General features: G+C 69.7%; 59 protein-coding genes (2 of these 59 running past the window's edge). 38 read left to right on the top strand and 21 right to left on the bottom strand.

Features of this window, described 5'->3' with window-relative positions; all coding sequences use genetic code 11:
* A protein-coding gene (locus BM140_RS00520) for a response regulator (protein ID WP_091940906.1) crosses the window boundary here: on the bottom strand, nt 1–206 show its 5' portion. Its footprint begins 193 nt before the window's first position; the window shows 206 of its 399 coding nt (coding positions 1–206); the start codon lies at nt 204–206; the stop codon falls past the left edge of the window.
* Between the two features lie 298 nt (nt 207–504).
* Between BM140_RS00520 and BM140_RS00525 the strand changes: the two genes are divergently transcribed.
* From BM140_RS00525 to BM140_RS00535, 3 genes are all read left to right on the top strand, one after another.
* A complete protein-coding gene (locus BM140_RS00525) occupies nt 505–1,290 on the top strand; it encodes a class II glutamine amidotransferase (protein WP_091940908.1) in 786 nt (261 codons plus the stop codon).
* A 92-nt stretch (nt 1,291–1,382) separates the two neighbouring features.
* A complete protein-coding gene (locus tag BM140_RS00530) occupies nt 1,383–2,816 on the top strand; it encodes an NAD-dependent succinate-semialdehyde dehydrogenase (RefSeq protein WP_091940910.1) in 1,434 nt (477 codons plus the stop codon).
* 253 nt (nt 2,817–3,069) lie between these two features.
* Nucleotides 3,070–4,431: a polyhydroxyalkanoate depolymerase gene (locus BM140_RS00535; protein ID WP_091940912.1), complete on the top strand. Its 1,362-nt coding sequence runs from the start codon at nt 3,070–3,072 to the stop codon at nt 4,429–4,431.
* Between the two features lie 57 nt (nt 4,432–4,488).
* On the opposite strand, the gene BM140_RS00540 is transcribed toward BM140_RS00535, so the two are convergent.
* Nucleotides 4,489–5,145 carry an alpha/beta hydrolase gene (locus BM140_RS00540; protein ID WP_056237741.1) on the bottom strand — a complete coding sequence of 219 codons (657 nt, stop codon included), beginning with the start codon at nt 5,143–5,145 and terminating at the stop codon, nt 4,489–4,491.
* A 300-nt stretch (nt 5,146–5,445) separates the two neighbouring features.
* Here BM140_RS00540 and BM140_RS00545 point away from each other — a divergent pair, with 300 nt between their 5' ends.
* The 11 genes from BM140_RS00545 to BM140_RS00595 all read left to right on the top strand — a co-directional run bounded on the left by BM140_RS00545 (nt 5,446) and on the right by BM140_RS00595 (nt 15,867).
* On the top strand, nt 5,446–6,618 hold the full coding sequence (locus tag BM140_RS00545; protein ID WP_091940914.1) for a cysteine desulfurase family protein: 1,173 nt from the start codon (nt 5,446–5,448) through the stop codon (nt 6,616–6,618).
* 86 nt (nt 6,619–6,704) lie between these two features.
* A complete protein-coding gene (gene sufB / locus BM140_RS00550; protein ID WP_091940916.1) occupies nt 6,705–8,174 on the top strand; it encodes a Fe-S cluster assembly protein SufB in 1,470 nt (489 codons plus the stop codon).
* A 20-nt stretch (nt 8,175–8,194) separates the two neighbouring features.
* A complete protein-coding gene (locus tag BM140_RS00555) occupies nt 8,195–8,434 on the top strand; it encodes a cytoplasmic protein (RefSeq protein WP_091940917.1) in 240 nt (79 codons plus the stop codon).
* 15 nt (nt 8,435–8,449) lie between these two features.
* Complete coding sequence (sufC, locus tag BM140_RS00560) at nt 8,450–9,202, top strand: Fe-S cluster assembly ATPase SufC (RefSeq protein ID WP_091940918.1); 753 nt, start codon at nt 8,450–8,452, stop codon at nt 9,200–9,202.
* Nucleotides 9,202–10,524 carry a SufB/SufD family protein gene (locus BM140_RS00565; RefSeq protein WP_091940919.1) on the top strand — a complete coding sequence of 441 codons (1,323 nt, stop codon included), beginning with the start codon at nt 9,202–9,204 and terminating at the stop codon, nt 10,522–10,524. The genes sufC and BM140_RS00565 overlap by 1 nt, the downstream gene beginning before the upstream one ends.
* Nucleotides 10,521–11,177 carry a hypothetical protein gene (locus tag BM140_RS00570; RefSeq protein WP_091940920.1) on the top strand — a complete coding sequence of 219 codons (657 nt, stop codon included), beginning with the start codon at nt 10,521–10,523 and terminating at the stop codon, nt 11,175–11,177. The genes BM140_RS00565 and BM140_RS00570 overlap by 4 nt, the downstream gene beginning before the upstream one ends.
* Before the next feature lie 8 nt (nt 11,178–11,185).
* Nucleotides 11,186–12,448, top strand: coding sequence for a cysteine desulfurase (locus tag BM140_RS00575; RefSeq protein WP_425287028.1), 1,263 nt, complete (start codon nt 11,186–11,188; stop codon nt 12,446–12,448).
* 67 nt (nt 12,449–12,515) lie between these two features.
* On the top strand, nt 12,516–12,899 hold the full coding sequence (locus tag BM140_RS00580; protein ID WP_091940922.1) for an SUF system Fe-S cluster assembly protein: 384 nt from the start codon (nt 12,516–12,518) through the stop codon (nt 12,897–12,899).
* A 688-nt stretch (nt 12,900–13,587) separates the two neighbouring features.
* Nucleotides 13,588–14,223 (top strand): hypothetical protein, encoded by a 636-nt coding sequence (locus tag BM140_RS00585; RefSeq protein ID WP_091940924.1) that lies wholly within the window; start codon nt 13,588–13,590, stop codon nt 14,221–14,223.
* Nucleotides 14,220–14,453 (top strand): hypothetical protein, encoded by a 234-nt coding sequence (locus tag BM140_RS00590; RefSeq protein ID WP_091940926.1) that lies wholly within the window; start codon nt 14,220–14,222, stop codon nt 14,451–14,453. The genes BM140_RS00585 and BM140_RS00590 overlap by 4 nt, the downstream gene beginning before the upstream one ends.
* Before the next feature lie 448 nt (nt 14,454–14,901).
* Nucleotides 14,902–15,867, top strand: coding sequence for a YncE family protein (locus tag BM140_RS00595; protein WP_131803713.1), 966 nt, complete (start codon nt 14,902–14,904; stop codon nt 15,865–15,867).
* 90 nt (nt 15,868–15,957) lie between these two features.
* On the opposite strand, the gene BM140_RS25035 is transcribed toward BM140_RS00595, so the two are convergent.
* Complete coding sequence (locus BM140_RS25035) at nt 15,958–16,524, bottom strand: sulfotransferase family protein (protein ID WP_114435969.1); 567 nt, start codon at nt 16,522–16,524, stop codon at nt 15,958–15,960.
* 684 nt (nt 16,525–17,208) lie between these two features.
* Here BM140_RS25035 and BM140_RS00605 point away from each other — a divergent pair.
* Nucleotides 17,209–17,583, top strand: a complete 375-nt coding sequence (locus BM140_RS00605; protein WP_091940932.1) for a HesB/IscA family protein — start codon at nt 17,209–17,211, stop codon at nt 17,581–17,583.
* 194 nt (nt 17,584–17,777) lie between these two features.
* On the opposite strand, the gene BM140_RS00610 is transcribed toward BM140_RS00605, so the two are convergent.
* From BM140_RS00610 to BM140_RS00620, 3 genes are all read right to left on the bottom strand, one after another.
* On the bottom strand, nt 17,778–18,833 hold the full coding sequence (locus tag BM140_RS00610; protein ID WP_091940934.1) for a GGDEF domain-containing protein: 1,056 nt from the start codon (nt 18,831–18,833) through the stop codon (nt 17,778–17,780).
* A gap of 167 nt (nt 18,834–19,000) precedes the next feature.
* The gene (locus BM140_RS00615) at nt 19,001–20,512 is read right to left on the bottom strand and encodes a DEAD/DEAH box helicase (protein WP_091941684.1); all 1,512 of its coding nucleotides are present in this window, start codon (nt 20,510–20,512) and stop codon (nt 19,001–19,003) included.
* A gap of 370 nt (nt 20,513–20,882) precedes the next feature.
* Nucleotides 20,883–21,113, bottom strand: coding sequence for a hypothetical protein (locus tag BM140_RS00620; protein ID WP_091940936.1), 231 nt, complete (start codon nt 21,111–21,113; stop codon nt 20,883–20,885).
* Nucleotides 21,114–21,578: 465 nt separating this feature from the next.
* Here BM140_RS00620 and BM140_RS00625 point away from each other — a divergent pair, with 465 nt between their 5' ends.
* From BM140_RS00625 to BM140_RS00660, 8 genes are all read left to right on the top strand, one after another.
* Nucleotides 21,579–22,469 (top strand): outer membrane protein, encoded by an 891-nt coding sequence (locus BM140_RS00625; protein WP_091940938.1) that lies wholly within the window; start codon nt 21,579–21,581, stop codon nt 22,467–22,469.
* Between the two features lie 116 nt (nt 22,470–22,585).
* The gene (locus tag BM140_RS25645; RefSeq protein ID WP_165616355.1) at nt 22,586–23,131 is read left to right on the top strand and encodes a hypothetical protein; all 546 of its coding nucleotides are present in this window, start codon (nt 22,586–22,588) and stop codon (nt 23,129–23,131) included.
* Nucleotides 23,128–23,523 carry a hypothetical protein gene (locus tag BM140_RS00635; RefSeq protein WP_091940942.1) on the top strand — a complete coding sequence of 132 codons (396 nt, stop codon included), beginning with the start codon at nt 23,128–23,130 and terminating at the stop codon, nt 23,521–23,523. The genes BM140_RS25645 and BM140_RS00635 overlap by 4 nt, the downstream gene beginning before the upstream one ends.
* Nucleotides 23,524–23,607: 84 nt before the next feature.
* A complete protein-coding gene (locus BM140_RS00640) occupies nt 23,608–23,868 on the top strand; it encodes a hypothetical protein (protein ID WP_091940944.1) in 261 nt (86 codons plus the stop codon).
* Nucleotides 23,869–23,947: 79 nt separating this feature from the next.
* Nucleotides 23,948–24,400 (top strand): DUF2934 domain-containing protein, encoded by a 453-nt coding sequence (locus BM140_RS00645; RefSeq protein ID WP_091940946.1) that lies wholly within the window; start codon nt 23,948–23,950, stop codon nt 24,398–24,400.
* A 154-nt stretch (nt 24,401–24,554) separates the two neighbouring features.
* On the top strand, nt 24,555–24,836 hold the full coding sequence (locus BM140_RS00650; RefSeq protein WP_091940948.1) for a hypothetical protein: 282 nt from the start codon (nt 24,555–24,557) through the stop codon (nt 24,834–24,836).
* An 11-nt stretch (nt 24,837–24,847) separates the two neighbouring features.
* Complete coding sequence (locus tag BM140_RS00655; protein WP_091940950.1) at nt 24,848–25,531, top strand: HAD family hydrolase; 684 nt, start codon at nt 24,848–24,850, stop codon at nt 25,529–25,531.
* Nucleotides 25,532–25,654: 123 nt separating this feature from the next.
* Entirely contained in the window at nt 25,655–25,864 is a 210-nt protein-coding gene (locus tag BM140_RS00660; RefSeq protein ID WP_091941686.1) for a hypothetical protein, read from the top strand.
* Nucleotides 25,865–26,006: 142 nt separating this feature from the next.
* Here BM140_RS00660 and BM140_RS00665 read toward each other — a convergent pair whose 3' ends face one another.
* From BM140_RS00665 to BM140_RS00675, 3 genes are all read right to left on the bottom strand, one after another.
* Nucleotides 26,007–26,300, bottom strand: a complete 294-nt coding sequence (locus BM140_RS00665) for a hypothetical protein (protein ID WP_425287029.1) — start codon at nt 26,298–26,300, stop codon at nt 26,007–26,009.
* 217 nt (nt 26,301–26,517) lie between these two features.
* Complete coding sequence (locus BM140_RS00670; protein ID WP_091940952.1) at nt 26,518–26,898, bottom strand: DUF6481 family protein; 381 nt, start codon at nt 26,896–26,898, stop codon at nt 26,518–26,520.
* A 280-nt stretch (nt 26,899–27,178) separates the two neighbouring features.
* Nucleotides 27,179–27,388 (bottom strand): cold-shock protein, encoded by a 210-nt coding sequence (locus tag BM140_RS00675; RefSeq protein ID WP_091940954.1) that lies wholly within the window; start codon nt 27,386–27,388, stop codon nt 27,179–27,181.
* Between the two features lie 559 nt (nt 27,389–27,947).
* Between BM140_RS00675 and BM140_RS00680 the strand changes: the two genes are divergently transcribed.
* Both BM140_RS00680 and BM140_RS00685 read left to right on the top strand, forming a co-directional pair.
* Entirely contained in the window at nt 27,948–28,463 is a 516-nt protein-coding gene (locus BM140_RS00680; RefSeq protein ID WP_091941690.1) for a peptide deformylase, read from the top strand.
* Between the two features lie 105 nt (nt 28,464–28,568).
* Complete coding sequence (locus BM140_RS00685; RefSeq protein ID WP_091940956.1) at nt 28,569–28,943, top strand: hypothetical protein; 375 nt, start codon at nt 28,569–28,571, stop codon at nt 28,941–28,943.
* Between the two features lie 56 nt (nt 28,944–28,999).
* Here BM140_RS00685 and BM140_RS00690 read toward each other — a convergent pair whose 3' ends face one another.
* Complete coding sequence (locus BM140_RS00690) at nt 29,000–29,923, bottom strand: manganese catalase family protein (RefSeq protein WP_091940958.1); 924 nt, start codon at nt 29,921–29,923, stop codon at nt 29,000–29,002.
* Nucleotides 29,924–30,169: 246 nt separating this feature from the next.
* On the opposite strand from BM140_RS00690, the gene BM140_RS00695 reads away from it, so the two are divergent.
* A complete protein-coding gene (locus BM140_RS00695) occupies nt 30,170–31,900 on the top strand; it encodes an L-lactate permease (protein WP_091940960.1) in 1,731 nt (576 codons plus the stop codon).
* 196 nt (nt 31,901–32,096) lie between these two features.
* Here BM140_RS00695 and BM140_RS00700 read toward each other — a convergent pair whose 3' ends face one another.
* A complete protein-coding gene (locus tag BM140_RS00700; protein ID WP_091940962.1) occupies nt 32,097–32,507 on the bottom strand; it encodes a DUF983 domain-containing protein in 411 nt (136 codons plus the stop codon).
* A gap of 176 nt (nt 32,508–32,683) precedes the next feature.
* Here BM140_RS00700 and BM140_RS00705 point away from each other — a divergent pair, with 176 nt between their 5' ends.
* From BM140_RS00705 to BM140_RS00720, 4 genes are all read left to right on the top strand, one after another.
* A complete protein-coding gene (locus BM140_RS00705; protein ID WP_091941692.1) occupies nt 32,684–33,211 on the top strand; it encodes a GNAT family N-acetyltransferase in 528 nt (175 codons plus the stop codon).
* Between the two features lie 111 nt (nt 33,212–33,322).
* A complete protein-coding gene (locus BM140_RS00710) occupies nt 33,323–34,039 on the top strand; it encodes a response regulator (RefSeq protein ID WP_244535225.1) in 717 nt (238 codons plus the stop codon).
* A gap of 103 nt (nt 34,040–34,142) precedes the next feature.
* Nucleotides 34,143–34,637, top strand: coding sequence for a hypothetical protein (locus BM140_RS00715; protein WP_244535226.1), 495 nt, complete (start codon nt 34,143–34,145; stop codon nt 34,635–34,637).
* A gap of 74 nt (nt 34,638–34,711) precedes the next feature.
* Nucleotides 34,712–35,146 (top strand): thiol-disulfide oxidoreductase DCC family protein, encoded by a 435-nt coding sequence (locus BM140_RS00720; RefSeq protein ID WP_091940966.1) that lies wholly within the window; start codon nt 34,712–34,714, stop codon nt 35,144–35,146.
* A 63-nt stretch (nt 35,147–35,209) separates the two neighbouring features.
* Here BM140_RS00720 and BM140_RS00725 read toward each other — a convergent pair whose 3' ends face one another.
* From BM140_RS00725 to BM140_RS00735, 4 genes are read right to left on the bottom strand one after another with little or no spacing between them, the layout of a single operon-like run.
* Nucleotides 35,210–36,616, bottom strand: coding sequence for a cytochrome P450 (locus tag BM140_RS00725; protein ID WP_165616356.1), 1,407 nt, complete (start codon nt 36,614–36,616; stop codon nt 35,210–35,212).
* Between the two features lie 22 nt (nt 36,617–36,638).
* Nucleotides 36,639–37,907, bottom strand: a complete 1,269-nt coding sequence (locus BM140_RS00730) for a methyltransferase family protein (RefSeq protein WP_165616357.1) — start codon at nt 37,905–37,907, stop codon at nt 36,639–36,641.
* The gene (locus tag BM140_RS25650; RefSeq protein ID WP_165616358.1) at nt 37,904–38,296 is read right to left on the bottom strand and encodes a hypothetical protein; all 393 of its coding nucleotides are present in this window, start codon (nt 38,294–38,296) and stop codon (nt 37,904–37,906) included. The genes BM140_RS00730 and BM140_RS25650 overlap by 4 nt, the downstream gene beginning before the upstream one ends.
* A gap of 47 nt (nt 38,297–38,343) precedes the next feature.
* Nucleotides 38,344–40,209: an ABC-F family ATP-binding cassette domain-containing protein gene (locus BM140_RS00735; RefSeq protein WP_091940972.1), complete on the bottom strand. Its 1,866-nt coding sequence runs from the start codon at nt 40,207–40,209 to the stop codon at nt 38,344–38,346.
* Nucleotides 40,210–40,340: 131 nt separating this feature from the next.
* Between BM140_RS00735 and BM140_RS00740 the strand changes: the two genes are divergently transcribed.
* From BM140_RS00740 to BM140_RS00750, 3 genes are all read left to right on the top strand, one after another.
* A complete protein-coding gene (locus BM140_RS00740; protein ID WP_091940974.1) occupies nt 40,341–41,567 on the top strand; it encodes an acyl-CoA dehydrogenase family protein in 1,227 nt (408 codons plus the stop codon).
* Nucleotides 41,568–41,630: 63 nt separating this feature from the next.
* Nucleotides 41,631–43,607 (top strand): DNA mismatch repair endonuclease MutL, encoded by a 1,977-nt coding sequence (gene mutL, locus BM140_RS00745; protein WP_091940976.1) that lies wholly within the window; start codon nt 41,631–41,633, stop codon nt 43,605–43,607.
* A 47-nt stretch (nt 43,608–43,654) separates the two neighbouring features.
* Entirely contained in the window at nt 43,655–44,440 is a 786-nt protein-coding gene (locus BM140_RS00750; protein ID WP_131803716.1) for a hypothetical protein, read from the top strand.
* A gap of 16 nt (nt 44,441–44,456) precedes the next feature.
* On the opposite strand, the gene BM140_RS25655 is transcribed toward BM140_RS00750, so the two are convergent.
* Nucleotides 44,457–44,609: a hypothetical protein gene (locus BM140_RS25655; protein ID WP_165616359.1), complete on the bottom strand. Its 153-nt coding sequence runs from the start codon at nt 44,607–44,609 to the stop codon at nt 44,457–44,459.
* A gap of 100 nt (nt 44,610–44,709) precedes the next feature.
* Here BM140_RS25655 and BM140_RS00755 point away from each other — a divergent pair, with 100 nt between their 5' ends.
* Together BM140_RS00755 and BM140_RS00760 are read left to right on the top strand one after the other, a co-directional pair.
* Nucleotides 44,710–45,030: a cupin domain-containing protein gene (locus tag BM140_RS00755; RefSeq protein ID WP_091940980.1), complete on the top strand. Its 321-nt coding sequence runs from the start codon at nt 44,710–44,712 to the stop codon at nt 45,028–45,030.
* Nucleotides 45,031–45,040: 10 nt separating this feature from the next.
* Nucleotides 45,041–47,269: a glycosyltransferase family 2 protein gene (locus tag BM140_RS00760; protein ID WP_091940982.1), complete on the top strand. Its 2,229-nt coding sequence runs from the start codon at nt 45,041–45,043 to the stop codon at nt 47,267–47,269.
* Between the two features lie 40 nt (nt 47,270–47,309).
* On the opposite strand, the gene BM140_RS00765 is transcribed toward BM140_RS00760, so the two are convergent.
* Nucleotides 47,310–48,203 carry a LysR family transcriptional regulator gene (locus BM140_RS00765; protein ID WP_091940984.1) on the bottom strand — a complete coding sequence of 298 codons (894 nt, stop codon included), beginning with the start codon at nt 48,201–48,203 and terminating at the stop codon, nt 47,310–47,312.
* A gap of 114 nt (nt 48,204–48,317) precedes the next feature.
* Here BM140_RS00765 and BM140_RS00770 point away from each other — a divergent pair, with 114 nt between their 5' ends.
* The gene (locus BM140_RS00770) at nt 48,318–48,533 is read left to right on the top strand and encodes a hypothetical protein (RefSeq protein WP_091940986.1); all 216 of its coding nucleotides are present in this window, start codon (nt 48,318–48,320) and stop codon (nt 48,531–48,533) included.
* A gap of 210 nt (nt 48,534–48,743) precedes the next feature.
* Entirely contained in the window at nt 48,744–49,496 is a 753-nt protein-coding gene (locus tag BM140_RS00775) for a sulfite exporter TauE/SafE family protein (RefSeq protein WP_091940988.1), read from the top strand.
* 31 nt (nt 49,497–49,527) lie between these two features.
* On the opposite strand, the gene BM140_RS00780 is transcribed toward BM140_RS00775, so the two are convergent.
* Nucleotides 49,528–50,430 (bottom strand): LysR family transcriptional regulator, encoded by a 903-nt coding sequence (locus BM140_RS00780; RefSeq protein ID WP_091940990.1) that lies wholly within the window; start codon nt 50,428–50,430, stop codon nt 49,528–49,530.
* A gap of 97 nt (nt 50,431–50,527) precedes the next feature.
* Between BM140_RS00780 and BM140_RS00785 the strand changes: the two genes are divergently transcribed.
* Nucleotides 50,528–51,475 (top strand): alpha/beta fold hydrolase, encoded by a 948-nt coding sequence (locus tag BM140_RS00785; protein ID WP_244535227.1) that lies wholly within the window; start codon nt 50,528–50,530, stop codon nt 51,473–51,475.
* A gap of 74 nt (nt 51,476–51,549) precedes the next feature.
* Here BM140_RS00785 and BM140_RS00790 read toward each other — a convergent pair whose 3' ends face one another.
* The 3 genes from BM140_RS00790 to BM140_RS00800 form a co-directional block, all read right to left on the bottom strand.
* Complete coding sequence (locus BM140_RS00790) at nt 51,550–52,392, bottom strand: AprI/Inh family metalloprotease inhibitor (protein ID WP_091940994.1); 843 nt, start codon at nt 52,390–52,392, stop codon at nt 51,550–51,552.
* Nucleotides 52,389–53,390, bottom strand: a complete 1,002-nt coding sequence (locus BM140_RS00795; RefSeq protein ID WP_091940996.1) for a 2-hydroxyacid dehydrogenase — start codon at nt 53,388–53,390, stop codon at nt 52,389–52,391. The genes BM140_RS00790 and BM140_RS00795 overlap by 4 nt, the downstream gene beginning before the upstream one ends.
* A 101-nt stretch (nt 53,391–53,491) precedes the next feature.
* Nucleotides 53,492–54,897, bottom strand: partial view of an AI-2E family transporter gene (locus BM140_RS00800; protein WP_091940998.1) — the 3' portion only. Its footprint extends 535 nt past the window's final position; 1,406 of the gene's 1,941 nt are visible here — the last part of the coding sequence; the start codon falls outside the window, past its right edge — the gene reads right to left on this strand; the stop codon is at nt 53,492–53,494.

Raw genomic sequence — 54,897 nt, forward strand, 5'->3', positions numbered from 1 at the left:
GACAGATGCGTGTCGGCGATCACCATCGCCACCGTCACGTCGTCCCGCTCCAGCACCGCCAGCGCGTCCTCCGCGCTCGAACAGGCGATCACGTCGAGGTCGGTCTCCTCGATCAGCGCCGCGGCGAGATCGCGGGCGGCCTCGTCGTCCTCGACGACGAGCGCGACGGGACAGTCGGATGGGGCGACGGATGCATCTTGGGGCATGGGGTCTCCTCGGGTGACGAAGGGCCGGCGCGGCAGAGTCGCGCCGGAGGGCGGAACGCGACGCGGGTCGACGATGGTTGCCGAACGGTTTCCAAGCGGGTTGCCTTGCGACAACAGGTGCGCGGATGAATGGTTCAGGGACCGATCGCATCCCGGCGTCCCACCGCCGCAATGATCTTTCTTAACGGCCTGTTCACGCAAGGGAGCAGATTGTAACAGTCCGGTGACGCGGACCGCTCCGTTCGGACCGAGTCTTGCTTAGCCGGAGCCAGGAGGCAAAGGAGGCCGCTGTCCCGCCATGTGCCGATTCCTCGCCTATCTCGGTGAGCCTGTCTTCCTGAACGAGCTCGTCTGCGCACCGACGCATTCGCTGGTGCATCAGTCGCTCCACGCGGCCGAGGCGAAGACGGAGACCAACGGCGACGGCTTCGGCATCGGCTGGTACGGCGAGCACGCCGAGCCCGGCCTCTATCGCGACGTCTGCCCGGCCTGGTCGGACGACAACCTCGTCAACCTGTGCCGGCAGGTGCGGGCCAAGACGTTCTTCGCCCATGTGCGGGCGGCGACCGGCACGGCGACGACGCGGGCGAACTGCCATCCCTTCGCCCATGGCCGCCACCTGTTCATGCATAACGGCCAGATCGGCGGCTATCACCGGATCAAGCGGCGCCTGGAGGCGCTGATCCCCGACGACCTCTACGACACCCGCCGCGGCACCACCGATTCCGAGGCGATCTTCCTGCTGGCGCTGGCCAACGGGCTGGAGGCCGATCCGGTCGGTGCCATGGAGGCGACCTGTGCCACCGTCCGCGACCTGATGCAGGCCGCCCGGATCACGGAGGCCTTCCGCTTCACCGCGGTGCTGACCGACGGCGACAGCCTCACCGCCTTCCGCTGGGCCTGCGACGGGCGCCCGCCGAGCCTCTATTTCCGCGAGAGCGAGCGCGGCCTCACCGTCGTCTCCGAGCCGATCGACGGCTGCCGCGACGGCTGGCAGGTGGTGCCCAAGGGCGGCACGCTGCGCGCCCGCCGGGGGTTTCGCGCCGTGGTGGGACTGCCGGAGGCCGGCCGCGCGGCGGCTTGATGGTTCGTAATTGCAGCCTCCCACCGTCCCCGGTCCCCAAGCCGGGGCGGCTCGCCTAGATAAGGGCCGTTCCTGCCCGAGGAGACGGCCTCATGGATCTCGACGTTTCGCTGCACATTGCCGGCCGGTGGCGCGGGGGCGGCGGGGGTGAGAGCCTGCCGATCCTCAATCCCGCCACCGGCGAGAGCATCGGCCGGGTCGCGGTGGCGACGCGGGACGACCTCGACGCGGCGCTCGCCGCCGCCGAGCGGGGTTTTGCTGCATGGCGCAAGGTCTCCGCGTTCGAGCGCGGAAAGGTGCTGCGCCGGGCCGCCTCCCTGATGCGCGAGCGCACGGAGGCGATCGCCCACACCATGACCCGCGAGCAGGGCAAGCCGCTGGCGGAATCCCGCATCGAGACCGGGGTCGCCGCCGACATCATCGAGTGGTTCGCCGAAGAGGGCCGGCGCGCCTACGGCCGGGTCATCCCGGCCCGCGCGGAGGGCGTCTTGCAGATCGTCACCCGCGAGCCGGTCGGCCCGGTCGCGGCCTTCACGCCCTGGAACTTCCCGATCAATCAGGCGGTGCGAAAAATCTCGGCCGCGCTCTGCACCGGCTGTTCGGTGGTGCTGAAGGGCCCCGAGGATACGCCGGCCTCCTGCGCCGAATTGGTCCGCGCCTTCCTCGATGCGGGCGTGCCGCCTGAGGCGCTCTCCCTCGTCTACGGCGATCCGGCGGCGATCTCCGGCCACCTCATCCCGCATCCGGTCATCCGCAAGATCACCTTCACCGGCTCGACCCCGGTGGGCAAGGAACTCGCGGCACTCGCCGGCCGCCACATGAAGCGGGCAACGATGGAACTCGGCGGCCACGCCCCCGCGATCGTCTTCGACGACGCCGACGTGGATCAGGCGGTGCGCGTGCTCTCGGCCAACAAGTACCGCAATGCCGGCCAAGTCTGCGTCGCGCCCACCCGCTTCCTCGTGCAGGAGCGCGTTTACGACCGCTTCGTCGACGGCTTCGTGGCGGCCTCCAAGGCCCTCGTCGTCGGCGACGGGCTCGATCCCGAGACCGGGATGGGGCCGCTGGTCCACGGCCGAAGGGTCGAGGCGATGGAGGCCTTCGTGGCCGATGCCGAGGCCAAGGGCGCGCGCCTCGCCACGGGCGGCAAGCGCATCGGCAACCGCGGCCACTTCTTCGAGCCGACCGTCTTCACCGACGTGCCGCTCGACGCCCGCATCATGAACGAGGAGCCGTTCGGCCCCATCGCCGCGATCCGGCGCTTCTCCACCGACGACGAGGCGCTGTCGGAGGCCAACCGTCTGCCCTTCGGCCTGGCGGCCTACGCCTATACCCGCTCCGCCACCCGCGCGACCCGCGTCGGCGCCGGCGTCGAAGCCGGGATGGTCTCGATCAACCACCACGGCATCGCGCTCCCCGAGACGCCGTTCGGCGGCGTCAAGGAATCCGGCTACGGCAGCGAGGGCGGCTCGGAGGCGATCGAGGCGTATCTGGTGACGAAGTTCGTCACGCAGGCCAGCGCCTGAGGTCTTTTTTCCTCCACACCGTCATTCCAGGGCGCCGGAGGCGAACCCGGAATGACGGCCGTGAAGGTTGGAGGAGAGGGCGCAGACGCTCAAACCTGCCTTTGGCCCGGCCCTACCGCGCTGCACAATAAATCCGATCGTCCCCAGCCCACGCGTCATCAAATGAAACTTCCTGCAGGCATGTGAGTTTAATCCCCCACCACCTGAAGATAAGGACAGCTTGGGTCTGCGAGCTGCTCCGGGGAGTGCTCGCTTGCTGTATCCTCTCTACGAGGCCGGACATCTGTGGCTTGCGCCGATGCGCCTGGCCGCCGAGGCCACCAGAATCGCCTGCGAGAATCCGTTCAACCCGCTCGCCTACGCCCCGCAGAGCCGCACCGTCGCCGCCTCCTGCGAGATGTTCGAGCGCGCCACCCGCGTCTACGCCAAGCCCGCATTCGATCTCGGCGTGCCCGAGCGCATCGTCTGGAAAAACCCGTTCTGCCGCGCCATCGCCTTCGGCGAGCCGGGTCCGGAACTCGCCGCGCGCCCGAAACTGCTGATCGTCGCACCGATGTCGGGCCACTACGCCACGCTGCTGCGCGGCACGGTGGAGGGCTTCCTGCCCACCCATCAGGTCGTCATCACCGATTGGATGGACGCCCGGCAGGTGCCGCTCAGCGACGGCCGCTTCGGTCTCGACGACTATGTCGACACCTGCATCCAGCTGTTCGAGGCGCTCGGGCCCGATCTCCATGTCGCCGCGGTGTGCCAGCCCTCGGTGCCGGTGCTCGCCGCCATCGCCCGCATGGAGGCGGAGCACAACCCGCTGGTGCCGCGCTCGGCCACCGTGATCGGCGGCCCGATCGACACCCGCCGCTCGCCGACCGCGGTCAACGCGCTCGCCGCCGAGAAGGGGTTTGCCTGGTTCGAGCGGAACTGCATCCACTCCGTGCCGCCGGGCTATCCCGGGGCGGGCCGCGCGGTCTATCCGGGCTTCCTGCAGCTCGCCGGCTTCATGGGCATGAACCTGCAGCGCCACGCGGACGCGCACCACGCGATGTTCGACCATCTCGTGCGCGGCGACGGCGACTCGGCCGCCCGGCACCGCGCCTTCTACGACGAGTATCTCGCCGTGATGGACCTCACCGCCGAGTTCTACCTCGAGACGATCCAGCGCGTCTTCATCGACCACGAGCTGCCCCGCGGCGTGTTCCGGCATCGCGGCGAGCGGGTCGATCTCGGTGCGATCCGCCGCTGTCACCTGATGGCGATCGAGGGCGAGAAGGACGACATCACCGGCATCGGCCAGACCAAGGCGGCTCTGGACCTCGCGGTGAACCTGCCCGAGAGCGCCAAGGCCTACCATCTCCAGCCGGGGGCGGGGCATTACGGCATCTTCAACGGCTCGCGCTTCCGCGCCGAGATCGTGCCGCTGATGCGCGCCTTCATGGAGCGCAGCGTCGCCCCCACCGTCCAGCAGGTGATGGAGGCCGAGCCGCGCCCGATCCTCGTCCCCACCGAGATGGCGCCGACGCACCCGCACCACCACGCCGCCTCGCCCCGGACCGTCCGGCGCGACTGGGCCGCCTCGCGCGAGCGCCCGGCGATGCCGGAGCAGCGGATCGCGGGCTGATCGCCTCCGGCCCGACAGGCGGGAACCGCCTTCCGGGCCGGCGTTTCGAACGAACCCTCAGGCCGCCTCGGTCTTCCCGCCCAGCCGCTTGTCCAGATAGGTGTCCACCGTCTGGGTCAGCTCATCGACCTTGCCGTCGAAGAAGTGGTTGGCGCCCTCGACCATCTGGTGCTCGATGATGACGCCCTTCTGCGTCTTCACCTTCTCGATCACCGGGATCACCTCGCGGGCCGGCGCCACGCGGTCCTCCGAGCCGTGGACGAACAGGCCCGAAGACGGACAGGGCGCCAGGAAGGTGAAGTCGTAGCGGTTGGCCATGGCGGCGATCGAGATGAAGCCCTCGATCTCCGGGCGGCGCATCAGAAGCTGCATGCCGATCCACGAGCCGAACGACACGCCCGCGATCCAGCAGGACTTCGCCTCCGGGTTGACCGACTGCACCCAGTCCAAAGCCGCAGCCGCATCCGACAGCTCGCCCGAGCCGTGATCGAACGCGCCCTGGCTGCGCCCGACCCCGCGGAAATTGAAGCGCAGGGCTGCGAAGCCGCGATTGGCGAAGGTGTAGAAAAGATTGTACACAATCTGATTGTTCATCGTACCCCCGAACTGGGGGTGCGGGTGCAGCACGATGGCGATCGGTGCGCCCTTCTTCTTGGGCGCCTGGTAGCGGCCTTCGAGGCGGCCGGCGGGGCCGGAAAAGATGACTTCGGGCATGGTGTCCTCAGGTGACTCCCAGGCCTGTCCGGAGGAGGCCGGACGGGCACGGGCGAAGGCACAGTCTCGGGGGCCGGCACGCGCCGACCCTGCCTTGACTCGCTCGGCGCGCCTCTTAAAAGCGGTCTTAGAATAATTCTAGGTAATTAGAATCATTCTAAAGAAGAGGATTTCGAAGCCTCGACCCCGTCAGGAAGGCGCCGTTGCGGGCGCCTTAGCATGGGGACGGGGGGACAAATCAAGGAAATCGAAGACGCGGCAAGCGGCAAGGACAGTTCAGGCAGCGGATGGCAAGGACGAATGGATAGGGCAGGGCGCAGCTATCTCGACCATAACGCAACCTCCCCGGCACGGCCGGAGGTGGCGGCGGCGGTCGCGCGCGCGCTGAGCCTGCCGGGCAACCCGTCCTCGATCCACGCCGAGGGCCGCGCCGCCCGCCACGCGCTCCAGGAGGCGCGCGCGCGCCTTGCCGCCCTCGTCGGCGCGGCGCCGGAGCGGGTCGTCTTCACCAGCGGCGGCACCGAGGCCGCCAACGCCGTCCTGTCGGGGGCCCTGCGCCGCCGGGATTGCCCGGCGCCGACCCGACTGATGATCTCGGCGACCGAGCATCCCTGCGTCACCGCGGGCCACCGCTTTCCGCAAGAAGCGGTCGAGGTCCTGCCGGTGGACGCGGCCGGGCGGCTCTGCCTCGACGTGCTCGCCACGCGGCTCGATGCCTGCCGCGACGAAGCCGTGCTGATTTCGGTGCATGCGGCCAACAACGAGACCGGCGTAGTGCAGCCGCTCGCCGAGATCGTGCGCCTCGCCCGCGCCCATGGCCGGGCGCTGGTCCACAGCGACGCGGTGCAGGCGGTCGGAAAGATCTCCGTGGGCCTCGACGCCCTCGGGCTCGATGCCCTGACCCTGTCGGGCCACAAGTTCGCCGCGCCCAAGGGCATCGGCGCCCTGGTGCTGGCCGAGGGCGTGACGCTGGAGACCGCCTTCCTGCGCGGCGGCGGCCAGGAGGCGCGGCTGCGTTGCGGCACCGAGAATCTTGTCGGGATCGTCGGAATGGGCGAGGCGGCCGAGATCGCCCGCAAGGCGCTCGACGCCGAGGCCGTGCGCCTCGCGGGCCTTCGCGATGCCCTTCAGAATCGGATAAGGGCGCTCGCCCCCGGCGCGGTGGTGTTCGGCGAGGGCGCCTCGCGCCTGCCCAATACCCTGAGCTTCTCCGTGCCGGGTCTGGAGGCGGCGACCGCGCTGATCGCCCTCGATCTCGCGGGCGTGGCCGTCTCTTCGGGCTCGGCCTGCGCCTCGGGCAAGGTCGCCCGCTCGCCGGTGCTCGCCGCCATGGGCGTGAGCCCTGCGCTGGCCGCAGGGGCGCTGCGCGTGAGTTTGGGCTGGAATTCGGACGACGCCGACCTGCGACGCTTCCTCGAGGGGTTCGAACGGGTCGTGTCGTCCCTATATCAACGGCGAGGGCAGGCCGCCTGAGCCGAGGCTCAGCGCCGCCCGCCCAAGCCCATCATTGTCGTTGAAACCCCCGGTCCTTGAAACCGGAGTTGGTCAGGAGAGGCTGAATGCCTGCTGTGCAGGAGACCATCGATCGGGTCCGTTCGATCGACATCGACCAGTACAAGTACGGGTTCGAGACCGTCATCGAGATGGAGAAGTCCGAGAAGGGCGTCTCCGAGGACGTGATCCGCTTCATCTCGGCGCGCAAGAACGAGCCCGAATGGATGCTGGAATGGCGCCTCGACGCCTACAAGCGCTGGCTCACGATGAAGGAGCCGGAATGGGCGCGCGTCGAGTACGACAAGGTCGATTACAACGACATCTATTACTACGCCGCGCCGAAGCGGAAGGGCCCGGAATCGCTCGACGAGATCGATCCCGAGATCCTCAAGACCTACGAGAAGCTCGGCATCCCGTTGCGTGAGGTCGAGGCTCTGGAGGGCATCGCCCCCGAGCGTCGCGTCGCGGTGGACGCGGTGTTCGACTCGGTCTCCGTCGCCACCACCTTCAAGAAGGAGCTCGAGAAGGCCGGCGTGATCTTCATGCCGATCTCCGAGGCCATCCGCGAGTACCCGGACCTCGTGAAGAAGTATCTCGGCTCGGTCGTGCCGGTGACCGACAACTTCTTCGCGACGCTCAATTCGGCGGTCTTCTCCGACGGCTCGTTCGTCTACATCCCGCCGGGCGTGCGCTGCCCGATGGAGCTGTCGACCTACTTCCGCATCAACGAGCGCGACACCGGCCAGTTCGAGCGGACCCTCATCATCGCCGACAAGGGTTCTTACGTCTCGTATCTCGAGGGCTGCACCGCCCCGAAGCGCGACGACAACCAGCTCCACGCCGCGGTGGTCGAGCTGGTGGCGCTGGAGGACGCCGAGATCAAGTACTCGACCGTCCAGAACTGGTACCCCGGCGACAACGAGGGCCGGGGCGGCATCTACAATTTCGTGACGAAGCGCGGCGATTGCCGCGGCGCCCGCTCGAAGATCTCGTGGACGCAGGTCGAGACCGGCTCGGCGATCACGTGGAAGTATCCGTCCTGCATCCTGCGCGGTGACGATTCCCGCGGCGAGTTCTACTCGATCGCGGTGTCGAACGGCATGCAGCAGGTCGATTCCGGCACCAAGATGATCCATCTGGGCAAGAACACCACCAGCCGGATCATCTCGAAGGGGATTTCCGCCGGCCGCTCGCAGAACACCTATCGCGGCCTCGTCTCGGCCCACAAGAAGGCCAAGGGCGCCCGCAACTTCACCAACTGCGACTCGCTGCTGATCGGCGACCAGTGCGGGGCGCACACCGTGCCCTACATCGAGTCGAAGAACGCCTCGGCCGTCTTCGAGCATGAAGCGACGACGTCCAAGATCTCGGAAGATCAAAAATTCTACTGCCTGCAGCGCGGCCTCTCCGAGGAGGAGGCGACCGCGCTCATCGTCAACGGCTTCGTCCGCGACGTGCTCCAGCAGCTGCCGATGGAGTTCGCCGTGGAGGCCCAGAAGCTGATCTCGATCAGCCTCGAAGGCTCGGTAGGCTGATCGAGGGCTACGACCCGGACGTGCTGCGCGCAGCCCACCGGCACAGCGTGTGGCACGGGGATGAGGTGAGGAGCAGCCCGCTCTGCGGCTGCTTCTATTGCCTGGAAATCTTCGCGCCGGATGAAATCATGGAGTGGATCGACAAGAGCTCGACCGCTCTGTGTCCCCGGTGCGGCATCGACGCAGTAATCGGCGAGATGTCCGGATATCCAATCCGGAACGCCACCTTCCTGCGGGCGATGCATCAGGAATGGTTTTGAAGGACGTGAACGAACATGCTTGAGATCAAGAACCTCGTCGTACAGATCGAGGACAACCGCATCCTCAACGGCCTGAATCTCACCGTGAACGACGGCGAGGTCGCCGCGATCATGGGCCCGAACGGTTCGGGCAAGTCGACGCTCTCCTACGTCATCGCCGGCAAGGAGGATTACGAGGTCCTCGACGGCGAGATCCTGCTCGACGGACAGAACATCCTTGAGATGGCGGCCGACGAGCGCGCCGCCGCCGGCATCTTCCTGGCCTTCCAGTACCCGCTGGAAATTCCCGGCGTCGGCACGATGACCTTCCTCAAGGCCTGCCTCAACGCACAGCGCAAGGCGCGCGGCGAGGACGAGCTCTCGACGCCCGAGTTCATCCGCGCGGTCAACGGCGCCGCCGACAAGCTCGAGATCAACAAGGAGATGCTCAAGCGTGCGCTGAACGTCGGCTTCTCCGGCGGCGAGAAGAAGCGCATGGAAATCCTGCAGATGGCGCTGCTGCAGCCGAAGTTCTGCGTCCTCGACGAGACCGATTCCGGCCTCGACATCGACGCCCTGCGCATCGTCTCCGAGGGCGTGAACGCGCTGCGGGCGCAAGGGCGTTCCTTCCTCGTCATCACCCACTACCAGCGGCTGCTCAACCACATCGTGCCCGACACCGTGCACGTCATGTCGAAGGGCCAGATCGTGAAGACCGGCGGCAAGGAGCTGGCGCTCGAACTCGAGGCCTCCGGCTACGCCGAGTACCGCACCAGCGAGGCCGCGTGATGGCCGACGTCACCAACCTCCGCTCCCCCGCCGAGGCCGGGCTGTCGAAGCTGTTCGAGTCCTCGCGCAAGGCGTTCGCCAGCGAATCCGCGATCAGCCGCGAGGAGGCGTTCCGCTTCTTCGAGGCGACCGGCCTGCCGAGCCGCCGGGTCGAGGCGTTCAAGTACACGGATCTCCGCGCCGCCATCACCGAGGCCGCTCCGCCGGCGGAAGCACCCTCCGAGGCGGCCGCCAAGGAAGCGGTCGCGGGCGCCACGGGCTTTGTCGGGGTCGAGGCCGTGCGCCTCACCTTCGTCAACGGTCATCTCGTGCCGGCCCTGTCGGACCTCGACCGGGTCCCCGAGGGCGTCACCGTCACGGCCCTCAACGAGGCGCTGTCGAAGGGCGACGAGCGCCTGAAGCTGCTCGCCCCCGTCGAGCAAGTGCGCGAGAACCCGGTCTATCAGCTCAACACCGCCTTCCTGGCGGACGGCGCGCTGATCTCGGTCGCGGCCGGCGCCAAGCCCGCCACGCCCGTGCATCTGCGCTTCGTCGGCACCGGTGACACGTCGTTCTCGACCGCGACCCGCGTGCTGGTCGATGTCGGCGCGGGCGCCGAGTTCTTCCTGCTGGAGAGCCACGAGGGGCCGTCCGGGCTGATCTACCAGCCGAACGATGCGCTCGACGTGCGCATCGGCGAGGACGCCGCCTTCCGCCACAGCCGGATCAACCGCGAGGGTGACGCGGCCATCGCGCTCTCCACCTTGTCGGCCCGGCTCGACGCGCGGGCCCAGCTGGAGACGGTCAACCTCGTGACCGGCGCCAAGCTCTCGCGCCATCAGCTCTACCTGCACATCGCGGGCGAGGATGCCAACGCCGTCGTCAACGGCGCGGCCCTGCTGGGCGACGGCCAGCTGGCGGACTCGACCCTGCTCGCCGACCACGCGGCGACCGGAGGGGTGGGCCGCGAGATGTTCAAGACGGTGATCGACGGCGAGTCGACCGGCGTGTTCCAGGGCAAGATCATCGTCCGCCAGGTCGCGCAGCAGACCGACGGCAAGATGAAGTCCGATTGCCTGCTCCTCAAGGACGAGGGGCAGATGATGAACAAGCCGGAACTCGAAATCTTCGCCGACGACGTCGCCTGCGGCCACGGCGCCACCTGCGGCGCGCCGGACGAGGAGCTGCTGTTCTACCTCATGGCCCGCGGCCTGCCGCGCGCCACCGCCGAGAGCCTGCTCGTCCAGGCCTTCGTCGGCGAGGCGGTCGAGGCGGTGACCCACGAGGGCGCGCGGGATGCGCTGATCGGCGGGATCGAGGCCTGGCTGAAGGCGCGGGGGTGAGCGCGCACGGCTACGATGCCGCGACAGCCGGGCGCCATCTGGTGCTCGGCTGGCGATGGCCGCGCGCCGCCATGCGCGAGGCGGCGGGGATCGACGAGGGAGGACGGCTCTGCCTCGTCCTGCTGTCCACCGCCTTCGTCGTTCTGACGGATCCGAGCGAGAACGGCTTTGTACGCCTTGTCGCCGCGAAGGCCGTGAACACGGGGACATCGGCGGTCACGCTCGGGCAGATCGCCCTGCTGGGAGCCGCGTCCCTCCTTCTTGCCCTGGTCTTCTACGTCCTGATGGCTGGAGCCCTGTGGCTGCTGACCCGACGAGGGGCCGCCGAGCCTCCGTTTGCGGTCCTGCGTTCGGTGGTCGCCGTCGCGAGCTGGGTCTCGACGGCACCGGTCGTCGTCGCCACGTTGATCGGGTCCGTCACCGGTTTGGACCTTGCCGGAGCGATCCTGTTCCTGGGCCTGTGCACGGTGTACACCGCACTCTGCCTGTCCGAGGCCACGGGGCTCGATGCCCGCGCCGCCACCCGTCGCACGTTCGGCTCGGTCATCCTCGCGACGGTCGCGAGCGGCATCGCTGCCGTGGGCGGCATCGGGTTCTACAAGGCGCTGATCCCCGACGAGGCGACGACCATCGTCGGGAAGAAGGCGCCGTGATTGATGTCATGAACGCGAACGCGCCGCTGCGCACCGATCGAGGCACCATGAGTTACGACGTCCAGGCGATCCGCCGGGAATTCCCGATTCTCTCGGAAAAGGTCTACGGCAAGCCGCTGGTCTATCTCGACAACGCGGCCTCGTCGCAGAAGCCGAAGGCGGTGATCGACGCCATGGTCTCGTGCATGCAGACCGGCTACGCCAACGTCCATCGCGGCCTGCACTACATGGCCAACGCCGCCACCGAAGGCTTCGAGGGCGCGCGCGAGACCACGCGCCAGTTCCTCAACGCCGCCTCGACCGACGAGATCATCTTCACCCGCAACGCGACGGAAGCCTACAACCTCGTGGCGTCGTCGATGGGGCAGGCCGGGCTGATCGGGGAGGGGGACGAGATCATCCTCTCGATCATGGAGCACCACTCCAACATCGTCCCCTGGCACTTCTTGCGCGAGCGCAAGGGCGCCGTCATCAAGTGGGCGCCGGTCGACGACGAAGGCAACTTCCTGGTCGAAGAGTACGAAAAACTCTTCACCCCGCGCACCAAGATGGTCGCGATCACCCACATGTCGAACGTGCTCGGCACGGTGACGCCGGCCGAAGAGATCGTCCGCATCGCCCATGCCCACGGCGTGCCGGTGCTGCTCGATGGGGCGCAGAGCGCCGTCCACCGGGCGGTGGACGTGAAGGCGCTCGACTGCGATTTCTTCGTGTTCACCGGCCACAAGGTCTACGGGCCGACCGGGATCGGCGTGCTCTACGGCAAGAAGGAATGGCTGGAGCGGCTGCCCCCCTATCAGGGCGGCGGCGAGATGATCCGCACCGTCAGCCAGGACGCGATCACCTACAACGACCCGCCCCACCGCTTCGAGGCGGGCACGCCGGCGATCATCGAGGCGGTGGGCCTCGGCGCGGCGCTCGAATTCATGATGAAGCTCGGGCGCGACCGGATCGAGGCGCACGAGGCGGCGCTGACCGCCTACGCGCAGGAGCGGCTGGGCGCGATGAATTCGCTCACCCTGATCGGCACGGCGCGGGACAAGGGCGGCGTCATCGCCTTCGAGATGAAGGGCGCGCATGCCCACGACGTCGCTACCATCATCGACCGGCAGGGCGTGGCGGTGCGGGCCGGCACCCACTGCGCCATGCCGCTCCTCAACCGCTTCGGCGTCACCTCGACCTGTCGCGCCTCGTTCGGCCTGTATAATACGACCGACGAGATCGACGCGCTGGCCGAGGCGCTGACCAAGGCCGAGATGCTGTTCTCTTGAATTTTTGGGAGTCTCGGTCGTTGGCTTCCGGCACAGGCCGGAGCCCGGCGACCGGAGGAGTGATCCGATGAGCGCAGACGCCACCATCACCGGCGGCACCAACGCCCCCGCCCTCGCGGCGGCCCAGGCGATCCCGGCCGAGGAGATCGACCGCCTGACCGACGACATCGTCGCGGCGCTGAAGTCGGTCTACGACCCCGAGATCCCCGCCGACATCTACGAGCTCGGCCTGATCTACCGCGTCCAGATCGAGGACGACCGGCGCGTCCTGATCGACATGACGCTCACCGCCCCGGGCTGCCCGGTGGCCGGCGAGATGCCGGGCTGGGTCGAGAACGCGGTGACCGCGGTGCCGGGCGTGCAGTCCTGCCAGGTCACGATGGTGTTCGACCCGCCGTGGGACCAGAGCCGCATGTCCGACGAGGCCCGCGTCGCGCTCGACATGTGGTAGAGGGGGCGCCGCTTTACCCGGGCTTCGGCACGAAGTCGCAGGAGTCTGGCCGGCCGCACCCCTTCGAGGACGTTGCCTACCGTACCGTCCGACCCTTTGATGCCAGGGTACCGCTGCGGTCGCGTCGAGGCGTCGGCACGATCCCGCCGGGCGCATCGGCGCCCTCGACCGGGACGGCCTGCGCGACGGGATCGATATCGCCCGCTCCGATCTGACGCCTCAGAAAATCTCGGACGGAGCCCGGCTGTGCCTGCCACCCTGGTACGGCGTGGGCCGGCCGATACACTCCGTCACCGGCTCGCCTCTTCGGCGCGGAAGCCGCCGCGCGCCGCGGCACGAGACTGGAAAGTCTCTACGCCTTGAGCGATGATCCTGTCCTAGAGCATCGGCCCGAAAGGTGGTTTCCGGCTTTCGGAAAAAGCCGATGCGGCCCAATCACAGAGAGCATTGTCCTGGATCCGATATCCAGGACAATGCTCGACGCAGGCTGTCGGCCGTGGCCCCGGATCACTCTGGGGCTACCGCCTACGGACCGGCGACCCGGGACCATCCCCAGGAACACGATTGTCGTGCCGGTCTTTTTCGATAGCCGACCAGCCGGATCATCCGGCGGCCGGGCATTCGGAGACAACGATCAAACGCGTCAGCCGAATAGGGTCTTCGGTGACCCATTAGAACGCTCTTCGTGATGTCGCGGACGATCTACAGCTTCATCATCGATACCGCGCCTGCGTTTCCCTATCAGGGCTGGCATCTGGCAAAATCGCTGTGCTTGCGCTGTGCGGCCGCGCCGGACACCATACACGTCCAACTCACGGACGCGGTCCCGTCCGAGACGGTCCGGCTGTTTGCCGCGTGCGGTTACCGCACCCACCGCCTGAGCCCCTTTGGCGATGGCAAATGGTGCAACAAGCTTGCACAACTGCCGAACCTTCTCGGCGAAACGTTCGACATCGCTGTCCTGCTCGACACCGACATGATCGCGGTCGCGGATGTCCGGACCTTTCTCTGCAGCGATTTCGTGCAAGCGAAGGTGGTCGACTTCCCCAATCCATCACTGGCGGTTCTCAGGGAACTCTACAGTCCGGCGGGGGGAGACGACGAACCACCGATCGTACGGACCGACGGAATCGACGCGCCGACGCTTCATGGCAACTGCAACGGCGGCTTCTATGCCGTACCGCGCCCATTGGCCGAGAGCTACAGCGAAGAATGGCGGCGCTGGGCCGTGTGGCTGTTCGAGAATGACGAGCCCCTACGGCGGGCCGGGCGGATGAAGAAGTCGATCAAATCCGTGCGGCGCTCGCCTTTCGACGCTCGATGATTCCTTACGCGGACGCCCCGGCGAACGTGAATTACTTCCTGCACGCGCAAGTCGAGCACAGCCGCTTCGACGCATCCCGCCCGATTGCGCTGCTACACTATCACGATACGCTGGATCCAATCGGCATGCTGGCCCCTCCGTTCCCGCTGAAGCCGGCCGAGAAAGAAGCGGTGACGCTGGCCAACGAGAGCATCCAGCTGCACCGGCATCCGACCTTGAGACCCCGCTGACGTCAGGAATTTCTGCGCTCGGACGCAGATCGCAGATGACGATACGTCTTGCTGCCGCGGAGACATCCGGACGCCGCATATAGGCCGCATCATGACTTGCCCGATGCAACCACCCAGATCTTTATTTCGAATAAATCTGCGGATCATCCGTCGCAAATATTGAAGCTCACCGCCTTTTTCGGAAATCCGCCCTTGCCGTATCAGACCGATGCTCGTTCGGTTGCAAATCGTGTCGCGCCGGACTTTCGGAGTGCTTTAGCAAGGCATCGTAGACATACAATCCATGCTGCTGTAAATCAAGTCATAAGAATCCAATCAGGTGCTCCGATATCTGCGAAAGCGGTGTGCATTGATACTCAAAGCTTGTACAAATTCCGGACTTCTTCCCGATGCCTATGCATCCTTGCGAACACAAGATGCACGCTTTTCACCATCGGGCCGCCTTCTCGTGCTGGCGCCGAAGCAGGGCCTCGTTCTACTGCAGATCGATGTGCAATCCGATCCGATCCAGATCGGGCGCCACACCCATTTGCGGTCGCCGAGCCTCGAATTTCCGCACGGTATCGAATTTTTGTCTGAAGACCTTCTCGACGTCGCGAACCGCGAAGCGGCGGTCACCTTCTATAGGCTACCAAGCGTCGAGGACTGGCAGGATGTAACACAAATCGAGGCGATCGCTGAATTTACATCCTCATGGTTCGGACCGAAAGGGGCGTCGCGGTTGAGCGACGGGCGGGGGGTGAGGTGCGGGCCGGGATCCATCCGCAGGCATCGCGACCATCTCTATATCTGCGCCAACCACACCAATACGGTCAGCAAGCATCCCTTTGCCGTCCGCGGTGGCGGGATCGAAATCGGATCCGGCGAATTGGTCGTGGAGACAGGCCTGGAACTGATCGACGGAATTTCAATCAGCCGAGACGGGCAGTGGATCGCCGTCAGCGATTCGGCCCATGGACGCGTCGCCATCTTCCGGGGGGACGACCATTCCGAGGCCTGCGAGTTGCGGGACAAAGATCTCGGATATCCGCACGGCCTCTGCTTCGATCCGACCCACAAGCGACTGTATGTATCGGACGCAGGCGAGCGCCTGCTTCACGTCTTCGAAAGTGCCGACGGCACTTGGGAGCGGTCGATGGACCGTAGCGCGTTCAGCCTACCAAGCATCGGCGACGCGGCGTTCTACAAGACAAAGCACTCGGTTCCCGAAGAGTTCCGCCCCTTGGTCGGTGGAATCAAGGGGCTGGACCTCGATCCATCGGGACGTTTCCTGATCGGAACCTGCCTGAATCAGATCATGGCCATCTTCGAAACCGTGCCGGCGACCCAAGCCACCAACGGAAAGGCACTGGAGGCAAAAATCACTGTAGACGATGAGCCGATCCTGCGTCAGGCATGCCGCGTTTCGGTGTAGGCTCGATCAGGACAGGCCGAATTTGCGTCTTGCATTCCAGTAAAATGCGACATCCTCAGACAGCAAGCTCTCGAGTGCATCTGTCACGTTTCAATCCCGCGATATGATAGGCCGGTCGGTGGATTCCGCGGTTTTGTTGAGATAGAATGAAGAGTCGGGCGGAAGCCCAATCAGATTGGACAGCCTCGGCATGTCCGCCTCGCGGGTCTCATGGAACCCAATAAAACTGAATCGTTGCAAATCAATATTTCCGAAATAGGTCTGCGACATCAACTGGCGAATCTTCGGATACCGCGCAAAATCGACAAGAGACGGACGCCCGGCAAGGAAGCGAGCGTGCAGCACGTTTTTTGGCCTCTTGAAGTTACGCCAGAAGAAGTAGATCGAAACCAGATTGTCGACCGGCTCGCGCAAGAATGTGATCATGGTCGCAGAAGACGATGCGTATCGGGCGGCTGGAAAATGCCCATGTACGAGGGTCTTACCCTCCGGAAAGTCAGAAATACCCGGATCGTCGCCAGCCAGTGGGCCACGCGCATAGTCCAAGTAGACCGCATCTCCGAGAAAACGAACGAACTGGTCTTTCAGCGATGATCCCGCCGCCTTCGGAAAGTGTACTGATATGATGCGATCACGCAATTTGTACTCTGATCCCATCACGCGCCTCGATCAGCATATGCGCTTGAAAAACGGCAAGAATTTCTTCTGCAATGAGGCATTGACCATGTATGCGCGCTCTCGTCAACATGCCAGGGCCGTGCCTCCCTGTCAGCGAGAGTGGATCGTCAGTCCTCAGGCAGAACTTGAGGGCGATCAGGCAAGTTCTACCGACAATCTGTAGTGCAAAATTATTTCGCCCCTCTTTCCGGTTAGAGCATCGCCCCGAAAGGTAGATACCGGCTTTCGGGAAAAGGCGATGCTCCAGAGCCGCATCCGACCTGATTGCATCAGGCCGGCGGCTCTCGCTCCTTGTTCTGCCGCGTATTCTTGCGACGAACCGGTATCCGCTTTGCCGGAATGCGCTCTAGGCCGGGCAGATTCATCCTGTCCTCGGACGTCGTCTTCGGCCTCAGAGTTCGCCTCGCAACCGATTCCCCCGACGATCGGCGACGGCCGCCTCAGCGGCAGGCGGCCCCCACCACCATTCCGCCGTCATCGGTCGCAGGGCCAGCCCCCCGGCCATCGCGCACGTCCGTCCGTGACAGGGCGAGCATAGGACGCCGGAATGCGTGCCGCGCAGGCGCCCTGCGGTAGACCCCCGCCCGCCGGATGCTTATCTTCGAAACCCCAAGAGGACTCACCCGCCCGGGCCTTGAACCCGGCCGCAGGAGAGAGAGCACGATGTCAGGTTTCAAGGTGATCTCGCTGACCGACCGCGCGGCGGAGCGGCTCAAGGCGATCATGGCCGATGCCGAGCGCCCGATCGCGGGCCTGCGGGTCGGCGTGAAGAACGGCGGCTGCGCCGGCATGTCCTACACGATGGAATATGCCGAGGCGCGCAAGGCCGGCGAGGACGTGATCGAGGACCGCGGCGTGACCGTGTTCATCGATCCCAAGGCGGTGCTGTTCCTGCTCGGCACCGAGATGGACTTCCAGACCACCAAGCTGTCGTCGCAGTTCGTGTTCAACAACCCGAACCAGACCTCGGCCTGCGGCTGCGGCGAGTCGGTGGCGATCACGCCCGTCAGCCCGGACCGGCTGCCGCTCCCGGCTTGATCCTCTCGGTTGTCATGCCGCATCGACCCAAAACGCGGCAGCGCCTTTAGAGCCTCGTCCTGGATATCGGATTCAGGACGAGGCTCTCCGTGATTGGGCCGCATCGTCTTTTTCCGACAGCCGGAAACCACCGTTCGGGACGATGCTCTCGCCCGGTCCCGGCCCATGGCCGGGTTCGACGAAGGAAGAGCGGATCAGGCCACGTTTGGCAGGGCGGCCGCTTGGTTCTCGTCCAGCGTGCGGTTGCGGCCGGCCCGTTTGGCGGCAAAAAGGCAGGAATCGGCGCGCTCCAGTAGCGACACCGCATTGTCGTCCGGGCGCTGCATCGCAACCCCCAGCGACACCGTCACTTTGCCGAGCGATTCGCCGGTCGAGCGCTTGACCAATTCGCGGCCGGTCACGCTGGTGCGCACCCGCTCGGCGATCTCGAGAGCGGCGGCCCGGTCGGTCTCCGGCAGAACGATGCCGAATTCCTCGCCGCCGAAGCGGGCGAGGGTGGCACCCTTCTGGCCGACATGCTCGCGCATCACGATGGCGACGAGGCGCAGCACCTGATCGCCGGTGAGATGGCCGTAGAGGTCGTTGAAGCGCTTGAAATAATCGATGTCGAGCACGATCAGGCTCGACGGGCGGTGCCCGGCGCCCGCCTCGATCGCCCGGCGCAAGCCCTCCTCGAAGCTCTTGCGGTTGCCCAACCCCGTCAGCGGGTCGGTCAGGCTCTCGAGCCGCGTCGCCTCAAGCGTCTCGCGTAAGGTTTCGATCTCGTTGCGGCTCTCGCGCATGCGCGCTTCGAGGGTGCGGTTGTTGGCGGTCACGTCGCGGGTGTTGGCGATGATGGCGGTCACCACCTCCTTCAGCCGCGCCCGGCTGGTCGCCGCGTTGGTGATGTCGTGGGTGAAGGCCTGGAGGGATTCGCCGTACTGCGCGGTCGAGTGGATCGACACGTCGATCATGTCCATGATGCCCTCGACCTCGGCGATGAGGCTCGAGTTCATCCGGTCCACCTCCATCGCGAGGCGGCGCCCGTCGATATAGGTGTCGTGCAACTGGTCGATGTCGGCGCTGGTCAGCGTGCCATTCTGCGTCGTCAGGCGCTTGATGGCATCGTTCATCAGCGGCTGGCTGCCGGCCACATAGGTGTACCAGACCGCATAGGCGCGGGGCGTCGCGGTGCTGCAATAGTCGCGCATCAGCTCGAAGCTGCGCTGCGCGAGGGCGAGACTGCGCTCACGGTCGAGGTCGGGGCTCATCCGGCGTAATCCGCTCCTCCGGACGAGGATCGTCCTTGAGCGAGTATCGCCTCACGAACCTCGCCAGGACGTTAAGAGGGACCGGGGAAACCCCGAGAAACGCTCCGAAAAGCAATGTCCATTGGCGGACATAACCCGTGAGCGCCTCCACGGCGCCCGGGAGGCAATCAGTCCTTGCTCTTGCGCGGCGCCGCGGGCTTCAGGAGGAAGGCCGGCACGTGCGATCCGAGGCCGACCGGCGTGTCGTCGTCCTCGTCGCGGTGGCGCCCGCGCGGTTCGCCGCGGCTGCGCTCGGGCGCGCGGCGGGGCTCGCGGACCGGGGCGACGGGCTCGGCCTCGCGGCGCGGCTCCGCCTCGCGGCGAGGCTCCTGGGAGCGGGCGCGCTCACCGCCCGAACGCCGGCCGGCGCGGCTCCGGCCCTCGGAGCGACCGCTCTCCCGCTCGGATCCCGTGTCGGACGACGCTCTGTCCGCCGATTCCTTGGTCGCGCTACGCCGGGTGCCGCGGCGGCGGCGCGGCTCGGCCTCGTCCTCCGCCGGTTCGGGCAGGCTGGCGAGGTCGCCGTCGAGCCACGCGATCGGCTGGCCGATCAGCGCCTCGATCGCCGAGAGCGAGCGTTCGTCCGAGCGGTTCGCCAGGGTGAAGGCGTTGCCGGCCCGGCCCGCGCGGCCGGTCCGGCCGATACGGTGGACGTAGTCTTCGGGATGGTGCGGCACGTCGAAATTGAAGACGTGGCTCACCGCCGGGATGTCGAGGCCGCGGGCGGCGACGTCGGAGGCCACGAGCAGGGGCACCTCGCCGCTGCGGAAGCCGTCGAGCGCGGCCGTGCGGGCGCGCTGGTCCATGTCGCCGTGGAGGGCGGCGACGTTGAAGCCGTGGCTGGCGAGCGACTTCTGAAGCAGCGCCACGTCGCGCTTGCGGTTACAGAAGATGATGCCGTTCTGCAGCTCATCGGCCGATCGGATGAGCTGGCGCAGGACCTTCCGCTTCTCGTGGCCCTCCGAGCCCGTCGCCACGAGGCGCTGCTCGATGGTCGAGGCGGTGGAGGAGGGGCGTGCGACCTCGACCCGCTGCGGGTTCGACAGGAACATGTCGGCCAGCCGCTCGATCTCCGGCGGCATGGTCGCGGAGAAGAACAGCGTCTGGCGCGTGAACGGCACCATCTTCACGATGCGCTCGATGTCCGGGATGAAGCCCATGTCGAGCATGCGGTCGGCCTCGTCGATGACGAGAAGCTCGACGCCGGTGAGCAGCAGCTTGCCGCGCTCGAAATGGTCGAGCAGGCGGCCGGGCGTGGCGATCAGCACGTCGGTGCCGCGGGTGAGCTTGGCGTCCTGGTCGGCGAAGGAGACGCCGCCGATGATGAGCGCGACGTTGAGCTTGTGGTTGGTGCCGTAGCGCTCGAAATTCTCCTCGACCTGGGCGGCGAGTTCGCGGGTCGGCTCCAGAATCAGCGTGCGCGGCATGCGGGCGCGGGCGCGGCCGGTCTCCAGCATGGTCAGCATCGGCAGGGTGAAGGCCGCGGTCTTGCCGGTGCCAGTCTGGGCGATGCCGAGCACGTCGCGGCGGGCCAGCACATGCGGGATCGCCTGGGCTTGGATCGGCGTCGGCTCGGTGTAGCCGGCGGCGGTGACGGCCTGGAGGACCTTGTCGCTCAGTCCGAGATCGGCAAAAGACATCTGGGGCAGGGAACCATCGCGCGTGGGATCGGCCGGTCGGTCGTGGGCCGGGCGCGTTCCGCCGGTCCTCGCGGTGCCGTCGCGCAAGCCGTCGTCGCGCATCCCGACGCGCGCGACACTTAGTGGGCTGGGCGGGCTTGTCAATCGAGCGGTGAGCATGCCTGGACCCGAAGGCCGGCAGCCGTCGCGGAGGCCCCGCAGAGGCCCCTCGGGCGTTCCGCTCCGTCGGACGCCTCGCCGGAGCGGCAGCCGACCGACCGCGGCACCCTTTGGCGCCCGGCCACACGGTGGATCGGGCTTCGCCCCCTCGGGCAGGGCCGGGCACGGCGGCCCGCACGAGATCCGCCGGCACCGCGCGCCCGTTTGATCGTCAGCGCCCGCGCAGCAGGCAGGGATCGAGAGTGGCGGCCCGCGCCGACGGCTCGATCGAGCCCGTCACCGCCGGGTCGATCCCGAGGGCCGCCACGCGCCCGGCATCGGCATCGACGGTGCGGGCGACATACTGGCCGAGCACGATCGCGGCGAGGCCCGCGGCCAGCGTCACCTTCACGGTCCAGGAGAGAAGACCGCGCGTCGCCCGCGGTTCGGGTTCGAGGGACATGGGCTGAGCGTCCGGGCGGGTTCGGCCCCGGTGGGGCGGGTGCTCGACCCTGCCCGAACGTGGTTAAGGCAGCCTTCACCCGCCTGCCTCGCAGCCGCCTCGGCAGCGGATTCACCCGCGCCCGCGCGCGATGAGGCGCGCGATGCGTCAGGCACGGCATCGAGATGGATGCCCGAAAGCTTTCATTAACCACGCGACGCGATCGACATCCGATCAAGTCTTGACTTGCCTTTCGACAAAGACCCGGACCGACAAGATGTGCGGGACGACACATCGGCTCTGACCGGGTGCAAACGGGCGCGTAAGCTTCACGTTTCGTTGACGGGTTCGGCTTAATTGCTTCGTTCATCGCAGGAGGGCGACGACATCCGGGGAAGGTCCCCGGCACTCACCAGGCCAGGATGCAGGCCGTAACATCCGGAGCGCGCGGCGCGCCGGCTCCCGCCGAACTTGCAGGAACCCGACATGAAGACCCTTCTCCTCGCTTCCACCGCCCTCGTCGCCGGCACCGCCGTGGCTTCGGCCGCCGACCTTCCCCGCCGCATGGCCCCGCCGCCGGTGTTCCAGCCGGTGCCGGTCTTCACCTGGACCGGCTTCTACGCCGGTTTCAACGCCGGTTACGGCTTCGGCACCAACGACAACCGCCGCGACCCGACCGTGATCGGCGTCAACGGTGCCTCCGGCCTCGTCGCCGCCCCCGGCGCGGCGGTGGTCAGCTTCAGCAACGGCCGCAACGCCAATGAGGGCTTCGTCGGCGGCGGTCAGATCGGCTACAACTACCAGTTCACGCCGGGCTCGGGCTTCGTCGTCGGCGTCGAGGCCGACGCCCAGTACGTCGATTTCGGCCGTGACCGGAACCGCTTCGCCGTCGCCCCGGGCTCCTCGCCGTTCCTGGCCGGCACCCAGATCTTCAACCCGAACGGCGTGTCCGGTCTCGACTACTTCGGCACCGTCCGCGGCCGCCTCGGCTACGCCTTCGACCGCACCCTGGTCTACGGCACCGGCGGCTTCGCCTACGGCGCCGGCGGCGGCCGCGACTTCGGCCTGCCGAACGGCTCCAGCAACGACTTCCGCACCGGCTGGGCCGCTGGCGGCGGTATCGAGTACGCTCTCCCGACCGACTCGTTCCTGAACTTCTTCCGCTCCTCGGCCGTGACGCTGAAGGTGGAAGGCCTGTACGTGAACCTCGACCGCGGCAACCGCACCACCGGCGCCTTCGGCGCGACCCCGGCCGGCGGCCTCGTCTACACCAACAGCCCCGGCGTGATCCTCGTCTCCGGCGGCGCTGCCCGCGACCGCAGCACCGAGTTCGCCGTCGTCCGCGCCGGCATCAACTACAAGTTCGGCTCGTACTAAGACCGATCGAGCCCGCCCCAGGGCGGATCCGGGAAGTCTCGACACCTTCCCAGGCCCGACGGCCCCCGGCCGTCGATCACCTCGGAGTCCGGCGCCCCCGCGCCGGGCTCCTTTTCGTGTCTGCGCCGCGCCGCCGCCGTGTCCCGGCCTTCATGTCCGGTTTACCATACCGGCCGATGCTGCCGGTCCGGATGCTCGTCGATGGGCTCGCCGGATTCGGCGAATGCCAGGGCGAGGCGGTGCATCCGGTGAGACAGGCAAGGGACCATCGGGCGGCGCGGATGCGGGGGCGGCCCCGCGCCATCGCGCTCTTTGCCGTCGCCGCGCTCTCGGCTATGCCCGCCGCTGTCCGCGCGGAGGGACCGCTCTACCTGCGGATTCGTCCCAACCCGGCTCCCGAGGCGTCGACCGGATCGGGGGAGGGGCGGACGGCCGGGCAGGGGCGGGACTCGGGGCGCGAATCCGTTTGGGAGCGCGCCGACCGGCGTGCCCGCATCGCGATCGCCTCGGTCTGCGCCGGATGCCTCGATCCGCGCTTTCTCGCGCGTCCGGTCGAGGCGCCGGCCCCGCTCGTGCGTGCGTCCCGTCCCCCGCATGCGGCCCTGGCCGCGGCGGAGGACGCCACCCCATCGTCCAACCCCTCGCCAGCAGGTGACCCATGAGCCAGGCCCACCCGACCACCGGCGCCACCGTCGATCCGGAATGTCCGGTCTCCCTCGAACTGCTCGGTGAGGTCTACCGCGCCGACGATTACGACCTGCCCTACATCCTGGAGACGATCCCGGCGCTGACCCGGGCGAAGCTCGCCACCTACCTCTACGGCAAGAGCCACATGCACCAGCTCGGCCTGAAGGTGGCCCGCGCCTGCGAGCGCGACGATCTGATCCGGGCGGCCGGCGAGATCGGTTCGGTGATCCACGGGCAGGCGCATCTGAAGGCCGCCCCCATGGCGGCGGAGCCCACCGTGGCCCCCACCGGCCGCGGCCGGCCGGCACCGGCTCCGAAGAAGATCAGCCTCGGCGGCTCGGCCGCCAAGGGCCGCAGCTTCGACTGACCCGAACCCCATGTTTTGACGCGCTTTCTTTCGGCGAAGTCGAGTTCGGCCTCGTCGGAAAGCGCTTCGGGAGCGCGTAGAAGAATGTTCGGACCGTGGTGGCAGCTCGGGGTCGACACGACCCTCCTCGCCTTCGAGGCGCAGGCAGTGATCGGCCTGCGGCTGGCCAAGCTCGCGGCGGGCGGCAGCGCCGCCCAGGCCGAGGCGCAGCGCATGGTGAGCGAGAAGGTCCTCGCCGCCGGCGAGGCGGCGATGCAGATCGCCGCCGGCGCCTCGACCGGCGCGGTGGTCGCCGGCTATCGCCGCAAGGTGCGGGCGAACCACCGGCGGCTCTCGCGGGGCTGATCGGCGGGGATCGTTAACCGCCCCTTAACCATGGCCTCCCATCGTTCGGCCTCACGCCGGACGACCATCAGGAGGCTTCATGCCGTTGTGCGAGCACCAGGTGCGCGAGCGCGCCTACTACATCTGGGAAGACGAGGGGCGGGGCTTCGGCCGGGCTGAGATCCACTGGCTCCAGGCCGAGGCCGAGCTGAGCCGCACCGTCGCGGCGTCGGCGGAGGTCGTGGCCGAGGCGGCCCCGGCGAAGGCGGCGAAGGTGTCGAAGCCCCGCGCCGCCAAGTCGGCGATCCGCACCCCCGTGGACGCGCTGGCCGGCGTCACCGAAGCGGCCAAGTCCCCCGCCGCCCGTGCGGCGGTGAAGCCGGCCAAGGTCGCTGCCAAGGCCGCGACGAAATCGGCCGACGCGGCGGGCGCGAAGGCTCCCGCCAAGACTGCTGCCAAGGCTGCTGCCAAAACCGCTGCCAAAGCGGCGGCGCCGAAGGCCGCTTCGCGGGCGAAGGCCCGTACCGCCGCCGAGGGCGTGTCCCTGCACTGAACCCGCCCTTCGGCAGGTACGGTTCGAGAGCCCGCCGTCCTCCGGGGACGGCGGGCTTCGCCGTTTCGGAGGGAGCCGACTTCGGGAACGCCGGGCAGGCTCGACCGTTTGATCCATGCTGCCCGCCTGGGGCGGTGCCTCGCGAGGAAGAGCCATGCGCGCGCTGACGATCGGATTGCTGGCCGCCACCCTCGGCGTGTCCCTGGCCGCGGGCTCGGCCGAGGCCGGGCCGCGTCGCGAGGCGGTGTTCGAGGGACCGGCCGTGCCGGCGGTGAGCGGACGCGCGCCCTGGAACACCCCGTGGGAATACGATTCGGGCAGCGACAACGACCGGCGCCCGGAATTGCCCTATTACCAGCAGGGCCGCGGCCAGCAGACCGGCGGCCCGGCCCGCAACCTTCTGCCCGACGACGGCCTGCACATCTTTCCGCGTTGAGCGGCGCGCCCGTGGCATCCCCCCGAGGCGCCGTCGTCTTCGACATCGACGGCACGTTGCTCGACAGCGTCGATCAGCATGCCCGTGCCTGGGTCGAGGCCTTCCGGCATTTCGGAATCGAGACCGAGGAGGCACAGGTCCGCCGCCAGATCGGCAAGGGCGGCGACCAGCTCCTGCCGGTCTTCGTCGAGGCCGATCGCCTCGCCCGCGAGGGCGAGACCATCGAGCGCTACCGCTCCGACCTGTTCAAGCGGCGCTACCTCGACCGGGTCCGGCCCTTTCCCGGTGTCCGCGACCTCCTCACCCGCCTGCGCGACGAGGGCCTGACGATCGCGCTCGCCTCATCCGGCAAGGCCTCGGAAGTCGCGAACTACCAGAAGATTCTCGGCATCGAGGACTTGGTCGATGCGGTGACGAGCTCGGACGACGCCGACCGCTCCAAGCCCCATCCGGACATCTTCGAGGCGGCACTGGCCAAGCTCCCGGACCTACCGAAGGCGGCGGTGATCGCCGTCGGCGACACGCCCTACGATGCCGAAGCCGCCGGGAAGGCGGGCATCGGGACCATCGGGCTCCTCTGCGGCGGCTTCCCCGAAGCCGATCTCTCGGCCGCCGGTTGCATCGCGATCTACCGCGACCCGCAGGACTTGCTCGACGGTTATGCCGGCTCGCCGCTCGCGGTAAAGAAGCTGTGAAGAGCGCGGCTACCATGCACGCAAGCGGGTAACCGCGAGCCGGCAAACCTATGGCCATCCGCGCCGGAACGGTCTATCAGCCCGCCCCGCGGGGGGGCAAAGCCCGCTTTTGGGATGCACTCGATGCCGACCACTGCCGAGACGCTTGCGCCGTCCTCTTCCTTCTCGGGGAAATCCCTGCACCAGCAGGTCACCGAAGCGATCGAGGACCGGGCCCTGCCGATCAGCCGGCTGCTGCGCCTGATGTGGGCGCTCGACGCCGAGCGCAGCCCCGCCAACCAGAACCTGCGCGCACGTCTGCGCGCCCGCATCGGCGCGCCCCTCGGCGCCTGATCTTTTCCAGTTTCTCGCACGGACACAGGCCTTTGCCGTTCGCGGCAGAGGCCGATTCGTATCGGGCTCTCGAAGCGGTCGGTCGAGGCGATGGGGAACGATCCCCGCCCGTCGCCTCACCTCGCGATGACGGAACGCCGCCTCAACGGTGACGCCGTCGGCGCGGGCTCTTCTTCGCCGGGCCGCCGGCCTTGCGCTGCATGCAGGAGGCCCAGATCCGGCGGCCGATCTCGTGCAGGCCGAGATTGAGCGGATCGGGCGCCGAAAACACCTGCGCCTTCGCCTCGCTGCGGCAGAAGGCGTCCTCCGCGCTGCGGATCGGCGGCTCGGCCCGCGCACTCGTCGCCAGAAGCGACAATCCGGCCGCCGCGGCCAGGACGAGCCCCCGGACCGGCGTTCCGGCCTGCTCTCGGGCGATTCGCCGAATGATGCGCAAGGATCTTCTCCCTCGGTCGCGACGGAGCCGCGTCTTTGGGGAAGTGGTGCCGCCAAAGAACGGCCTTGCCAAGCGCCGTCCGGCGAAATCCCCTTGGGATTGCGTAGTTTGACCGGAGAACGGCGGCGCCTCGCGCCGTCGTGTTCAGGCCAAAAGAAAACGCGCCGGGCTCGAAGCGTCCGGCGCGTGCGATCGTGGTTGGCGTGAAGACCGCCCGTCAGCGGCGAATCTTCACCTTGGCCTTGCGCGCCGCGTAGCGGGCATCGCGGGCGGCCTTCTTCTCGGCGGCTTCCGCCGCCTTGCGCTCGGCCGTGGCCGCCGCCTCGGCAGCCTCGCGGGCGAGCTGGGCGGCGAGTTCCGCCTCCTCGCGCAGGCGCTTCTCTTCCGCGGCCTTGCGCTCGGCCTCGATGCGGGTGCGCTCACGCTCGCGGGCCCGTTCCTCACGGGCACGGGCGACTTCGGCGCGGGCCTGGGCCTTGGCGACCAGCTCCGGATCGTCCGACGGCGGGCGGGCCTTGAATTTCTCGAGCAAGGCCGCCTTGGCGGCCTGGGAGTTCTGACGACGATCCTCGAAGTTTCTGAAGTCGAATGCGCTCATATGGCCTTTCTCGTGTGTTGATCGGGCCGGCCGCCGGATGTCTCACGCGTGATGCGAAGCACGCGAACCGAAGAATGTGCCGGGCGGCCGGGACTCGGCGCGAGCCTTATGCAACCGGCGCAGTCGATGCACCAGTGCGCCGCAACACGCAACAGAGATGCAAGGTTCCGTGTGCGGTTGCGGTAACATTTCCGCGCCTGTTGCGGCAAATCTTCGATTTGCTGCACATCGGCGATCAATCGCGACCGCCGCGGGGACAGGCGCGTGCCCCGGATACGCCTCAGGCGGCCTGAAGGTTGATCGCCGCCGGCTTGCCGCTGCGGCGGTCGTTCTCGATGTCGAACGTCACCTTCTGCCCCTCGGCGAGGCCGCGCAGGCCCGCCTGCTGGACGGCGGAGATGTGGACGAACACGTCCTTGCCGCCGTCGTCGGGCTGGATGAACCCATAGCCCTTGATCTCATCAAACCACTTCACGGTGCCGTTGCTCATGCGGGTCTCTCCTTCCCCGTCGTCGGGGGCCGCACGGGTTGCGTCCCGGCCTCAAGGCCGTCCCGATCGTCGAAGCGAGCGAGGGGAGTGGTGCCGGAGCCGCATCCCGTCCGGGATATCGGGACGGTCTCGCAAAGACCGGCCTTCGATCGACGGGGCAAACGTATGATCGAAGAGGCAAACCTGCAACCCGTGCGAAGGTTTCACGGCCTCGCGCCGGTTCTTCACGGCTGTCCTCTTGTCGACACAACCTTGGCCGTTCGTAACGGAATCGTGCTTACGCCGGAGCAGCGCGGCGGAAGAGAACGGATCAGCCTATCATTTCTTGCCGCCAAGCTCGCCGCGGCATGATTGTCAGGCCGATTCGCAATAACGTTTGTGAGAGCCGAGAGGGCCGCCCCGCCGAATCCCCCTTCGCCCGGCGCATGGGGCGCCTGCGGTCTTCGCCGTGCGACTCGGCCTCGCGTCTTCCCCCGCGATCGGGGATGTGCGTTGCACCGCGCCGCAGGGGATGGCGCGCCTCGCCATGCCCCAAAGATCTCCGGCCCCGGAATTCGCCATGCCCGTCCGTCCGCTCGTCTTCCATCCCGATCCCCGCCTGAACCGTCCGGCCGGGCCGATGGCGCTGTCGCCCGAAGCAGTGCGCGCGCTGGCCGAGGACGTGCTCGACACGCTGGGCGCCGTCGGGGCGATGGGGCTGACCGCGCCGCATCTCGGCATCCCCGAGCGGATCGTGGTGATCCGCCTCCAACCGGACGAGCCGGCCGTCACCTATGTCGATCCGGTGGTGGCCTGGGCCTCGGACGAGCGCGCCGCCCATCCGGAGGGCAGCGTCTCGATGCCCGGCGTGATCGAGCCGGTGGAGCGGCCCGCCCGCGTGCGCGTCCGCTACCGCGACCTCGACGGCGTGGAGCGGGAGGAGGAGGCCGACGGCCTGCGCGCGGCCTGCCTCCAGCACGAGATCGACCAGCTGGACGGCGTGTTCTGGACCGAGCGCCTCAGCCGCCTGCGCCGCGACAAGGCGCTGAAGCGCTTCGCCAAGCTGAAGGGGCAGGCGGCGCGCAACGGCGCGTGACAAGCGCGTGAACGAGCGTGCGGGAGCGCACCGGCCCGGCGCCCGCCCTCGCTCGGCCGCGACGGGGGCGTGATAAGATCGAATCCCTCGTCCGGGAATGCTCCGATGCGCCGCTTTCTGCCCTTCGTCGTCCTCGTCGCGGCCACCGGTGCTGCCGCACAGGGGGCGCCCGACAAGGCCGCCAAGGGACCATCCGAGCCGGTGATCGGCTGCACGTCCCTGGCCAACCTCCGCAGCCTCCTGCGCGACACCAAGGGCGACACCGGCAAGGCGCTGGCGACGATCCGCGATCCGAAATCCGACCTCGGCTGCAGCACGGTCGAACGCGCGACGGTGACCGAGATCACCGACCACGCCGCGCTCGGCGGGCGCGCCTACGACTGCCTCGCCCTCAAGGGGACGGCGGTCTGCCACTGGGTGGTGGCCGGCACGGTGACGCCGCCCGAACCCAAGGCCGCGCCGGCGAAATCCAAGAAGTAGCCGGGGAGGGGCCTCCCCGGCCTCGGCGTCGGCGCGCCTGCGTCAGCGGGCCTGCGTCAGCGCGCCTTCTTGGTCAGCTTCTGGGCGATCTCGAACATCTCTTCGGGCGCGTAGTCCGGCGTGAAGGCCGAGGGGACGCCGGTGAGCTGGTGGATCTTGCCCCCATCGGGCATGCCCTCGACCACCTCCAGTTCGCCCGGCGGATCGCCCGGCAGCGCCTGCTCGCCGTTGCCCCACAGGCCGGCGATCTCGCGGTAATCCTTCGGGCTCCACGTGTAGAGCCGGCGGTGCGAGCCCTCCTGCAGGTACTTCTGGCTCTCGGGAATCTTCGAGAGGTCGATGTTCGGGGTCGGCAGGAATTTCTCGATCTCGACGCCGGTGATCTTCTTGAGCGCCAGCGCGTAGGCGTGGGCGTGGACCGAGCCGCGCACCAAGAGGTAGCCGCAGACCTCGCGCCCGGTCGGATCGGTCAGCGTCTCGTAGACCCGCAGCTTGTGCAGCCGCGCGCCGCATTCGAGATGGAAGTTGTGCAGGAGGTCGACGACGACGTTGCCGGTCGAGGTGATGAAGTCGTTGTTCCACGAGGCGCCGTTGCTGTTGATCGGCGCCGCGCCGCCGCCGTTCGAGAGGAAGGCCGCCGCCAGGCGGATGTCCTTCATGTCCTCGAACGGCGCGCCCGAGATGTCGCCGCCGTCGCCCGTGTCGCCGTCATCGTCCGGCCCGTTGTTGAGCATGGCGACGCCGTTGCTGACGAGCTCGACATGGCCCAGCTCCTCCGCGGTGATGCTGGCCACCAAGCTGTAGAACGGCTTGAGCTTGTCCTTGCTGCGGAAGTTGAAGCTCTGGAACATGTAGTTCCCCAGCGTCGACATCTCGCCGTACTTGCCGCCGAGCAGCTCCTGCAGCGCGGCCGCCGCGTTGGGATCGCGGCGCTTGGGGGCGGGCAGTTCGGCCTGCAACTGATCGACGCGCATGAACATGGGAAGGGCTCCTTCGCCGTCGCGCCCGTGGGGGACGCGGCGGGGGAACCCCGGGCAGGCGCCCGGTATCCGAGCCTGCACCCGGTTGACGCAGGTTAAATTCGCGGGCCGGCGTTAACCTGTTGCAAACCCACGACACTTCCCCTGGATACAGAATGCCACGCGTTGAGCGGACCCTACGGCTCTGCTAGCACCCTTCGACAAGGCCCGGGCCACAAGAATCCGGGCGTGGAGGAGGACGCGTCCATGCAGACGTGGAACCAGGTCTACGACCCATTCAACAATGCGTGGCTGTCGACATTCGCAGCCTCGATCCCGGTCATCGCGCTGCTCGGCATGATCGCCAGCGGCAAGGTCCAGGCGCATATCGCCGCCGTGCTCTCGCTGATCCTGGCTTTGGCGGTGGCGGTGTTCATCTTCACCATGCCCGCCGACCTCGCGTGGCGCGTGGCCCTGTTCGGCGGCATTCGCGGCCTGTTTCCGATCGGCTGGATCATCCTCAACGTCATCTTCCTCTACCGCCTGACGGTGGAGAAGGGCTGGTTCTCGACGCTGCAGCAATCGGTGGCGGGCATCACCGAGGATCGGCGCCTGCAGCTCCTGCTCGTCGCCTTCGCCTTCGGCGCCTTCTTCGAGGGCGCGGGCGGCTTCGGCACGCCGGTCGCCGTCACGGGCGCGATCCTGATCGGGCTGGGCTTCTCGCCGCTGGCCGCCTCGGGCCTCTCGCTCATCGCCAACACCGCGCCGGTGGCCTACGGCGCGCTCGGCGCCCCGATCCAGGGGCTGGCCTCGGTCACGGGCTACGATCCCTACATCCTCGGCGCGATGATCGGACGGCAGCTGCCGTTCTTCTCGCTGATCGTGCCGTTCTGGCTGATCGCGGTCTTCGCCGGCTTCCGCGGCATGTTCGCGATCTGGCCGCCGATCCTGGTCTGCGGCGCCTCGTTCGCGGTCGCGCAGTTCGCCATCTCGAACTACATCAACCCCTGGATCGTCGATATCGGCGCCTCGCTGATCTCGATGGGCTGCCTCGTGCTGTTCCTGAAGTTCTGGCAGCCGGCCCAGATCTGGACGTCGCCGGCCCTGCGCGGCCACGATCCGTCGATCGGCTACAACAGCCCCAAGTCGCTGGGCGCCGGCGTGCCCGGCGACCTGCCGCGCCCGGTCTCGCCGACCCGCACCGCCTCGTCCTCCGAGATCCTCATGGCCTGGGTGCCGTGGATCGTGCTGTCGGTGATCCTCGGCTTCTGGGGCACCAAGTGGTTCAAGGACATCGTCGATCCGCTCTTCACCTGGAAGTACGAGGTGCCCGGCCTGCACAACGTCATCCTCAAGGTGCCGCCGGTCGTCGACAAGCCGATCCCGGAGAAGGCCGTCTTCGCCTTCACCTACATGTCCTACACCGGCACCGGCGTGCTGCTCGCCGCGATCATCTCCGGCTTCATCATGCGCTTCTCGCCGCTGCGCCTGATCACCGCCTATTTCGAGACGATCTGGGTGCTGCGCTACTCGCTCATCACCATCGTGGCGATGCTCGCGCTCGGCGTCCTCACCGGCTACAGCGGCATCGACGCGACGCTGGGTCTGGCGTTTGCCGGCACCGGCATCCTCTACCCGTTCTTCGGCACCCTGCTCGGCTGGCTCGGCGTCGCGCTGACGGGCTCGGACACCGCCTCGAACGTGCTGTTCGGCAACCTCCAGAAGATCACCGCCGAGCAGCTCGGGCTGAACGGCGTGCTGATGGCGGCGGCCAACTCCTCGGGCGGCGTGATGGGCAAGATGATCGACGCGCAGTCGATCGTCGTCGCCTCGACCGCCACCGGGTATTTCGGCCAGGAGAGCAAGATCCTGCGCTTCGTGTTCTGGCACTCCATCATCCTGGCCTGCCTCGTCGGCGGCCTCGTGATGCTCCAGGCCTACGTGTCGCCCTTCACCGAGATGGTGCTGCACGCCCCCGCCGCCGCGGGCGCGCACTGAGCCCCGCCTGAGCGGAACCCATGAAAAGGCCCGCCCCGTTCCGACGGGGCGGGCCTTTCTCGTTCGGGATTATACCAAGCGGCACGGAACAGGACCGATGGTCCCCTTCCGTGCGTCCGGCGGACGCCCGCCGCCCCGCAGTCGCGGGGGCAATCGGCGATGAGTCAGGATCATCGCCGATTGGTATGAGGCCCGCTCAAGCCGGCCCGGGCGAGCCCGGTTTGGCCGGCGCCGGGCGGGCGAGGCGCCCCTCTTCCGCCCGGTGGACGTACTGGCTCGCCACCAGCCAGCCCTTGAAGAAGCGCAAGGGCAGGGTGCAGGTGATCAGCACGATGGGCAGCGTGAGCACGAAGTGGAGCCAGACCGGCGGATCGTAGGTCAGCTCCAGCCACAGCCCGAAGGCGACGGCGGGGATCGCCGTCGTCATCATCACGAAGAAGGCCGGCCCGTCGGCCGGGTCGGCGAAGGAGAAGTCGAGCCCGCACGCGTCGCAGGACGGCGCGACCTGCAGGAATCCCTTGAACAGATGGCCGCGCCCGCAGCGCGGGCAGGCGCTGCGCACGGCGCAGGCGATCGGCGACTGGGGCGTGTAGGTGGGATCGGACATCGAACCTCGCTTCGTCGGGGCAACGGAACCCGGCGCCGATGGTTCGCTCACATCACCCCCCCGCGACATCCCGGCAAGGGTCGGCTTCACCCGGCTGGCATACGAGTCCGGGCCGGGATTAGGGCGGCGCTCCGGACGTGCCTTTCCCTTCCGGCGCCCGCCCCCACATGCGGACGATGTTCTTTCGGCGTGCCCGCGGCGACAGCCTGCTCGACCTGCCCCGGATCGAGACCGAGCGGCTGGCCATCGCCCCGCTGGAGCGCGCCGACGCGGCGGCCCTGCACCGCCTCACCGACGACCCGGCGATCACCGGCGCCATCGATTTCCTGCCCGATCCCTTCACCCTGGCGGATGCCGAGGGGCTGATCGCGGGTGGGCGGCACGGGCGCGACCGCTTCCTCGGGGCGTGGCTGCGTGACGACAGGACGCTCGCCGGCGTCGTCGGCGCGCATCTGCGCGGGGAGGGCGCCCTCGAGATCGGCTACTGGGTCGGGGGGGCCGCCCGCGGGCGCGGCTTCGGCGCCGAAGCGGTGGGCGGCGTCCTCGCCCTGTTGCGGACGCGCTTCCCCCGCCGGGCGATCCTGGCCGAATGCCGCCCCGGCAACGTCGCCTCCTGGGGATTGCTGCACAAGCTCGGCTTTCGCGAGACCGGGACGGAGGGGCACCGGCCGGGCCGGCGCCAGCTCGCCTGGGAGGGCGGCTGACGCGAAACGGCGATTGGACGAAAGCACGGGAAGTCAGACCGGCCGGAATGTCCTAGGATTCGCGATGGCAACCGGCCGTATCGGCCCACCGGAAGGCGTGACCCGGACATGATGGCCAGCGCAGCAACCGATCCCGGCAACGACGCCGCCCCGCGCACGGGGGAGGGCGCCTTGCGGCTTCTCCTCGTCGACGACCACCCGCTGTTCCGCGAGGCGCTGGCGAGCGCCATCGCGCTGGCCTTTCCCGGCGCCGAATTGCACGAGGCCGACGGCATCCGCGGGGCCTGCGAGATCCTCGACCGCCATCCGGCGATCGACCTGACGCTGCTCGACCTGACCATGCAGGGGGTGGCGGGCTTCGACGGGCTCGTCACCATCCGCACCCGCTTTCCCCGGGTGCCGATCCTGATCGTCTCGGGGTTGGAGGAGCCGCGCATCATGCACGAGGCCGTGCGCCACGGCGCGGCGGGCTTCGTGCCGAAGGCCGTCGACAAGGCGACGCTGACCCGCGCCATCTCCGAGGTCCTGGGGGGCGCCCTGTTCATGCCGGCCGACCGCGCCGCGCCCCCCGCCCCCGCCCGCCCGAGCAGCAAGAAAGCGCCGCTCGCCGAGCGCGTCGCCCGGCTGACGCCGCAGCAGATGCGGGTGCTGACGATGATCCGCCAGGGCAAGCTCAACAAGCAGATCGCCCACGAGCTTCAGGTCGGCGACTCGACCGTGAAGGCCCATGTCTCCGAGATCCTGCGCAAGCTCGAAGTCATCAGCCGCACCCAGATCGTGATCGAGACCGCCTATCTCGACTTCGACCAGACCGGCGGGGGGTTTTGAGAGGCCGGGTCGCGCTCGCAAAAAAATCCGGTCGCCGGACGGCGTTCGATGCAGGATAGTACCGGCATCGCCCGCATCGTGGGCGGGGGGCGAGGGGCGTGACATGGCCGAGGGCGGCGTGGCCGAGCCTGGAACCAGCGCGGCGGCGGGCGGCGCGCCGTCGCCCGTGACGCTGGCGGACTCGCTGATGCGCGAGGCCGGCTGGGGACCGGCGCAATTCGGGCGCGAGGGGCCGAACCCGCCGTATCTCCGCATCGGCGGGCGCCTGCGCCTGTCGCTCTCGGCCTACGAGCCTTGCTTTGCCGCCTTCCACCGCGACCGCGGGCCCTTCCGCTCCAAGGTCGGCATGGCGGCGCATCTGGCGCACTACGACGCCCTGATGGTCGATCCGATTGCCTTCGAGGAATGCTTCGGAGCGGGCGAGGGCAACGACACGGTGTTTCCGTTCGGCGCGTGGCTCACCGTCCGCCGGGTCGGCTTCGGCGGGATCGAATTATGGGGCAAGCGCCAGGGCGCCGTGACCCTACCGCTGGAGCCGCTGACGGTCGCCTCCGCGATCTGGCTGCGGCGGGCGGAGACGCCGCCGACGAAGCGCTAGGTTCTTGTGCCGCGTCGGCTTTTCTCCGAAAGCCGGTATCCGCCTTTCGGGCCGATGTCCTGGACCCCACGCCCATGCCGGATCGTCCGAGCCTTGCCGATCTCGAACGCGGCGCGGTCGTGGTCTTCGACACCGACTGCGTCCTGTGTAGCCGATGGGTGCATTTCCTGCTCGCGCGGGAGCGCCGGCCGACCCTCGTCTTCGTCCGGGCGTGGTCGGCGACGGGACGCGCCCTGGCCGCGCGGCACGGCCTCGACGCCGCCGATCTGAACCGCACCTACCTGCTGATCGAGAACGGGCGGCCCCTCCTGCGGTCGGCCGCGACCCTGGCGCTGTTCGGGCATCTGCGGGCCCCCTGGCGCTGGCTCGGCGTGTTCGCCCTGGTCCCCGCCAGTCTCCGGGACCGCCTCTACGGATGGGTCGCCGACAACCGTTACGCGTGGTTCGGCCGCAAGGACGATTGCTTCGTCCCGCCCGCCCCTTCGCGCGACCGCTTCATTCAAGATTAGAGCATCGGGCCGCATCGTCCTTTCCCGAAAGCCGGTTCCCACCTTTCGGGCCGATGATCTCGTTTATCGTGCCTCATCGGCTCTGTCCGAAAGCCGGTTCCCACCTTTCGGGCCGATGCTGTCGCGGCGCGACCTCCAGCGCATCGGCAGCCCGCCGCGCGGGCGCAGCGAAAATTTCGGATCGGGGACGGGGTCCTGCTCCAGGCGCTCCGGCACCACCCGCTGCAGGAGCGTGGCCAGCACGAGGCAGGCTTCCATCAGGGCGAAGTTCTGACCGATGCACACGCGCGGACCCGCGCCGAAGGGGAGGTAGGCGTAGCGCGGCCAGGTCGGCTTTCCGAGGAAGCGGGCCGGATCGAAGGTGTCGGGATCGGCGAACCAGCGCCCGTCCCGGTGCAGGGCGTAGGGCGCGATCTGGACGAGGTCGCCGGCCCGGATCGCGACGCCCGCCAGATCGACGGCCTGCGTCGCCTGCCGCAGGAAGAGCGAGTAGGCGGGCGGGTGGAGCCGCAGCGCCTCCTCGATTAGGGCGCGGGTCAGCGGGAGCCCGGCGAGGTCCTCCGCCTGCGGCAGCCGCCCGCCGAGACCATCGTCGATCTCGTGCAGGACGCGGGAGCGCCATGCTGGCGCGCGCGCCAGCGCCGCGAAGGTCCAGGAGAGGAGCGCGCCCGAGGTCTCGTGCCCGGCGATCAGCAGGCTCATCGCGTCGTCGCGCACGGCGCGCGCGTCGCCGCGATGCTGCGCGATCAGCATCGACAGCAGGTCGCCGCCGTCCGTGGTCGGCCGGGCGAGCCCGCGTGCGACGAGCCCGACCACGAGCCGGTCCATCACGCCCATCGCCCAAAGCTTGCGGCGCTTGGCCCGCAGCGGCAGCCAGTCGGGCAACCGGATCGGCGCGGTGGATTCGCGGAACGCGGTGTCCGAGAGGACCTGAAGGGCGGCCTCGATCTCGTCGCCGTTCTCGGGCGGGTCCGCGCCGAACAGGGTCCCGGCCGCGATGTCGAGGGTCAGGCGCGCCATCACCGCGTCGGTGTCGAGGGTCGCCGTGCCCGCCTCGCCCATCTGCCGGGTCAGGCGGTCGGCGAGGCGGGCGGCATGAGCGACCGCGACCGCGCCGTAGCCGGGCAGCCGCCGGGTCTGGAAGGCCGCCAGGACCTTGCGTCGGCGCTCGCGCCACGCCTCGCCCTCGGCGAGCAGCAGGCTGTCGCCGTTCCACTGGGCGACGACCTCGGTCAGCCGCCGGAAGCGGATGAACGAGGCCCAGTGCTGCGTCAGCAGCGCCTCGACCTGATCCGGATGGAACAGCAGCCAGGACCGGTAGGGGCCGAGGCGCAGCCGGACGACGTCCCCGTGGCGGCGGCGCAGGTCGTCGTAGAAGGCGAGCTGGTCGAACTTGATGCGGACGAGATGATCGACGCCGAGGAGCCAGCGGCGCGGCTGTCCGATGCGTCCAGAGGCGCGTCCGGGCATGGCCGGTTCAGGCCTGGCCGGTTCAGGCATGGTGCGTCGCGCCCCTGCCGCGCGACCGGGCCTGCCAGCGGCGGCGCAGTCCGGCGAGCGGCCATCCCACGAGCAGGCCGGCGGCGCCGACCAGCGCCCAGGCGAAGTGGACATGCTCCAGGCATTTCAGGGCCGCGAGGGGGCCGTTCAGGCGTACGAGGCCGTCGTCGTAGACGAGCCGCGCGCCGGGCAGCGGCTCGAGCGAAAGGCCGACGGCCTCGCGGCGGGCGAGCCACGCCTTCAGGCGGCGGTGGAGGGGCCTGGCCGGATCGAGCGTCAGGCGGGCCGCCTCGGGGATCCACGGCCGCCAGCGCGGGCGCCATTCGGGCACATGCGCCCGGTATTCGGGCCAGCCCTGCGGGAAGCGCACGAGGAGGTCGTGGCGGTGGTGCCAGCGCACCATGCCGAGCACGAAGACCCAGGCCATCAGGGCCGCTGCGGCGATCCAGGGCGAGCCGAGGGCGAGCCCCATCACCACCCAGCTCGCCGCGGTGGAGAGCTGCATCGGGTTGGTCACGTAGGCGAACACGCCCGTCCGCACGAGGCGCTGGGTCGGGTCCAGGGGGATCGGCGTGCCCTCGCCGTACATCACGAAGAGCTGGACCGCGGAGAGGCCCAGCACGAACAGCGGCGCCAGGAGGACGAGGCAGAACGCCGTCAGGAGCGGCGGGCGGCCCGCCAGGTCCCATTCGCCCCCCATCGCCCGCAGGATCAGGCAGGGCAGGACGCCGAAGGCGAGGAAGCCGTAGCCGAGCGCCAGCAGCGCCGCCCGCTCGGGCAGCCGCCGGTCCTGCGCCGTCCAGCGCGCGAGGGCGAGGGCCGGCAGATGCGCCGTCGCGAACACCGTCACCACGCCCGGGAACCAGCCGGGGCCGGGATGGACCAGCGGCGGGAGCGACAGGAAGAACAGCCCGTGCAGGCCGGCGACGATCGGCGGCAGCAACCACAGGGGATTCGTGCGCGGAAAGGCGAGGAAGAGGACGGGCCCGAACAGGAGGGCCCCGCCGATCCAGATGTCGGCCGGGATGCCCTGCAGCATCAGGGTCTGCCCGCCGTAGCGCCACCAGCCCATCGCGGCGGCGAGGATGTGGGTCCCGAAGATCAGCCCCAGCCCGTAGAGGAAGGCGAACAGGCAGCCGACCAGGGTGCGCCGGTCGTGCCCGTCGCGGCGGACGAGGATCGCGCAGGCCGCGAGCGGGCCGAGGAACAGGGCCCAGCGCAGCGCCCACAGGACCGGGACGGGCAGTTCGAGGGCGATCATGCCACGACCCGCCGGGCGAGCGCGTCGCGCAAGGCGGGCGGACAGCGGGTCTCGAACAGCTCGACGACGAGGAAGACGACCGGCAGACCGAGGGCGAGATGCAGCGCCAGCGGCGGCAGGGCCACGATCAGCACGCATTGGATCATGGTGCCCAGCCGCATCAGGATTCCCTCGCGCGAGACCGCGGGCGGCATGCGCATCAGGGCGACCACCAACAGGGCGGGAAAGATCACCGAGAGCGGATAGGCCAGGAGTGGCCCCTCGTCCGAGGCCGAGAGGGCCCGGACCAGATCGACGCTGCGAAGGAGCACGGCGGTCGCGAGGGCGACTCCGACGAGGCGCCTCGCATGGGCGGTGAGGGTGTGGCGGTGGGTCGGTCGCGCGTGCATGGGCCGATTATCGCACAACGGCAACGCGCAGCGTATGCGGCCCGGCCCTACGCCGCCCCCTCGATCGCGCCGCTCACCTCCAGCCATTCCTCCTCGGCCTTGGCGAGCGCCTCGGCGGCCTCCGCCCGCATCCGGGCGAGGTCGCCGGCCTTGGCCGCGTCCTTGAGGAAGGCGGTGCCGTCGGCGAGCGCCGCGTCGATCTTCTCGATCGCCCCCGACAGCTTGCCCATCCTGGCCTCGATCCCGTCGAGGCGCTTCTTGAGGGGCGCCAAAGCCGCCCGGCGCTCGACCGCCGAGCGGCGCGCCTCGGCCTTCTGGCCGCCGGTGGAGTCTCCCGCAGCCTCCGCCCGCTCCGGCCCGGCGAGCACGAGGCGGCGGTAATCGTCCATGTCGCCGTCGAAGGTCTTCACCGAGCCGTCGCGCACCAGCCAGAGCCGGTCGGCGCAGGCCTCGATCAGGAAGCGGTCGTGGGAGACGAGGATCACCGCGCCCTCGTAGTCGTTGATGGCTTCCACCAGGGCCTGCCGGCTCTCGATGTCGAGGTGGTTGGTCGGCTCGTCGAGGATGAGGAGGTGGGGGCCGTCGAAGGCGGCCAGCCCCATCAGCAGGCGGGCCTTCTCGCCGCCCGACAGCTTTTCGACCGGCGTGTCGGCCTTGGTCGCGGGGAAGCCGAGCCGCGCGGCGGCCGAGCGCACACGCGCCTCGGGCGCGTCGGGCATGCGGTCGCGTACATGCGCCACCGCGCTCTCGGAAGGGCGCAGCTCGTCGAGCTGATGCTGGGCGAAATACGCCACCTCCATCTTCGAGGAGCGCTTCATCTCGCCCGCGAGCGGCGGCAGCCGCCCGCCGATCAGCTTGCAGAAGGTCGACTTGCCGTTGCCGTTGGCGCCGAGCAGCGCCACCCGGTCGTCGGGGGCGAGCGACAGGTTGAGGCCCGACAGGACGATGCGCTCGCCGTAGCCGGCCTGGACCCGCTCCATCGCGACGATCGGCGGCGAGAGCGGTTTCTCCGGGCTCGGCAGGTGGATCACCGGCACGTCGTCCTCGATCAGCGCCGCGATCGGCTCCATCTTGGCGAGCCGCTTCATCCGCGACTGGGCTTGACGCGCCTTGGTCGCCTTGGCCTTGAACCGGTCGATGAAGCTCTGGAGATGGGCCCGCTCGGCGTCCTGCTTCACCTTCGCCTTGGCCTGAAGCACCTTCTTCTCGGCGAGCTGGCGGGCGAAGCTGGTGAAGCCGCCGCGGTAGATCGTGAGCTTGCCGCGGTCGAGATGCAGGATGTGATCGACGCTGGTGTCGAGCAGTTCGCGGTCGTGGCTGATGATGATCGCCGTGCGCGGATATTTTTCGAGGTAGTCGTAGAGCCAGAGCGTGCCCTCGATGTCGAGGTAGTTGGTGGGCTCGTCGAGCAGCAGCAGGTCGGGCTCGGAGAACAGCACGGCGGCGAGCGCCACGCGCATGCGCCAGCCGCCGGAGAAGTCCGAGCAGGGGCGAGCTTGGGCTGCCGCATCGAAGCCCAGCCCGTGCAGGATCGCCGCCGCCCGGGCCGGGGCCGAGTGGGCGCCGATATCGACGAGCCGGGTCTCGATCTCGGCCCGCGCCAGTCCCTCGGCGCCCTCGGCTTCCCGCATCAGCCGGGCGCGCTCGGTGTCGGCGGCGAGGACGACCTCGTGCAGGGTTTCGGGGCCGGCGGGCGCCTCCTGCGCCACCGCGCCGATGCGCATGCCCTTCGGCACCGAGACCGCGCCGGTATCGACCGGGAGTTCGCCGAGGATCGCCCGGAACAGGGTGGTCTTGCCCGCCCCGTTGCGGCCCACCAGCCCGACGCGGGCGCGGTCGGGAATCGCGAAGGTGGCGGAGTCGAGGATGACCCGCTCGCCGATGCGGTAGGAGAGATCGTTGACGCGCAGCATGGCCGCGTTCTGAGGGCGGCGCGCCCGCGGCGCAAGCCCGCAAGACGGCAGGATTTCGCGGCCTGCGCGAACGTTTTGCCGACTCGAACGTTCGGCTCCCACGAGCAACCTGTGCCGTGAGAGGAAGGACGATGGGCAAGCCCGAGACGATGGAGCCGCGCCCGCCGGAACTGCTCTCGCCCTGGCGCACCGACCGCCGCGTCGCCCTCCAAGAAGAGGCGCGCACGTTCGCCCGCGACGTCATCCTGCCGCTCGCCGACGAACTCGATCCGCAAAAAGGCGAGATGCCCCGCTCGCTCATCGACGCGATGGCGCAGAAGGGCTGGTTCGGCATCACCATCCCCGCCGAGTACGGCGGCATGGGGCTGGGCGTCTTCGAGTACTGCCTGATCTCGGAGGAACTGGCCCGCGCGTGGCTCTCCACCGGCTCGATCCTCGCCCGCGGCCAGGGGCTCGGCACCCAGACGATCGACGACGACCGCCGCAAGGCGCTGCTCGGCCAATCGGCGCGCGGCGAATGGATCGGCTCGATCGCGCTGTCCGAGCCCAAAGCCGGCTCGGATCTCGCCGGGGTGCAGACCCGGGCCGTGCGCGAGGGCGACCACTGGTACCTCACCGGCACCAAGCGCTGGGCGGGCTTCGCGCAAGGCGCCGACTTCATCGAGGTGCTCGCCCGCGTGCGCGACCCGGAGCCCGGCGAATCGCGCTCGGCCGGGCTCGAACCCTTCCTCGTCGTCAAGGAGCCCGGCACCTTCCCCGAGGGAATGCAGGGCACGGTGATCGACAAGATCGGCTACCACGGCTTCCTCACCTTCGAGCTGACGCTCGACCGGGTGCGGGTGCCCGAGCGCGACCGCCTCACCGGCCTCTACGGCGACGAGGGGGCGGATGCGGATGCGGGCGGCTTCGCCTCGGTCCAGCGCGGCTTGAACATCGCCCGCGTCCACACCGCGGCCCGCGCCGTCGGCGTGGCCCGCGCGGCGGTCGAGGATTGCACCGCCTACCTGCAGGAGCGCGAGCAGTTCGGCCGGCCGATCGGCCAGTTCCAGGCCCTGCGCTTCGCGCTGGCCGACATGGCGGCGGAAGTGGCCCAGGCCCGCGCCTACTGGCAACAGGTCGCCCATCTGCTCGACGAGGGCCTGCCCGCCGAGAGCGAGTCGGCGGCGGTGAAGCTTCTGGCCACCGAGATGGCCGTGAAGGTGACCAATCAGGCGATGCAGCTTCACGGCGGCAACGGCTACACAACCGAGCGCCGCATCGAGCGCTACTGGCGCGACGCCCGGCTGACCACGATCTTCGAGGGCACCAGCGAGATCCAGCGCCGCATCATCAGCGACCGGATGCTGCCGCGGGGATAGGCGGTGGGCGGCGGGTTCGCCGCCTATCGAGCCGGGTCGGCACAGCCTATATTCTCGCGTGAAATGTCCGCCGCCTCCGCCCTTCCGCCGCCGCGTGCCGGCGTCCGCCGGCTCGATCCGATCCTGGTCGATCGCATCGCCGCGGGCGAGGTGGTCGAGCGGCCGGCCTCGGCCGTCAAGGAACTGCTCGAGAACGCCGTCGATGCGGGCGCGCGTTCGGTCGAGGTGACGATCGAGGCGGGTGGACGGCGCCTGATCCGCGTCGTCGATGACGGCATCGGCATGGGGGCGGACGACCTCGCGCTCGCGGTCGAGCGCCACGCCACCTCCAAGCTCCCCGACGGCGACTTGACCCGGATCGGCTCGCTGGGCTTCCGCGGCGAGGCCCTGCCCTCGATCGGGGCGGTCTCGCGGCTGTCCCTCACCTCGCGCACCGCGGACGGGGAGGGCGTGAGCCTTCTGGTCGAAGCGGGGGCCAAGGGCCCGGTCCGGCCGGCGCCGGCCTTGAAGGGCACCCGCATCGAGGTGACGGACCTGTTTGCCGCGACCCCGGCCCGGCTCAAGTTCCTCAAATCCGACCGGGCCGAGACGGCGGCCATCGCCGAGGTGCTGCGGCGCCTGGCCGTCGCCCAGCCCCGGGTGCGCTTCACCTTGCGCACCGAGAGCGGCAGCCCGACCGTGTTCCCGGCCGAGAACGAGGGGGGCGAGGCCGCCCTGTTGCGCCGGCTCGGCAGCGTACTCGGGCCGGATTTCCCGGCCAATGCCGTGCCGCTGTCGATGGCCCGCGAGGGCTTCTCGCTCGAAGGCCATGTCGGCCTGCCGACCTTCCACCGGGGCGTGGGCACGCATATCCACTTCGTCGTCAACGGACGCCCCGTGCGCGACCGGCTGCTGCTGGGTGCCGTGCGCGGGGCCTATGCCGACACGATGAGTTCCGACCGCCATCCGGTGCTGGCGCTCTACCTCGCCTGCGAGCCCGGCCTCGTCGACGTCAACGTGCATCCGGCCAAGACGGAACTGCGCTTCCGCGAGCCGGGGCTGGTGCGGGCGCTGGTCGTCAGCGCGATCCACGAGGCCCTGCGCCGGGCCGGCGCCCGCTCGTCCACGACGGGAGCGCAAGCCGCCCTCGACGCCCTGCGGTCGGGGGCGCAGGGGATCGGCGCGCCGGCGGGGGAGGGGCGCTTTACGGTGCATACCGGTGCCGCCGCCCCGAGCCTGATGCCGCGCCCGGCCCGCACCCTGTTCTCCGGACCCTCGCTCGCCGCCCCCTCGGGCTGGCGCGCGCCCGCGTCCGCGATGCCCGCGGCGACCGACCGCTCCGGCTTCGCCGAGACGCCGCAGGCGGCGTTCACCCACGATCACGCCCCGTCCGATCTCGCGCCCCCCTCCGCCGATCTGCGGCCGGAAGCCGAGACGGAAGCGGCCGAGGCCCATCCGCTGGGCGCGGCGCGGGCCCAGATCCACGGCACCTACATCGTGGCCCAGACCCGCGACGGCATCGTGCTGGTCGATCAGCACGCCGCCCACGAGCGCCTCGTCTACGAGCGCCTGAAGGCCGAGCGGGCCGGCGGCGGCGTGCTCGCCCAAGGCCTGCTCATCCCCGACGTGGTCGAGATGCCCCCCGAGGCCGCCGACCGCCTCGTCGAGGCCGCCCCCGAACTGGAGCGGCTCGGCCTGTCGCTGGAGGCCTTCGGCCCCGGCGCCGTACTGGTGCGGGCCGTCCCCGCGGCGCTCGCCGGCGGCTCGGTGAAGACCCTCGTCCTCGACGTGCTCGACGCGCTGGAGGCCAGCGGCGTCGAGGAGGGCGGCCCGGCCGGCGCGGGCGATCCCGATCCGTTGAGCCGGCGCCTCGACGCGCTGCTCTCCCGCATGAGCTGCCACGGCTCGATTCGCGCCGGGCGGCGCCTCAAGCCCGAGGAAATGAACGCGCTCCTGCGCCAGATGGAGGCGACCCCGCTCTCCGGCTCGTGCAACCACGGCCGCCCGACCTTCGTGAGTTTGGGATTGGCCGATATCGAGCGGTTGTTCGGGCGGCGGTAGGGCGGTGATGTCTGCGCCCGACGAGATCGCTCCGTTCCCGCCGACGGATGGCAACGCCGATGCCCTGCTGCGGGAATGCACCGCCGACGCGCAGGCCTTCAACACGGTCTTCGGCCTGCCCGACATCGTGGAACGGCTCGACACGCAGTTCGCCTTCACGATGTCGGCGTTCGCGCGATCCCGACATGTTCCGGCGGATGCTGGAATACTGGGTGTTCGTCCGCAACAAGGTCGATGCCGCCGCCCGCATCCGCTCCGACGTCATTCTCGTCGGCAAGGCCCCCCGGGCCTGGGTGATCGAGGATTGGGTCGGAGACCGGAAGGTCCGCATTCCCGTCACGGAGTTCCGGACCGTCGACGTGACTTCTCTGTTCGAACGGGGCAACGCCTCCGATATGCTGATCGGCATCCTCGGGAAGGGCGGCGTCCGCGCGGACAACTTGATTCGGATCGTCGCCACCGTCGTGGGACAGAGCCCCGACCGGCGGGATCGACTCCTCTCGATGCTCGGGCGGATGATCGAGCTGCGGGGGGACCCCGTTTCGCTGCCACCAGGAGTTCACGAGATGATCGAGGCCCTGAACATCGATTACGAGCGCAATCCGGTCTTCCGTCGTCCCTTCGAGATGGGGGAGCGGGCCGAACGGCGTCGAAGCGCCCTCACCCTGCTCAACATCGCCCGTCCATCCGCGAAGGCCGAGAATGAGCGCATCACCGCCGCCTTGCCGGACGCGACGATCGATGCGCTCGTCGCGGCCGCCTCGGACTATCTCGCGGGTCCCTCGGAGGAGGCGCGGCAGCGTCTCGACGAACTGCTCGCGGCGCGCGGCTGAGGCCGGGCCAACGAACTCAAGCGGCGCCGTCCTTACCACCCGCCTCGTCCTCCTTGGGGGCCGGCTCCGGCGGCAACCGCGGCGGCGGCACCCGGCCGGGGCTCGGCGGGGTCGGCAGGCCCGCATCCGGGTCGGCGGGCGGGAGCGGCGGGGGATCTCTGTCGGGCATGGCGCGGCTTCCGGGCGGTGCGTGCGTGTCCCTCAACGCCGCCGGGCCCGCATCGGTGGCAGGCCGAGGCATCACGGGGGCGAGGCGGATGAGTCAGGACATGTCCAACCTGTTCGCCGACCTGCCGCCGGAGGGCGCCGCCGAGGAGGCCTTCGCCACGCTGCTGACCGCGCCCGGCGCGCGGATCGAGCGGATCGTCTCCCGCGGGCAGGCGAGCCCGCCGGGCTTCTGGTACGATCAGGACGAGGACGAGTGGGTCGCGGTGCTCGCGGGCGCCGCCACGTTGCGCTTCGAAGACACGCCCGCGCCCCTGAACCTGACGGCCGGCGACCACGTTTGGATCGCCGCGCATCGCCGCCACCGGGTCGAGGCGACCGCCGATCCGACGATCTGGCTCGCGGTTCACCTCGCGAGAGGCTAACCCGGCCGGCATGATCGCCTGTCATATCGAACCGAAGGGACAGCTGGAGCCGGAGGGCGAGGGCCTGTGGCGCTCGACCGGGGCCGATCCGCAGTTCCGCCTCACCCGCCCCGGGGGCGGGCGGCTGTTTCGGTTCCGCCTCACCGGCGGCTGGGTGCGGCTGCGGCTCGATCTCGAACCGGTCGGCACGACCAAGCTCGTCCCGCTGCTCTACGTCGACGACGGGTCGGGGTTTCGCGAGGATGCGGCCCTGCGCCTCGAATGGCGGGAAGACGGCGGCGTTGACGACCTGATCCGCCTGCCGCGCCGGGTGCGGGGCCTGCGCCTCGATCCGCTGGCCGCCAGCGGCCGGTTCCGGCTGTCGCGCGCCAGCCTCGAACCCCTGAGCGGGCCCCGCGCCGCGTTCGAGATCGCCCGGCGGCTCCTCAGGCCGTTGCCCGACCATGAGCGCCGCCCCGCCGCCCTGATCCCGAATCTCGCCCGGCTCGCCCTGTCGCGCCCGCCCGCCGCCCTGTGGCGGGCCTTCTGGGACAGCGCCCGGCCGCGCCGGGCTGCCGCCTCCTACGCCGCCTGGATCGAGCGGGTCGAGCGGCCGGCCCTGCCGAGCCCGGAGGCGATGCGGGAGGCCATCGAAGGCTTCGCGATCCGCCCGCGCATCTCCATCGTCATGCCGGTCTATAATACGCCCGCGCCCTATCTCGCGGCGGCGCTGGCCAGCATCCGGGCGCAGAGCTACCCCGACTGGGAGCTGTGCCTGTGCGACGATGCGTCCACCGCCCCCCACATCGCCCCGATGCTGGCGCGCCTCGCCGCCGAGGAGCCGCGGGTGCGCCTGCATACGCGCGAAAAAAACGGCGGCATCGTCGCGGCGAGCAACGATGCGCTGGCGCTCGCCACGGGCGACTGGCTCACCCTGATCGACCACGACGACACGATTCCCCCCCACGCCCTCTTCGCCCTGGTGGCAGCCCTGAACGACGCCCCGGAGACCGATTTCGTCTATTCCGACGAGGACAAGATCACGGTCGACGGCGAGCGCTACGAGCCGTTCTTCAAGCCCGACTGGTCGCCCGAGACGCTGGAGGCCTGCATGTACACGGCCCATCTGGCGCTCTACCGGATGGACATCGTGGCGCGCATCGGCGGCTTCCGGGCCGAATGCGAGGGCGCGCAGGATTACGACTTCGTGCTGCGCTACACCGAGCACGCGCGCCACGTGCGCCACGTGCCTCAAGTGCTCTACCACTGGCGGGCGATCCCCGGCTCGACCGCGCAGGCCATGGACAACAAGGGCTACGTGGTGGCCGCCGCGGTCCGCGCGCTCGAAGACCGGGCGCGGCGCACCGGCGGGCTCGATGTCGTCCGCCCCACGGCGTTCGCCGGCAGCTTCCATCTGCGCCGCGTGCTCAAGGAACGCCCGCTGGTCTCGATCGTGATCCCCACGGCGGGGCGCGACAGCGTGGTGCGGGGTAAAACGGTCGATCTGCTCGCCGCCTGCCTCGCCAGTATCCGGGACACCAGCACCTACGAATCCATCGAGATCGTCGCGGTCGACAACGGCGACCTGCGACCCGGCACGAAAGCCGCGCTCGCGCGCCACGGCGCCCGCGCGGTGACGTGGGACCGGCCGGAGTTCAACGTCGCGGCCAAGATGAATCTCGGGGCCCGCCATGCCACCGGCACCGTGCTGGTCTTCCTCAACGACGACGTCGAGGTCATCACCCCGGACTGGATCGAGGCGATGCTGGCGCTTCTCCTCATCCCCGGCGTCGGCGCGGTCGGGGCCAAACTCCTGTTCGAGACCGGCGAGTTGCAGCATGTCGGCGTCAGCGTGATCGACGCGACGCCCGACCATCCCCGCCGCACCTACCCGCGGGAAGACCCCGGCCACTTCTTCTCGACGGCCGGCAACCGCAACTACCTCGCGGTGACCGGCGCCTGCGTGATGGTGCGCCGCGCGGATTTCGAGGCGGTCGGCGGCTTCGACGAGAGATTTGCCGTCAACTACAACGACGTGGACCTGTGCCTGCGCCTCTACGAGCGGGGCCTGCGCAGCGTCTATTGCGCGGAGGCCCAGCTCTACCATTACGAGAGCCGCAACCGCGCCCGCACCGTCGATCCGGCCGAGCACGCCGCTTTTCGGGCGCGCTGGGCGAAAAAACTGCCGCGCGATCCCTATTACGGCGAATGGTTCGAGGCGCTGCCGCCGACCTTCGAACTCGACCCGGCGCGGTTCTGAAAGACCGCCGCGCCGTCGCGCGGGCCATCGCCGATGGGGATCAGCCGGCCGATTCCGCGGTCAGGTGATCGACGAGCTGGCGCGCATGGGCCGGCAGCCCCGAAAAGCTGCGGGCGGCCAGCACGAGGTGACGGCAGGCCCAGGGGTCGCTGAGCGGCACGATGCGGATCGCCGCCGTCTCGCGGGCGCGGAGCGCCGCCGCCTCGGGCACGATGGCGATGCCGACCCCGCGGGCGACCATGCGGCAGACCGCGTCGAGCCCGTTGAGCCGCACCCGCAGCTTGAACGGACGGCCCGCCCGCGCCGCGTGGCCGGCCAGATAGGTCTGGAGCGAGCGGCTGTGGCTCAGGCCCACGAAGGGCTCGTCCAGCACCTCGCGCAGGGGCATCGCCTCCCGCGCCGCCAGGGGATGCGCTTGCGCCACCACGAGGACGAGCCGGTCGGGGCGCAGCCTGCGCGTCTCCAGGTCGGCGAGTTCGGTGGTGTCGGCCACGACCCCGAGATCGGCGAGCCCCCCGGCCACGGCATCGACGGTCTCGCGGCTGGTGCGCTCCTCCAGATCGATGTCGACGCTGGGATGCGCCGCGAGGAAGTCCGAGAGCGCCTCCGGCAGGAAGGCGGCGATCGCCGCCGTCACCGAGAGCAGACGGACATGGCCGCGCAGGCCGCGGGCATATTGGCCAAGTTCGCCGCGCATCTGCTCGAGCTGGGCCAGCACCGTGCGGGCATGGTGCGCCACCGCCTGCCCCGCCGGGGTCGGACGAACCCCGCGGGGCAAACGCTCCAACAGCGGCACGCCGCCGTCGAGCTCCATCCCGCGGATGCGCTCGCTCGCCGAGGCCAAGGCGAGGCCGGCCCGCTCGGCACCGTGGGTGATGCTCTCGGCCTCGACCACGTGCAGGAACAGGCGGAGATCGGTGAGATCGAAGCGCATCGGGCCAGGATCCGCCGCCCGGCGCGCGACCGCAAGAGCCTTCGGCTGAGCCGAAGGCTGAATGGGGCGAGTTCCGCATTGTCCCCCGTGCCCGTCCCGCCGAAGCTTTCGCCCATGGCACGGCAGGCACCCACCCTCGTCTCCGGACAGACGCTTCTGGAGAGCACCGCGATCGTTCTCGCGGCGCTCCTCGCCCTCGCGGCCTTCGCGACCCGGTCGGACGCGGGGCGCAGCTGCTCCATCCCGGCCCATCGCATCGAGCCGCCCGCCGCCGCGGCCGGCGCCGAGCCGGCGATCGATTTCCGGGACGCGATGCTGCTCGGCGACTGATTTTTGTGACGTCGATGCCTGCGCCGACGACGCTTGGCTCCGGCCTCCTCGCGCCCTGGAGCATCGTCCCGAAAGGTGGTTTCCGGCTTTCGGCAAAAGACGATGCGGTTCATGGACCGAGAGCCTCAGTATCGCCTCACCCTGACGGCGCGGGATTTTTCCGGGCCGTCATCGCGCCGGCCCCATCAAGACGACCCACCGGACCCTCGCATGACCTTCCCCCTCGATCCGTCGGCGCTGGCCATCGCGGCCTTCGCCTTCCTGCTGGCCGGCTTCGTCAAAGGCGTGGTCGGGCTCGGGCTGCCGCCGGTCGCGGTGGGGCTGCTCAGCCTCGTCATGACCCCGGCCGAGGCCGCGGCGATCCTGGTGGTGCCCGCCTTCGTCACCAATGTCTGGCAGCTCGTGGCGGGGCCGCGCTTCGGCGCGCTGGCCCGGCGGCTGTGGCCGCTTCTGGTAGCGAGCACGCTGACGACGCTGGCCGCCGGCGCCCTGCTGCACGGGCGCTACGGCCGGGAGGCCACCATCGCCCTCGGCTTCGCCCTGATGATCTACGCGGCCTACGGGCTCGCCGCCCTGCGGCTGGCCGTGGCGCCCGCCACCGAGCGCTGGCTCGCCCCCCTCGTCGGTGCCGCGACCGGCGTGGTGACGGCGGCGACCGGCGTCTCCTCCTTCCCGGCCGCGCCCTATCTCGGCGGGCTCGGGCTGACCAAGGACGACCTGATCCAGGCGCTCGGCCTGTCGTTCACCGTCTCGACCATCGCGCTGGCCGTCGCGCTCACCGGAACCGGCGTGCTGGGGCCGAAGATCGCGGGCGTCTCGCTCCTGGCGCTGCTGCCGGCGCTCGGCGGCATGTTCCTCGGCGGCTGGGTCCGCGGCCGGGTCAGCGAGCCCGTGTTCCGCAAGTGCTTCTTCGTCGGCCTGCTCGGACTCGGGGCGCATCTCGCCGCGCGGGCGGTGTTGTGAGGGGCGGGCGGGCTCGGCTCCCCTCGCGCGGTCAGACGATTCCTTCGATGCTGCGCAGCGCCGGGACCATGAAGTCGATGAAGGCCCGGACGACCGGCCTCATGAACTTCGTGGGCGGATAGGTCAGGAACAGCTCGCTCGCCCGGACCTCGTCCTGGGGCAGGACGCGGACGAGGCGGCCCGATGCCAGGTGATCGGCCACGAGCAGGTGCTGCGCGGTGCCGATGCCGCGGCCGGCTTCGAGGGCGCCGACGAGCACCTGGGGGTTGTTGGTCGTGAGAACGGGATGCGCCTGCACCTCCGTCGTCGACCGCCCGCGGCAGAGGGTGATCGTGCCCTGGCGAGACAGGATCGTGGTCGAGACGATCAGCCCGTGGCGCGCGAGGTCGCAGCGGCTCCGGGGCGTCCCGTTCCGCGCGAGATAGTCGGGCGACGCGACCAGCAGGCGCCGGCTCGCTCCGATGCGCCGCACGATCAGGTCCTGCGCCTCGGGCCGACCGACGCGCAGGGCGAGATCGATATCGGCCTCGATCAGATTGATCGCGCGGTCTTCGAGCGTCAGCGAGACCCTCACGGCGGGGTGACGGCCCTGGAAGTCGAAGACGATCCGGCTCAGATGGCGCTCCCCGACGCAGACGGGGCCGTGGATGTGCAGATCGCCCGTGATCGCGCCGGCGCCGCCGCGGACATCCTCGATGGCGGCATCGATGGTCGAGAGCGCGCCGCTCGTCGCCTCGTAGAGCACGCGCCCCTGCTCGCTGAGCCGCATCGCGCGGGAGCTTCGCTGCAGGAGGCACGCCCCCAGCTGCCCTTCGAGGTCGCGCAGGATCTTGCTGACGGCGGGCTGCGAGATGCCGAGGTCGCGGGCAGCGGCGGTCATGGAGCCGCGCTCGACGACGCGGACGAAGACCCGCAGGGCGGAGACGGCGTTCATCGATAACCACGGGTTATGGAAACCATGCCCCCGCCACCGATAGTCGGAGTCGCGGAAATCATCAAACTCGCGCCGTCGAAACCGATGGAGCAGGCCCGTGACTCTCGGACGTCGAACCCTTCTGCTCGGCGCGATGGCCGGCTCCCTGCTGCCGCGAAGGCGGGCGCTGGCGGAGAGCGCTCCGGACCGCGAGGCGGAGGCTGCGCCGCTGCCGCCGGGCGGTCGCCGTCGCTTCATCGAGGCCAACGGCATCCGGCTCCACGCCGTCACCCTCGGCAAGGGCCCGCCGGTCGTCCTGCTGCACGGCTGGCCGCAGACCTGGTTCGCGTGGCGCGAGACGATGGAGCGGCTATCCGGCTCCTTCACCCTCATTGCCCCGGACCTTCGCGGCATCGGCCTCTCCGAGCGGACCGTAGCGGGCTACGACAAGCGCACGCTCGCCGCCGACATCGCGGCGCTGATCGTCGAGGCGGCCGGTGGCCGGGCCCATGTCGTCGGCCACGACATGGGCGGGAAGGTCGCCTTCGCCCTGGCCTACCTGCATCCCGAGCGCGTCGAGCGGCTCGTCCTGGTCGATTGCGCGGTGCCCGGCACCGAGAGCGGCGACGCCCTGCACGGCGGCGCCTGGCACTACGGCTTCCACATGGCGCCCGGATTTCCCGAGCTGCTCACGGAAGGCCGCGAGCGCGACTACATCCGCGCGCAGATCAAGGCGTGGTCGCACCGTCAGGATGCGGTGACGGAGGCGGCGATCACGGAATATGCGCGGCACTACGCGACGCCCGGCGGCATGACGGCCGGCTTCAACCTCTACCGCGCCCTGCCGGACGATGCCGCGCTCGCCGCATCGTTCGGCCGGCGCAGGCTCGACATGCCCGTGCTGACGATCGGCGGTCGCCACAGCGTCGGGGACCGTCTCGCCGCCGCGATGCGGCCGCGGGCGACACGGCTGGAAAGCCTCGTCGCCGAGGGGAGCGGACATTTCGTGGCCGAGGAAGAGCCGGCGTTCTTCTGCGAACAGGTCGGCCGGTTTCTCTCGGCATAGAGCATCGGCCCGAAAGGTGGGAACCGACTTCGGACAAGGCCGATGCGGAGCCGGCCGGGCGTGGACTCGATGCCCTACGGCTCCACCTTCCGGAGCACTAGCGTCACCCCGACATCCGGGTCGCGGCGCCAGCGGCCGTCCGGGAGGGCGACGAGGTTCACCGCGTGGCCGCGGCGGGCCTTGAGGGTCAGGTGGCCGGCGGCGAAGCGCCAGCCGGTCGGATCGAACACCGTGATCCCGCTGTCGCGGCAGCCGGGCAGGAGGCGGACCGGCGCCATCTCCTTGGCCGCCGCATCCGGCGGCGACAATTCGAGGCGGCAGATGTCCTTCTGCGTGGCGCGGTCGAGGGCGTAGAGGCCCGGCGCCGGGCCCTCCGGCGGCGGCGCGGGGGCGGCGGCCGGCTCCGTCGCGGCGGCGGGTGAGACCGGGGACGCGGGCGTCTCGGAGGCCGGGCGCATGGCGGCGATCTGAAGGGGCACGAGGCTGTAGCGCTCGCCGCTCCCGGCGGTGGCGCCGAGGCTGCGCCCGTCGGGCTCGCGGGTGAAGGCGAGGATCGGGCGGACATTGGTATCGACGAGGCGGATGCCGTCCTCGGCATAGAGCCAGCCGGCGATGCCGGCCATCACCGGCAGCGCCCGGCGGCAGCCCGCGGGGAAGCGTACGATCCGGCCGGCCGGGCCGCTGTCGGCCGAGAGCGTCAGCACGCAGCGCCGTTGCCCGCCCGCGATGGCGAGGTCCCAGCTCCCGGCCGCCCCGGCCAGGGTGTCGGGCAAGGTCGCAGGCAGGGCGGAGGGCAAGGGGGCGGGCGTCCCGCTATCGGGCGGCGGCGCGGTCTCCTGCGCCGCGGCGGCGAGCGGCAGGAGGGCGACGAGGGCGAGGGACGCGGAGCGCAGGCGCGGCACTTCGAAAAGCCTCATCGGGGGCCCGGAACGGGCGTCTCGGGCACTGGGGTCTCGGGCAAGGGCGTCTCGGGAACGGGGGTCGGCGGCGCCTTCCCCTCGAACCACGCGAACAGGTTGTCGGTCAGGAGCCGGCCCATCGCCGCCCGGGTGTAGTGGGAGCCGGAGCCGACATGCGGCAGCAGCACGGTGTTGTCGAGGGCGGCGAGAGCGTCCGGCACGTGCGGCTCGTTCTCGAACACGTCGAGCCCGGCGCCCAGGATGGTGCCGGCCTGGAGCGCGGCGGTCAGCGCCGCCTCGTCGATCACGCTGCCGCGGGCGATGTTGATCACGATGCCCTCCGGCCCGAGCGCCTCCAGGACCGCGGCATCGACGATCCCCTTGGTCTCCGGCCCGCCGGGGGCGGCGACGATCAGGATGTCGCTCGCTTGCGCCAGCCCGATCAGGCTGTCGTGATAGGCATAATCCACGTCCTGCGGCGTGCGGCCGTGATAGGCGACCGCCACGCCGAAGGCGTCGAGCCGCGTCGCGATGGCCCGGCCGATCCGGCCGAGGCCGAGGATGCCGGCCCGGCGCTCGCGCAGGCTGGTGGTCAGCGGGAAGCTCGCCTGCCGCCAGCGGCCCTCGCGCAGGTAGCGGTCGCCCTGCGGGATGCGCCGCACCGTGGCGAGCAGGAGGCCCAGCGCGAGGTCGGCCACCTCGTCGGAGAGCACGTCGGGGGTGTGGGTGACGCAGACGCCGCGGCGCGCGGCCTCCGCGACGTCGATGGTGTCGTAGCCGACGCCGAAGCTCGACACGATCTCGAGCTTGGGCAACCGGTCGAACAGGGCGGCATCGATCGGGGTCATCGCGCCGACGGCCAGCCCCCGGATACGCGGTCCTACCTCGGATAGGAACGCGTCGCGGTCGGGCGCCGCCTCCAGCCGGTGCAGGCGGAAGCGGGCCGAGAGACGCTCGGCCACGTCCGGCCGGGTCTGGCGGATCAGCAGGATCTCGGGCGTGTCGTCGGATGTCACCCGGGCATCTCCCGCCGTTTTTACGCGTCCTGCCGGAGTATCTTCGCGCCGGGCGGCGGTCCAGCGCGGGTTGTCCCTTCCTTTGCGGGGAGGGGATCGCCCTATTCGGCGGCCTGCCGCACCGCCTCCGGCGCCGCCCGCGCCTGCTCCAGCGCGGCGCCCAGCGCGTCGCCCAGCGAGGTGACGAGGCGGTCGGCGGCGATCTGGCGGCGCAGGCGCCCGAGGGAGGCCGGATCGCGCTCGCGCCAGAAGCCGACCATCACGCTCACCCCCGGCACCGCTTGGCGGGCACGGCGAAGGGTCAGGCGGATCTGCGACAGGCTGATCGGGTCGAGATAGGAGAAGCAGATCATCGCCGGCCGCTCCTCCGGCGTCAGGTCCCGCAGCGCGTCCCGCGACACCGCCCGCGCGGTGAGCCCGTGGCGGGTCAGGGTCTGGGCCAGCATCAGGGTGGCGGCCTCGTCGAAGGCGCCGCCGCTCGTCACGCACAGAACCGGCGTCGCGACGCGCCATGCGGGCGCCAGATCCTCGGGCCGCAGCACGATAGCGGCGTCGCTGCGGTCCGGCCCGACGGCGGCAAACGCCGCCTCCGCCTCGGCGCTGGCGGTTTTCTGGCGCCGGCCGAGGAACGGCAGGCCGCGGGCCCGCACCTGCCCGAGCGTCTCGACCACCGCGCGCACGCTCGATCCCACCTGCCCCTGCCGCTCCCGGTCGAGGCTGCCGCGGGCGGCGTCCCCCTGCGCCATCCGCAGGGAGGCCAGCACCACCTCGTCGTAGTAGGTGACGAGCGCGCGCTCCTTCAGGAACAGCCGCCCCTGCTCGATCGCCTCGTCGGGATCGCCCGCCAGCATGCGCTGGTAGAAGATTTCCTGGGGCCCGAGCGCGGGCCGGTCGCCGAGGATCACGTCGAGGAACCAGAGCCGTTCGACATGGCGCCCGAGCACCACGAGGCAGACGGTGAGCGGGGTGGCGAGCAGAAGGCCGATCGGCCCCCACAGGAAGGTCCAGATCGTGGCGGCCAGGATCACCGCCATCGGCGAGATGCCGGTGGAGTGGCCGTAGAGCAGCGGCTCGACCACGTGGCCGGCGATCGGCTCGACCACGACGAACAGGATCGCGACCTGGATCGCCATCGACCAGCCGGGATCGACCGCGACCGCGATGGCGAGCGGCAGCACCGCGCTGATGACCGCGCCGATATAGGGCACGAACCGCGCGATGCCGGCGATGACGCCGAACAGGATCGGGCTCGGAACGCCGATGGCCCAGAGCCCGAAGCCGATCACCACGCCGAAGGCGAGGTTGAGGGCGAGCTGCGCGAGAAAAAACCGGCTGAGGCGGCCGGTGGCGTCGTCGATCGCCGCCGTCGTGCGGCGCAGGTCGCTCGAGCCGGCGAGCCGGATCGCGCGGTTCCGCAGGTCTTCCCGCTGGAGCAGGATGAAGATCGTGAACAGCAGGATCAGGCCGAGGGTCGCCAGCGGATGCAGCACACCGCCCGCCACCGAGC

Source organism: Methylorubrum salsuginis (assembly GCF_900114375.1).
Taxonomy (GTDB): Bacteria; Pseudomonadota; Alphaproteobacteria; order Rhizobiales; family Beijerinckiaceae; genus Methylobacterium; species Methylobacterium salsuginis.

Coding starts and splice junctions, on each gene's coding strand:
- BM140_RS00525 (WP_091940908.1), top strand. CDS start 505: ATGTGCCGATTCCTCGCCTATCTCGGTGAGCCTGTCTTCCTGAACGAG.
- BM140_RS00530 (WP_091940910.1), top strand. CDS start 1,383: ATGGATCTCGACGTTTCGCTGCACATTGCCGGCCGGTGGCGCGGGGGC.
- BM140_RS00540 (WP_056237741.1), bottom strand. CDS start 5,145: ATGCCCGAAGTCATCTTTTCCGGCCCCGCCGGCCGCCTCGAAGGCCGC.
- BM140_RS00545 (WP_091940914.1), top strand. CDS start 5,446: ATGGATAGGGCAGGGCGCAGCTATCTCGACCATAACGCAACCTCCCCG.
- sufB (WP_091940916.1), top strand. CDS start 6,705: ATGCCTGCTGTGCAGGAGACCATCGATCGGGTCCGTTCGATCGACATC.
- sufC (WP_091940918.1), top strand. CDS start 8,450: ATGCTTGAGATCAAGAACCTCGTCGTACAGATCGAGGACAACCGCATC.
- BM140_RS00565 (WP_091940919.1), top strand. CDS start 9,202: ATGGCCGACGTCACCAACCTCCGCTCCCCCGCCGAGGCCGGGCTGTCG.
- BM140_RS00575 (WP_425287028.1), top strand. CDS start 11,186: ATGAACGCGAACGCGCCGCTGCGCACCGATCGAGGCACCATGAGTTAC.
- BM140_RS00580 (WP_091940922.1), top strand. CDS start 12,516: ATGAGCGCAGACGCCACCATCACCGGCGGCACCAACGCCCCCGCCCTC.
- BM140_RS00585 (WP_091940924.1), top strand. CDS start 13,588: ATGTCGCGGACGATCTACAGCTTCATCATCGATACCGCGCCTGCGTTT.
- BM140_RS00590 (WP_091940926.1), top strand. CDS start 14,220: ATGATTCCTTACGCGGACGCCCCGGCGAACGTGAATTACTTCCTGCAC.
- BM140_RS25035 (WP_114435969.1), bottom strand. CDS start 16,524: ATGGGATCAGAGTACAAATTGCGTGATCGCATCATATCAGTACACTTT.
- BM140_RS00605 (WP_091940932.1), top strand. CDS start 17,209: ATGTCAGGTTTCAAGGTGATCTCGCTGACCGACCGCGCGGCGGAGCGG.
- BM140_RS00610 (WP_091940934.1), bottom strand. CDS start 18,833: ATGAGCCCCGACCTCGACCGTGAGCGCAGTCTCGCCCTCGCGCAGCGC.
- BM140_RS00615 (WP_091941684.1), bottom strand. CDS start 20,512: ATGTCTTTTGCCGATCTCGGACTGAGCGACAAGGTCCTCCAGGCCGTC.
- BM140_RS00620 (WP_091940936.1), bottom strand. CDS start 21,113: ATGTCCCTCGAACCCGAACCGCGGGCGACGCGCGGTCTTCTCTCCTGG.
- BM140_RS00625 (WP_091940938.1), top strand. CDS start 21,579: ATGAAGACCCTTCTCCTCGCTTCCACCGCCCTCGTCGCCGGCACCGCC.
- BM140_RS00635 (WP_091940942.1), top strand. CDS start 23,128: ATGAGCCAGGCCCACCCGACCACCGGCGCCACCGTCGATCCGGAATGT.
- BM140_RS00640 (WP_091940944.1), top strand. CDS start 23,608: ATGTTCGGACCGTGGTGGCAGCTCGGGGTCGACACGACCCTCCTCGCC.
- BM140_RS00645 (WP_091940946.1), top strand. CDS start 23,948: ATGCCGTTGTGCGAGCACCAGGTGCGCGAGCGCGCCTACTACATCTGG.
- BM140_RS00650 (WP_091940948.1), top strand. CDS start 24,555: ATGCGCGCGCTGACGATCGGATTGCTGGCCGCCACCCTCGGCGTGTCC.
- BM140_RS00660 (WP_091941686.1), top strand. CDS start 25,655: ATGCCGACCACTGCCGAGACGCTTGCGCCGTCCTCTTCCTTCTCGGGG.
- BM140_RS00670 (WP_091940952.1), bottom strand. CDS start 26,898: ATGAGCGCATTCGACTTCAGAAACTTCGAGGATCGTCGTCAGAACTCC.
- BM140_RS00675 (WP_091940954.1), bottom strand. CDS start 27,388: ATGAGCAACGGCACCGTGAAGTGGTTTGATGAGATCAAGGGCTATGGG.
- BM140_RS00680 (WP_091941690.1), top strand. CDS start 27,948: ATGCCCGTCCGTCCGCTCGTCTTCCATCCCGATCCCCGCCTGAACCGT.
- BM140_RS00685 (WP_091940956.1), top strand. CDS start 28,569: ATGCGCCGCTTTCTGCCCTTCGTCGTCCTCGTCGCGGCCACCGGTGCT.
- BM140_RS00690 (WP_091940958.1), bottom strand. CDS start 29,923: ATGTTCATGCGCGTCGATCAGTTGCAGGCCGAACTGCCCGCCCCCAAG.
- BM140_RS00695 (WP_091940960.1), top strand. CDS start 30,170: ATGCAGACGTGGAACCAGGTCTACGACCCATTCAACAATGCGTGGCTG.
- BM140_RS00700 (WP_091940962.1), bottom strand. CDS start 32,507: ATGTCCGATCCCACCTACACGCCCCAGTCGCCGATCGCCTGCGCCGTG.
- BM140_RS00705 (WP_091941692.1), top strand. CDS start 32,684: ATGTTCTTTCGGCGTGCCCGCGGCGACAGCCTGCTCGACCTGCCCCGG.
- BM140_RS00710 (WP_244535225.1), top strand. CDS start 33,323: ATGGCCAGCGCAGCAACCGATCCCGGCAACGACGCCGCCCCGCGCACG.
- BM140_RS00715 (WP_244535226.1), top strand. CDS start 34,143: ATGGCCGAGGGCGGCGTGGCCGAGCCTGGAACCAGCGCGGCGGCGGGC.
- BM140_RS00720 (WP_091940966.1), top strand. CDS start 34,712: ATGCCGGATCGTCCGAGCCTTGCCGATCTCGAACGCGGCGCGGTCGTG.
- BM140_RS00725 (WP_165616356.1), bottom strand. CDS start 36,616: ATGCCCGGACGCGCCTCTGGACGCATCGGACAGCCGCGCCGCTGGCTC.
- BM140_RS00730 (WP_165616357.1), bottom strand. CDS start 37,907: ATGATCGCCCTCGAACTGCCCGTCCCGGTCCTGTGGGCGCTGCGCTGG.
- BM140_RS25650 (WP_165616358.1), bottom strand. CDS start 38,296: ATGCACGCGCGACCGACCCACCGCCACACCCTCACCGCCCATGCGAGG.
- BM140_RS00735 (WP_091940972.1), bottom strand. CDS start 40,209: ATGCTGCGCGTCAACGATCTCTCCTACCGCATCGGCGAGCGGGTCATC.
- BM140_RS00740 (WP_091940974.1), top strand. CDS start 40,341: ATGGGCAAGCCCGAGACGATGGAGCCGCGCCCGCCGGAACTGCTCTCG.
- mutL (WP_091940976.1), top strand. CDS start 41,631: ATGTCCGCCGCCTCCGCCCTTCCGCCGCCGCGTGCCGGCGTCCGCCGG.
- BM140_RS00750 (WP_131803716.1), top strand. CDS start 43,655: ATGGCAACGCCGATGCCCTGCTGCGGGAATGCACCGCCGACGCGCAGG.
- BM140_RS25655 (WP_165616359.1), bottom strand. CDS start 44,609: ATGCCCGACAGAGATCCCCCGCCGCTCCCGCCCGCCGACCCGGATGCG.
- BM140_RS00755 (WP_091940980.1), top strand. CDS start 44,710: ATGTCCAACCTGTTCGCCGACCTGCCGCCGGAGGGCGCCGCCGAGGAG.
- BM140_RS00760 (WP_091940982.1), top strand. CDS start 45,041: ATGATCGCCTGTCATATCGAACCGAAGGGACAGCTGGAGCCGGAGGGC.
- BM140_RS00765 (WP_091940984.1), bottom strand. CDS start 48,203: ATGCGCTTCGATCTCACCGATCTCCGCCTGTTCCTGCACGTGGTCGAG.
- BM140_RS00770 (WP_091940986.1), top strand. CDS start 48,318: ATGGCACGGCAGGCACCCACCCTCGTCTCCGGACAGACGCTTCTGGAG.
- BM140_RS00775 (WP_091940988.1), top strand. CDS start 48,744: ATGACCTTCCCCCTCGATCCGTCGGCGCTGGCCATCGCGGCCTTCGCC.
- BM140_RS00780 (WP_091940990.1), bottom strand. CDS start 50,430: ATGAACGCCGTCTCCGCCCTGCGGGTCTTCGTCCGCGTCGTCGAGCGC.
- BM140_RS00790 (WP_091940994.1), bottom strand. CDS start 52,392: ATGAGGCTTTTCGAAGTGCCGCGCCTGCGCTCCGCGTCCCTCGCCCTC.